Raw genomic sequence first — 57,671 nt, 5'->3', positions numbered from 1 at the left:
AGGACCGCTGGTCAACACACTACCGCCACGACCATCAATAACACCCTCGCCAACAATACCGCTACCCACCGTATTTTTTGCGGTAATCCATGTTTTACAGCGGTTTTTGATCTTCGGCTGTGCTGTACCACAGTAACTGTCGCCCAGATCGTAATCGGCAGGGCTACGCGAAGCAAACAGCGTTACACCCTTATCAACCCATAAGCTCACACCCGACTTAATTTCAATAGGGCCAGCTAAAAAGGCATTTTTTTCGCCATCAGTAATTATTTTTACCGCCTGACCACGGGGGCAGGCATTCATTGCCATTTTAAGCCTCTCGGTATCGGGGTTTGAATTCTTCGGGTCGGCATCAACGTCATCCGGCAACCTAAAATTCTTGGCTACCAACGATGCCTTCAGGGCAATACAGACTTTGGGGAAACTAGGCTCGGGTGGCAGTAGCTTATCCAATTCATTGATTTCTACTCGCGCTACACCCGCTGCACTGTAAACATGCAGTGACATTAGCAAGACGAAAGACAAAAGTTTATTCATAACGGGTTACTCACGGAAGGGAACATCAGGTGACTATAACGTTATAGCCTATAACGGGAGGCATTATACGCGAAGGTCTGTAAACACAATAAAAACAGCTCGAACGGGTTAAAACGGGGGCTCACCCTGAAGCTTGACAAATCCGATGGAGAATACCGCTGGGGCTACACTCAAGGATTAGTGCTACAAGGGTTTCTTAACCTCGCAGAACACACGCAGGCTCAAACTTACAAGCGCTAAAAAACGCGTATTTGGACCACTATATTATCGATAAAGGCAATATTCGCACACTGCATATCGTCGAATTCAATTTAAATGGCGTGAAACAAGAATTACTTACCTACCTACCTACAATGCCAAAACACGCGCTATACAACTTAAGCAAGTTTGTCGTAGCGCAGGTTTAGGTGGAATGACCTACCGAGATGGTAGCTATAGGTAGTACACCCAAGAAGTCGACATCGTTACGAATGATGCTCATGGGTATTGGTGCCTTGCTATTGGCCCTGGTCGAGTTTTCACAACCACAGTAGCGTTAATGACCCCGCGCACTCGGAGCAGGCCACGCGAATAGGTCGTAATTGAAAAAACACGCTTTTAGTAACCGCTTATGCGCTAAAGATTCTCATCTTCATTCGGTAGGTTTTCTTTAAGTAAACTGTCTTGAAGTAAGCTATCAGGAGAAAACCATAGCTCCTTGCGTTTTAATGGCGTTTTTGACGATAAGTGTGGGTTTGACAGCGAAAATATTTTTCGCTCCTGTAAATTTGCCCAACGTATATTGTCGCCGAAATAGCGCACAAATAACGCTTGAAACGAGCCATCTGCCAGGGCGTTTTCAAAGCCCAAGGCAATAAGGTCGGCTAGCGCCTGGTTTTTATCTGCTACAAAAAAATAGGCTGCTGTTGGATAGCGCAGCACTATAGATTTTTCTACTACAAATCTTTCAGACGGAAATTTTATAACTTCATCTTTAACTTCCGCGACACTTCGAGCGAAGTAATCTATACGGCCACTGTCCAACATCTTAAACAACGACTGGTAATCCAGTGCTGATCGCACATAAAAACCATTGGACTTAAGTACTTCGGTATCCGGCCAAGTATAGCCTTGGCCGGCCTTTAGCCGCTTCATATCGGCTAAAGATTGTATACTCGACATGCGATTTACATCAGCTGCGCGGATAAAAAAGATACGCCAACCAACCAAGCCACGATACACCGGATAGCGTACAGGCTTTAAAGCTTCTTCCAAGTCCAGATTAGTATGCTGAAGCATTACGTCGATTTCTTCATTCTGTACGTACAACACAATACGTTCCCAAGGAATAGTCCTGAGCGGAATTTCTTTAGAATATATGGCTGACCCGACTTTTCACACAGCAAGTGAAGCAACTCAAAAGCGTATACACCCTGAGTGCGGTAAATGTTATGAAGGTCCAAAAGGGGGTAGCGAATGCTAATCGGCCGAACACCTTCCTGCAGGTTGCCAGACAGTATCCGTGTAGACTCCTGACCCCAGGCATTAACCGCAATTAAGCTGCAAGCCAGCAACAGAATAAAGAGTTGTTTGAAGCACCGAAGGAAAACGCTTTTATGTGCGCAGCACAGCATCATGCTAAGTATTGCCTTGAAAAATCGTCGTTTATGCAAAACCGTCATTAAAAAGCCATGTTTTATTGAGCAAACCCATAGTACGTAAAATTGTAGCGACAGCGCTTTTCCAAGGTTAGTGTGCTCCTGCGAGGGATGCCAGAATTTCTGACCAACAGACATAAAAAAAAGGGGCCGAAAGGCCCCTTAAAGCGCGGGTACATACATGCGTAAATTAGTTAGACTTAATACCCCATACGGCGGTGCCGTCTGCCGATAGTGCGGAGAACACCACTTCAAAGCGGTTGCGCACCTGATTCCACTGACGGGAAACGATGCCCTGAAAGTTCACACCGTTAATGGCAACAGACATATCACGTGAACTCTCGTTAAACGACCAACTCCCACTGGCGCTGCCACTAACGGTGCCATTACTGTTCAACTGGATATCACTGGAGCCTTTGATATTGCTAGACATATCTTTCCCGTGATTAACCAATTGGTAACTACCCGCAACTTCGGAGGCTAATATAGCTTCCAGCTCGGCACGACTGCGGTTGGCATTGTTACTGTCAATTTTCTCTGCGTAACGCAGCGGTGAAACCACCGGCCAACCGTCGGCGTTGATGTGAAATTCATGTACGCGTATTTCGTGCTCTTCACCACGGTTGGGGAAGCGCGAATGAAATATAACGAAGTACTGACCCGTATCGGCTTTGCGGTAGGCCGAATTGTGGCCTGGAGACGCATAGCCCAACACGTTGTTAGTACCACTGAATAGGTGGTTACCCACCAGTTTTACCCCATGTAGGCTGATACTGGCATCATCAAACAAAGGCAGGCTAGGATTGGATTTCACGTTCGCCATATTGGTGCCATTAGTATCGTAATAGGGGCCTGCGGGGCTGGTAGCTCGGGCCACGCGAATGTTATAACCGCCGTCCGCACCCAAACCGCCAAAGCTGCTGAACATGTAGTAGTAGCGTGTTTCCGGGCTGTGAATAACGTAAGCGCCTTCAATACGCGCATGATTGCCACCCATTACGTGGGTGCCGTAGCCTTGACCGCTGTAGGGGAAGCCTGTGCTAGGGTCTAGCTCCATAACAAAGATGCCGCCGGAGTAAGAGCCGTAAACCATCCACAGGCCACCGTTAGGGTCGCTGAATACCTCAGGATCAACGGTGTTCGGATGAACCAGCGCATCGAAAATAGTGCCATCTTCACTGGTTTGGCCCCACATGCCAGAGCGCAGGAAAATACCCTGGTTGCTGTAGGCACCTTCAACATTCCGCGAAGTCGCAATACCCATAGCCGACAGCGGTGAATCACCACGACAGGCGTTGTAATACATCATTAACTGACCGTTCAGGTTGTAGACACCTGGCGCCCACAGCGTGGTGGTTTCGGCCCAGCTCAAGGCTTCGGCCAAATCACTTGGGGCATTATTAAACAGCGGGTTGTTGCCGTTCACACCGTCGGCAACGCGATACCAATTCATCAGGTCGGGGCTGCGTGCAGCGCTTAAATGTGAACCAAACACATAGTACTGTCCATTCTCATAAATAATGGATGGGTCATGCACGGCAATATTGGTGAAACCGGGCGCGACAAAATTAATGTCTACTGGCACAGGGGTGGGTATTGGGGTGGGCTCAGCTGTAGGTGTGGGCGTAGGCTCGGCCGCTGGTATAACCGTAGGTGTCACGCTGCCGTCACAGTTGCCCGCGCTTACGGCTGCTCCGGTTACAGTGAGAGTATCGATGTTGCCAAGACCGGAGCCAGAGGTGGCTTCCAATCGAAGTTGGTGAGTGCCCACTGCCAGCCAAACCTCAGCATTCCCGGTCTCTACCCACGCAGACCAACCGCCAGTGCTATCAAAGGCTACACCCGTAAACTGAACACCGCCGTCCACAAGCAGATCTCCGGGCCGTGCGCTGCTGCCACCATTAGCGTACCGCCATTGCACGGTATAGTTACCTGCTGTTGCAATACTCAGCGACCATTCAACACCGTTGCCACTGGCATTAGCTGTATTAGCAAAACCACTCCCGCTGTACCCTGAATTGTTGGTGTCTACGCTACCGTCCACAGCGCAAAAGCCGGTCTGGTTTTCTTCAATACTGATTGTCACGTTAGGATCTTGCAAGGGCGCTACCAGCCACAATTGCGCATCGCCACCCCACCAGCTCCACTGCGCAATATTCGCACCGTCGGCGGTATCAAAATTCAGCAGGTCCAAAGCCTTACCCGAAAATTTGTTAATAATGCTGACGTAGCCATCGGTCTGATCGGTGACGGTCCACAATTGGGATTCACCTCCCCAATAGTCGTACTGCACAACATTGGCGCCATCGTCGGCATCCCAGTTGTACACTTCCATAGCTTTGCCGCTATTGACGTTAATGAGGGAGTAATCGTCGCCACTGATATTGGTAATTTGCCACTGCTGGGTAGCATGCCCGCTGCCAGACCACTGCTGCACATTGGCCGAGTTTTCTGTACTGAGATCGGCAATTTCCACAAATTTGCCACTGTATTTCGATTCAATTGTGTAAACACCATTATCGAGCGCCCATAGCGCAGGGCTTAACCCTACAATGGACACGAGCGCACCGAGTCGCCAGATCAAAGATTTTTGCATGCGATAATTTCTCTATTTTTATATTAGGTGGCACATCACACCGCTAAAAGGTGCCCACCATTTTTAGGTTTAGGAATTCAGATTCAGCCCGGAGGGCCATTTTGCCGATCATTTTTTTTATTAGGCCGCGAACTACCAAGCAGCATGAGCTGGCGGAAACATTTTATATAACAATATGATTTAATTATCAGGAAAGGAGATTATAAAATACGCCACAAACTCGGTTTTATATTTTGACTAGAATACTCAGAGCAAACCGATGTGCGAGCAAGAAAGGGATTATTTGCGGGAGAAAAGAAAGGCCAGCGCTGTGGGACACAACGCTAGCCGAGTAATTACTGACTAAAACTAGGCGTCCAGCTGCCAAAGATGTTGTCTACCGTATACAGCGCTGCTTCAGAGGCGCCAAGCTGGCGAGACTGAGAAGCTCGCTGCGAGGTGCCAGCACCGGTACCCGTGTTTTGGTATTCAGCAAAGCGCGCAGTATCGAGCGTATTCTCACTCATGGGCACCCAGCCCACTGGAGAAATATGCCGACCTAGGTTCACGCGCAGATACGTCGCTGCACCATAGGGGCGCCAATTGCGACCAAGGGCAACATGATCGGTGCTAACAGCCGAAGCGGTTGTAAGTTCACCTCCCAAAAAGACGAGGCCAAACTCGCTAGTATCCGGAGTACTCGGTGCGGTCACCGAAGTACCATTCACTAGGCTATGAACCGTGCAATTTTCAAATACCGCCGTAGAGGCACCAAAAATATAGTCCACACTACCTTCCACGTAACAGTCACGGAAGTACTGAGTACCACCATGGGTGTAGAGCGTGTCCTGATAACCTAGGAAACGCATATTGCGGAATTGTCCACGCTCGGCCGAAACCCGAAACGCCACAGCCTGAGTACCTGGCCCACGGCTATTTTCGACGGTGAGGTTTTCCATGGAAATATCATCGGCGGTAATCGATACGCTGTAACTAGCCGAAGTTCCGCCTGCGGTATCGGCGCCATCATCATAGGTGAGTACAGTAGAAGCCTGCTGACCACTGTCACCACAGAAGGTAATATTTGGCCGATCGATCAACAGTTTTTCGTAGTAGCTTCCCGGACGAATTTGAATGTAGACCGTCGAGCTATTGGAGCTTGATACACTGTTCACCGCAGCCTGCACGGTGCTGTAATTACCCGAACCATCTTTAGCAACGGTTACCAAAGAGCCAGACGGCGCATTGCTACAGGCGGTTGTACCGCTGGAAGAGGAGCTAGAGCTGGAACTGCTCGAACAACTGACCGTAGAAATACCATTACCCACCAGCGACAATGAATCGAGATTCGACAGCCCTTCAGCGGTGGTTGCTATCAACGCAATTGCATTAACGCCATTAGTTAACGACACATTGACGGAGGCTGATGTCCAACTCGTCCAAGACCCGGTAGAAGCAAAATCCACAGTGGCAACAACACTACCGTTCACCGTAACGCTTGCAGAACGGCTATTACCGGAACCATTAGCGTAACGCCATTCCAGAATATAGCTGCCGCCATCGGCAGACACACTCCAGTTCACCGCTGTACCGCTCTGGTTGTCGGTATTGGCAAAGCCGCTGCCAACAAATCCAGAATTGTTGTTGTCGATACTGCCATCAACACTACAAAAGCCGCTTTGATTTTCTTCAATGGTTAATTCCGTTGTTCCCTGAGAACTGGAACTGGAGGAACTAGAGCTTGAACTGGAAGAGCTTGAACTGGAAGAGCTTGAGGAACTTGAAGAACTAGAACTAGAGGAGCTTGAAGAACTTGAAGAACTTGAAGAACTCACAGAGCCATCGCATTGCCCCAAATCACTCCAGGAGTAATCACTACCCGGTACAGAGTTGGTGTACCAGTTAGCCTGGAAAAGCGCTCCCTGATAGACCATCTGATCACCGCTATTCGCGTGATTAAAATCACCACCAGACCAATCTTTTGCTGTCCAGTTTGGGTACTCATTTACACCATTGCAATCTGCCGCCAGAGTACTGGCCGAAGCCAGCAGTAAAACAGACGCCACAGCGCCGTATTTTAATACGCTGGGCGCTCGTAATTTACGCTCTAAAAAACGAAGCATAATAAAATCCTTAGTTATTTTTTTCAAAAAACTGATAAATAAGAAAAGGCGCTTATTGCGCCTTTTCTTTCCACAGAAACGTGTATCAATACCCCACATTATTCGCGTAGGAAATTATTTTTTCACCGTAGCTACCACCCCAACTGTAACCATTACGGCGCTCTTCAGAAATTCCCATGATGTCGTACACCTTGCGACTGTCACGATCACTGAAGAAGCCTTCATTGGTATATAGGTCGTAGAAGCGATACCACACTCGACTGCCGGGCGAGTACACAAACTTTTCTTCCACGGAGCTGGTATAGGTATATTCTTCCAAAATAGTATTGGGGCTACGGAACCAGGCAATAGCGGCTTTAACAGCCGCTTCTATTTCCGCCGTTTGCGGCTGGGTCATCAGGAACGCAATAACCTCAACCGATTCACTGCCGCTTAACGATTCTAGCTCATATGCGCGAGCCATTTTAGGCAGATAATCGGTAGCTCCGTGTTGAGCACACCACACCGTTAGCGCACCATTCTGTCGCCACTGGGAATTCAAAATATACTCAACACCGTTGTTAATTGCGCGCTGCATGGCAGCACGATCAGTATCAGTGAACGTATCATTATCGAAAGGCGCATTACCTTGGCTAGCGTGGTGCAGCATCGTCAACACGTTTGCCATTGCATTATCGTTATAGGTAACATGATCGGAATAGCCACCTGTTAATGGCCAGATTTGCGGCCATCCACCGGTGGAATATTGTGAAGACAAAATAAAGTCCATACCGTTACGTACCGCATTACGGTATTGCGTATTACCGGTATTCTTATAACTTTGCGCCAGGTAAATCATTTCGGTTACGGTTGCACCGTTATCGATAGTACCGCTGGCATTTCCACCGCTACCCATAGTGTCGTAGGTTTGATTTTTTGGCCATCCGCCATTGTCATACTGATAAGACAATACAATATCGGCCTGACCTGTGCCCCACTTGGTTTTTGCACTGTTAAAGCGACTGTGTACTGGGTTGCCGTCCTGCGACAATATTGGCCCAGTACCCTGCTCGCAACCTCCTGTTTGTAATTCATTGCCAACCAGTGTTAACGAATCGATATTCGCCAAACCACCCGACATGGTTGCCACCAAACGAATTCGGTTTTCACCCGCCTCTAAATTTATAACTGTGCTGGCGGTTGTCCAGCTTGTCCAAGCACCTGTAGACACTAAATCCACAGTCGCCTGCGTTTGGCCGTTTACAGTCAATGAACCCGAACGGTTATCGCTGGAACCATTAGCGTAACGCCACTGCAAAGAGTAACTACTGGCATATGGCACATTGACACTCCACTCAATGCCGTTACCACTCGCATTATCGGTGTTCGCAAACCCAGTGCCGGTGTATCCACTATTATTAGAATCAACTGAGCCGTCAACATCACAAAAACCAGCGGTATCTTCCTGAATAACTAGCTCGGTGCTTCCCTGTGAGCTGGAAGAAGAGCTGGAACTTGAAGAAGAACTTGAAGAACTGCTTGAACTTGAGGACGAACTAGAAGAACTCGAAGAACTGCTGGAACTTGACGAGCTACTCGAACTGGAAGAGCTGCTTGAACTTGATGAGCTAGACGAGCTACTGGTACCGTCACACTTCCCCAAACTGCTCCAGGAATAATCACTGCCGGGTACGGAATTGGTGTACCAATTAGCTTGATAGAGTACACCCTGATAGACCATTTGATCTCCAGCATTCGCATGATTGTAATCACCACCAGACCAATCCTTCGCCGTCCAGTTTGGATATTCATTCGCGCCCGCACAGTCTGCCGCCAAGGTACTGGCCGAAGCACACGACAAAACAACAAACGCTGTCGAGCATATTAACGTCTTAACCATAGTGTCTTTCCTTATTATTTAGAGGCTTTCATTCTCCATTAACTTTCAAAACCCATCAGTATTCTTGGGCTACTACTATTGCACTACTACAGTAGTGCAGTAACCACCATTTCGTTTACACAAAAACTGAACCCAACAGGCCTAAATTCTGTTGCTGATTAAAAAGCCCACTTTTTCGTGGGCTTTTTAATTTCGTTTTAATTACAAACGTTGTAAGAACCACCACTTACGGAAACATTATTCCAATTCACGTTATCGCCACAGGGACTTTCACGCACACTGGCATTGTTAACCGTTAAGTTTGAAATAGTCACATCGCTGGTATTGGTCATGTCGGTACGTGCTGCAATACGCACTTCTCCACCACCGTTAATCACGCCGCCGTTAATGGTAACGTTGTGGCAGTTTTCAAGCAGAATGGCATTATTACCGTTATTGGCAAAATCGATGTAATCAATTTCTACACCACCGGATTCCGATACACAGAACAGACCGCGACCGCCGCCACGTGAGACCACGCGGTTCACACGAATATTGGTGGGGTAGCTGCCGTTAACAAGCCCGTTGGTATTGGCAAAGCGCAAAGTAGCATACCCGGTGCCGGTAGCGACATTATCACCGTCAACCAAATCAATCGTGGCGTTACGAGAGTTGTTTAGCAGCAAACCAGCGTAAGCCACATCTCGGGCTACAACTGTGCCTATGGTCAGGCCATCAACATTCCAGGTTTCTACGCCGTGATTGCCCGTACCGGAAACGTAAATATAATCCATGGTGACATTAGTACTGCCCGGCAGATCCCGATCAAAACGAATACCCAAACCACCACTCATGCGCAAATCAATTTGCCCGAGGTGCAGGTTGTGAACGTCAGCAAAACGTAAACCAAAATAAGGGCTACCGGTCATTTTTAAGTGCGGAATAGACACGTTGCTCTTGCCAATGACATCCAACGCTCCACGACCAGCTACGTTCCCAACATTCATTGTGCCACACACTTCAAAGGTAATATCGCTAGGCAGGATAATGTAACTTGCACCAATATCACCGCTGGCTATAACACTCACACGCTGACCTGCACCCACACTATTAATGGCAGAAACAATCGCTGCACGGTAATCGCCACCCGCACTATTACCATTTACCTGATAGTTACCTGAACTGCCCGTTACCGTTGCATGGGGGCTACCGCCGCCACAAGCGCCGGTGCTAGATGACGACGAACTGGAAGACGAACTAGATGAAGAGCTAGAGCTGGAAATAGCACAGCTAGCAGGCTGCGGATTATTCCCCACCACACTCAGCGAATCCACATTCGCCAACCCTTCAGCGGTATTCGCTACTACGCGAACATCGTTATAGCCACCGTTTAAATAAATATTGAGCGAAATGGTGGTCCAACTTGTCCATGCACCCGTTGAAGTAAAATCAACAGCGCCTACACCAGCGCCATTAACCTGCAAACTACCGCTACGATTATTGCTGGAACCGTTGGCGTAACGCCACTCAAGAATATAGTTACCGCCGTAGGGCACATTCACTCGCCAGTTCACTGCGGTACCGTTAGCATTGTCTGTATTGGCGAAACCACTACCGGTATAACCGCTGTTGTTACTATCTACACTACCGTCAACGCCGCAAAAACCATTTTGACTTTCTTGAATAACAATTTCTGAACCACTCACAGAGCTAGAACTTGATGACGAACTAGAGGAAGAACTCGCGCTGCTGATTGAACTACTTGATGAACTGGAAGAACTTGATGAACTGCTGGATGAACTACTAACACCGTCACAAGCCCCCACAGTTGTCCACGAAAAATCACTTCCGGGAACAGTATTGGTGTACCAGTTGGCCTGATAGAGAACCCCCTGATATGTAATGGTGTCTCCGGCGTTTGCGTGATTGTAGTCGCCACCAGACCAATCTTTTGCCGTCCAGTTTGGATATTCATTTACGCCGGTACAGTCTGCCGCAAGCACAACGGCCGAACCACCCGAAACCACGGCAAACACAACCGCTCGTAATAGGCATTTAATCATTTTTTATCCCCTTGGAATTATTAGATAAAATCGAGAATTTCAACAAAACAAACTGACTTCAACTCGCAGAGGCCTAAGGTCTTTTCTGCATACAGACAGTTTTATTTTTTAAGCACAACGCTTTAACGTAACGCCCCAAACAAGCCAAAGCGAACGGCCGCTGAGAAACATTTAGCTAACTTATTTGTATTGAACAAACTAACCGACTGATCGGACTCAACGTTTGAGTCATGTTTTTGAATTGTTATTGGACGCTGCAAATCATTATTTTTATATCGCGCAACTGCCATTCGGTTTCACTATCTTCACCCAATATAGCGGTAACGAAGGCAAGAAATACTGCTGAGAAAGGATACGCATTGACCAGAACAGTGTAAAGCCAATTTTATACATCAAAATGGAATTAGACTTACCAATTCTAATTAGGATTATGATTAGGACGATCTGATGTGACCAAATCAGCACTTGTGGCCTGACGAACCCAATTGCGTCACACGAAGCGCAAATGGCAGTTAGAAACGTATGCATGCGCCAAACACAAAAAAAGCTCGAAGAACTGGAGCTTGGCAAACGGCTAGAGCTTGTTGAAAACAATCGAACGGCTAGAAATCGATATTCCACCACAGGTACCTAGGTTTTTCCAAGAGGCATCTCTACCGGCTGGCGTGTTGGTATACCAGCTAGCTTGATCCAAAGTATTATTGTAAACCAGCTGATTTACAGCGGTGGCATTTACCGTAGGTAGTACCACCGGCAACCACCACATCACCATTCGTCAAGACCGCCGAGTTAGTGTGCCGCTACGGAAAACTCATAGGCAGTTGTTCAGAAAAAATCGCTATCAGCTCACGAACGATTCTTTCTTTGTCCACTGGGTCGCCCTTATAGCGCTGCAACATGCGGCCTTTTTTATCAACCAACCAAAGGGAGGTTCGATGGATTTGGGGCTTACTATTCAAACCCTCACCCAGCTCATCAAAAAAATGTAAGCGCTCGGTAAGCCTAGCGATTTCAGCCGGATCGCCGGTTAAAAAATTCCATGCGCGGTCATCGGCTTTTTGCATGAGAACAAATTTATTTAATACTTCGGGGGAATCCCGCTGCGGGTCGATGGACATCGAAACAAAATGTACTTGCTCGCGAACATCTTGGGGAAGCTGATTTCGCACCTCCAGCAACGACCGTGTTTGCGTGGGACAAACCGATGAGCAATGGGTAAAAATAAAACTGAACAGAACAACCGTGCGCGTAAGCGCGTGCGGATCGAACAACACGTCGTTCTGATTCACCAAGGTTAACCCAGCAAAATTACTGAGAAAACTAACCGTTGGGATTAGGCTGGAAGCATCAGATGTTTCTACTGCGGGATAAACCGCGGTAGCCCCAGCTGTATGGCTAGAAATAGGTTCTGCCTGACTACAAACACAAGTAAAGCCAAGCATGCCAAGGACTGCAAGCCCCAAGCGCTTTCGAAGTACCATAACCCTTTTGTTCTAATTTTATTATTGTTGGATTAAAGACCCCCCCCAAAAAGCATCACAGCGAATATACAGCGTAATTGGCAACGCTTACATTCACTGCGCCATCAGCTTTAATTCTGTAGGCCAGTATGATACAGATCAAACAGGGTTGTAAAAATTTGCTTTTGGCGGACAAACCAACGCTAATCCACTAAACCCCCATCAATGCGTCCATATATGCGCATACCGTCCACGGGACCACGACGGTGGTGAACATAAACTAGAAATCCCGAGAGGAAAACGAATGTTTTGCGCCACGAAAGTTCTAACGTTACTGCTATATTCATTTTTTGCGCCATGTTGTGAAGAGCTGTACTAGACTAAGGCCCATGGGAATGACATAAGTACAAATACAGCATCTCGGTTAACGCCTGATTTAGCGTGGCTTAACACAAACGGTTGCTAGGCCAGAATAAAAAAATAACCCCTATGACGCGCATTCGGACCAAGCGAACCATTCGCATTCAAACGGCCACTCTATTTTCGGCAGTAGCCATACTGGCGTTCAGCTTCAGTGCGCACGCCGAAAACAAACTCCTATCGCTCAGCCTGCAAGAACTAACGTCCATAGAAGTATCCAGCTCTACACGCACGCGCAAAACGTTGAAAACCGCGCCCTCCTCAATGACGGTCTATACCCGCGCTCAAATTGCCACAATGCCGGTGCACTACCTGCATGAACTGATGAACTTTGTTCCGGGCTTCCAAAGCTTTAGGCAAGCTGAAGCCGCCGACGAGTATTACCACTCATCGCGCGGTAGAAGAGTCGGTACGTCTAGCAGGGAAGTGCTTATTCTGATAAACGGTGTACGCTACAACCGCCACTCCGATGGTGCCTTGGCTACACCCGGTATTCTCTTAAACAACATCGCTAAAGTTGAATTCATTCGAGGGCCCGGCTCTGCACTTTATGGTTCCAACGCGTTTATGGGTGTGATCAATATCGATACGGTTACCGGCGAAAATAACGTACAACTGGAATTGTCCGACAACAATCGAACACAAGTAAGCGTACTAGCAAATACTGCTTTTTATGAATGGGCTGCCGATATATCGATTATTACCGAGCAAGACCCAGGCGAAACCTTTAGCTTAGAAAATATGTATTCTCAAACCCTCGAAGCCATTCCAGACAAACAGGCCAAGAATGATATTCGCCTCATGGTGGGAAACCACAAAACCCAAATAGAAGCCGTTTACCAGCAGCGAAACACAGAGCAATACTACGTAGTAGAACACTTGGGGGGCAAAGAAAACACCACCGAAAACAGCCATTACCATTTCAGTGCAAAACATGCCGCCCAACTGGGGCAACTCGACTTTGAGCTGCATGCGAACCTTACAAACAATCAATACAGGCCTAACACTCAGCTCGCACCAGCCGGTTTCTCCTACGCCTACGGCGGCAGCGTACCCCCCAGCAATGAACCGCTGCGAGCTCACCTGCAGCAGTCTGAGAATTCCAGAACCGTTAATGTGTATAGTAACTGGGTAGCCAAAGAAACCCTTAGTTTTCAGGGCGGGATTGAATACCGACACGTATCGCAAGACGAATCGAATTTAAATACAAATTTCAATTTGGACCTATTTCCCATAGAGTACCTAGGCGAAACAAATACTCACGCCACAACTATTGCCGAAAAATCTCAATACGAAGTCTATGGTGGTTTTCTGCAAACCTTACTTCAAGCCTCAGCCAATGTTGAGATAGTACTGGGTGGCCGTTACGATCACTACACAGAAATTAAAAGCTCACTAAGCCCGCGGGCAGCGTTAACCTGGCAACTAGGCCAGCATCACTCCCTTAAATTTTTATACGGTGAGGCTTTTCGTGCCCCCACTACCAATGAGCTTCACTTTACCGATAACAACACGCTTCTGGGCAACCCAAACCTGGAGCCAGAAACCGTAAGCACGCGTGAGATTAATTGGTTATTCAGTAAGGGGAAGTTTCATTTCGCCACGTCACTTTTCCTTAACCGCATTAGTCATGCTATAGAACAAGACTTTATCGACACTACCCGCACCTTTGTAAACCGAAAGACCAAGCAAAGCACTAAAGGTATCGAGAGCGAGTTCAGCCTTTGGCTGAATACTTACTGGCAGCTTCACAGCAACATTACCCTACTCACAGAATTACCGGCCTCCCAGTTTCGGCAGGCCGATAATCTTGCATCTATACGTTTGAACTACCACCACAAACAATGGCAATGGCATTTATCGGCGCAATACAACTCAGCAAGAATTATGGACTCACCTAACGGGCGCTTAGACGTTGACGGCTGCAGCCTCTTCCACTCACGCCTCGACTACAGCTTTAACCGCAAACATAAATTAAGCCTTATTTTTAAAAACCTCATGGATAAAAACTATTTAACCCCACCGCAAGGCCAAGTATTAACGCAAGGGCTAAGCAATCGTGGGCGCGAACTATCACTCCGCTATTCTTTCAATTTTTAATGTACCCCTAGCGGATAAAACGTAGGCAATACGGCACAATTACGCCAAGTACTCAGCTACCGACTAGCTCACCTATAATCGCAGTAATAAAGATTTCTACCTAATTTCATGCCCCCCCAAGCACCGCAAACTTCTACCACACGGCCCAATGCCGAATCGCTTACACACCTGCCCAGGCCCTACCGAAAAGCCCGACTGGTATACAAGGCACAAAAAAAAACAGTATCATTTCAACCTACTCCCCTAGGCAGCCGAGAGTTATAGCCATGACCACCCGTATAAAAACGTTATTCCTACTTGTAGCCACCCTGCTCTCCACCCTGGTTATGGCTAAAGACACCTATACCAACCCCATACTGCCCGGCTACCACCCAGACCCCTCCATTGTGCGGGTAGGCGAAGACTACTACATGGTTAACTCCACCTTTGAGTGGTTTCCCGGCATGCCTATTCACCACAGTAAAGACCTCGTGAACTGGGAGTTAATTGGCCACGGCCTACACCGCCCACAGCAGCTAAACCTGCAGCAAGGCCTAGCCGATTACATGGGCATATTTGCGGTTACCATTCGCCATCACCAAGGATTGTTTTACCTTATTACCACCTGTGTGCAATGTGAGCGCGGCGGCAATTTTTATATCACCGCCGAAAACCCTGCTGGCCCCTGGTCTGACCCCGTATGGTTAGACGCCCCCGGCATAGACCCTTCACTCATGTGGGACACAGACGGTAAAGCCTACTATGTAGGCCACGGCAATCTTTCCGGAAAACAGGCCTGGAAAGACCAGCAAGGCGTATGGCTGCAGGAACTAAATACCCAACAAGGCAAGCTGGTAGGCCCAAGAAAGCAGCTCACCTTTGGCCACGCCAACAATGCCGTATGGACAGAAGGCCCACACCTATACAACATTAATGGCCACTACTTATTGATGGTGGCCGAAGGCGGCACCGGCTATAACCATTCGGTTACCGTTCATCACAGCGATACTATTTGGGGGCCCTACGTTGCCGACCAAGTAAACCCCGTATTAACCCATCGGCACCTAGGGCGAGACTACCCCATTCACTCCGTAGGCCACGCCGACATCGTGCAAACACAAAAAGGCGACTGGTGGGCGGTAATGCTGGGCAAGCGCTACGTAGACGGCGCCACCCTGCTCGCCCGCGAAACCTTTCTAACACCCGTAACATTCGAAGGCAAAACACCCATTTTCAACCCCGGTATTGGCAAAGTATTAATGCAACAGCAGCGGCCCAACCTGCCATGGTCGCCACTTAAGAAAAAACCCGCGCGGGATGAATTCACCGAAAATGCGCTTGGGCTAGAATGGAATTTTCTTCGCACTCCTCACACAAATTGGTACAAATTGGATGGCGACAACCTAGTGCTTGAGGTAAGAGAGGAGACCCTCCACACGCTCACCACTCCATCTCTAGTTGCTCGTCGAATAGAAGCCCATGCATTTACCGCTACAACCAGCCTAAATTTCAGCACCACCAACACCAATGAACAAGCTGGGCTTACACTTTATCGAAGCAGTAAGTGCCACTTCCTGTTTGCAAAAGAAAAAGACGCACTTGTCATTACTAAATACTTAAAGGGCGAAAAGACTGAAATTGCCAGAGTAGCTTACCAAAAAGACATCGTTGTGCTACAAGCCAAGGCCAACGGCCGCATTCTGCAATTCAGATACGGCGAATCTAAGTACAGGTTAAAAAACATTGGTGAACAACAAGACATGAGCGTTCTTTCTGACGAAGCCGCAGGCGGATTTAATGGCCCCTACGCAGGTATGGTGGCAACCAGTAATGGCAAGGCCAGCAATAACACTGCAAGCTTTAACTGGTTTAACTATTTAGAGAAATAGCGCCAACAGATTCCACCCAAGAGCGTCTCAATATGAGACCTCAGCGGTATCGAACAAGGGTGGCTTTTTAGTATTACGTTTTTGACGAAAAATTTAATGCGAATAAAGGTATTAAATGCTTAAAAAGTTTCCAAAAATGCCGCAACCACCCCGTCATACTCATCGTTGATGGACATCCTGTACATAAATCAGAGAAGGTCACGGACTATCTTGATTCACTAGAAGCGAACCCTCAGCTCTCGAGCCCTAAGCCAATCGGAACCCGAGAGTGTTACGTCCTTACTTTTGTTCAACACTTTTTTCGGCACTTCACTGCTTCGCACAGTAAGCAGCTCAGATCACCTCATTATTACCGCATTAAATTTAATACCACAGGCAGTAATCGTTCTGCAATTTTCTTGGCACCACTCTCATTGGGGTGAATACCATCGCGATGATCGCCAAGAGAGTAATTACTATTGAGGTCAACAATTTCTACTTTCGATTCAATCGTCGCAAGCCCGGCAAGGCTGGGAATTGCAGCGTTTAGTGCGTCGACCGCATTCTTGTTACCGCCATACGCTCCGTAATTCCAATAGGGAATTTGAGTTACCACAATGTCTACACCACTATTAGCAGCCCGCAATTCTGCAATAATCGATTTAAAGGTATCGATAATGGCTTGGGTCGATCGGCCCTGCCGTATGTCATTGGTACCAAGGTAAATAACGGCAATATCAGCTTGGTAAACGGGAGCCCACACTTTGAGGCTCCCTGAATGTCCGTGAGGAAGCCCACCGTTTAATACTTGTGAAGCCGTTGCGCTGGTATGTCCGTCATGGTCTATATCCCAATCGTTATCACTGAAGTTGGTACCCATATTGGTGCCTCGGCGACTACCAACGAAGTCCACTGATACGTTAGTGCCCTCTAAGCCTTCCCATAACCAATAACGCCATGCGCTCTCCAGTTCATAGGCTTCAGTTGTGGAATCACCAATGGGATGAAATGTGAAGGGCCTGTTCGACGGCTCGACATAGTTGCCGCCGTTAGATGATGCAATAGCAAAGCCACTCAAAGTGCCATTATCAACAAGGGATTCCAAGCGAATATCCAGAGTGCCATCATTAACATTGACGTTGTCCACACGGTAGGTATAGGCACCGTCGTGACCCGCCAATGTAACCAGATCCACACTGAACAATACCTGATCGCCTTCTACTTCAACGTTAAACGAACGTGTACCGGCTACGGTCTGAAAAATCTCTGCAAAATGTAATTCGATAGAGTATGTGGCGTTAGTCACCGGTACTTGGTAACTGAAACTGCCGTAACGCTCGCTTTGGAACAGGGTGCCTTCTGTAACACCACTGATTGGGTCTGAAGTGGTGCTAGTGCTACCGCCAAATGAATGGCGATCGGCAATGTATTCTGTGCCTTCGAAAGAAGTTTGTGGCCCACCGGCATTAATGGCTATAACCGGCTGTTCGTTTCCATTACTTGAACTTGAGGAGCTGGAGCTTGAACTGGAGAAACTCGAACTTGAGGAGCTGGAGCTTGAACTGGCATTGCCAGTGTCGCCACTGATACTACCCGAAGATACGCTTAAAGTAACACTATCCAAGCCGGCACCATCTTCGCGGCGCTGTATCCACAAGGTGTGATCACCGCCCGGTACATTACTAAAAACCGAAGGCGTTAATGTGGCCCAGCCAGATGTGCTCTGGTTGTTCTGAGTATTCCAAGTATTGTTATCCAGTTTAAAGTAGAAGGAGTCGTTGTTGCCATTTGGCATATTTACGCTTATGCCAAACTGCACATTGGTGGTTTGCGAAAGACTGAAGTCGATTGCCAGCCTACCGTCTTCGTTATCCGAACCAGCACTAAGAAGCTGATCGCCACCATCTGGCCAAACAATGTATTCACCACCAGAGGTCGCTGAATCACTTTGTACACTAAAGGGGTAGAAGGCGTCCTGATCAGCGAAGTCTTCCAACTCTATAAACAAAGTGGGGCCGGCAGGTGAGCTGGAATTACTCGAAGAGCTGGAGCTGGAGCTGGAGCTGGAGCTGGAGCTGGAGCTGGAGCTGGAACTGGAACTGGAACTGGAACTGGAACTGGAGCTGGAGCTGGAACTGGAACTGGAACTGGAACTGGAGCTGGAGCTGGAGCTGGAACTAAAGGAAGCGCTAGAAGAACTACTGGAATTTGACGAACGGCTAGAACTGGAAGACGGCCCCGTGCCACCACAAATACTACCGGTTACCTCTGGAAGGTCGGCACTGCCTACAATGTTGAGCTGCAAACCAAAAGACACCGTTTGCCCGGGCTGAATGCTACCATTCCAGCCTACGTTTGAAGCGCTGTAGGTCGGATAATTTTCTTCATCGATTAGTGCGTTCCAACCGCCACTAAGCGAGTCGTTTTCGTAGGCCCAGCTTACCGTCCAGCCATTTATTACACTGGAACTCACATTGGTAATATCAATATTGGCAACACCGCCGCTACCCCAATTGTCGGCGATAGTATATGAACAATCTGCTGTTTGCGCTGCAGCCCCTTGGCCAAGCAGGCCAAGCCCTAGCAATGTCGCCAGTCCCAATTTTTTTATACCGGTAATACTCATGATAGTTGCTCCTGAAATTAATTGTTTAGCTACTATTTAATTCATTCACGCGAGAGCTAAAATCGCAAAACTATATTTTTTATCGACCAAGACTGAATCGGTCGTACCGTCAGAAATTTTTTGCTAGTACGAAGCCTATGCGTTTTCATCGTATTGAAAACCAATATGGCATTCATCATGTATTGCCTTGTTTTTTCTACTTCGCTATTTCGCTCTTTTACTAATAGTTTTGTTAGGCTGTCTTTTTTCGATTAAAACCCAATAAAGCGGCTTTAATCGGCCAAACTAATCCATTGCGTATTTGTAGCCATAAAAACTGGCCTCCAAAAACAGAGGCTCAATAGCTTGTACTCCGCATTCCATGAACGAGCATAGCGTTCAAAGTAGGACAAAACATTAACGTTAGACGGCTAAAATAAAACGCATCTGTTCTTTTTTATGCATTTTTTTAGCAAAAAAAATAGCGATGGGGTAATCCCATCGCTATTCAGATTTAATCTTTGCCACTGTTATCCCGCGGCAAAAATCGTCAACAACGGTATTTACCCACTACTCTACTGAACGTTAATGACTACGCGTCGATACTCATAGAGGTTAGGTGAACCGTTGTCACGCAGCGTTAAAATAACGTGAATACTTCTGCCACTGGCATTTGACGGAACCTGTACCGTAGCGTTAGACGAAGAACTATTGTTGATCGTCACCGAACCGCCGTAAGAACTGGGCTCGCTGTAGTACGACCAGGCGTAGCTCAAATTGTCGCCGTCTGGATCGCTGGAGCCATTAGCATTTAAGCTAACGCTGGAACCGGAAGACGCATTCAGATACATCACAGCTTCATCCGCATTATTGTTAATCACAATTCTGGGATGATGGTTCGCCGAAGAGTAGTTGCTGTTAATTGCCCAATCCATACGCGCCTGGAAGTCGTTGTCATACCCTACCTTCCACTTCTTAATCGCGTTGGAACCTTCGGAGGTATTGCCATGCATGTAATGGGTGTTGTATGCCCCACTGTTCATGCATTCCATTCCCTTAATGTTCGCAGACTTGCTGGTCTTGAAACGACCACCCCAACTACCTTGATCAAGCTTTTCTGCGTCGTTCAACGCGGGATTACGCAAATACATAAACGATGGGCTATCCCCTTCGGTTGACCATACAGTGTCTGGATACACAGAACCCAATGGGCCGTGGCTCTGAATCTCTCTGATATAACTGCCGCCTTTGGGGGTGCCCAGCTGTTGTAAACTTGCGTGGCACGAATGTACTTCAAGTTAGGGAAGGTTTTAGCTATCCAGTTACCGTCGTCGCCCTGACCCAAAATATCAAATACCCGCAGCTTACTGACAAACTCATTAACTTCGGACTGGGAACGGTCATTTTTAACACGCCACAACGCCTGAGCAATGGTGTTACATCCGCCCCAACAGGTCGCCCACACCGGGCGTGGGTCATTTTTATCAACCGCGTTAATAATAAGGTTGGAACCCGCACTATCCTTACCGGAACCTACATCGCCCATACCATAACCGCGCTGCCCCATCACATTAATGGAGTCTAGGTACTGAGGAGTTGGGAAACCATCGGCATGCTTGCTAAGGTTTGGGTAAGCTTGGCTGTAGGCGTTAAGAATACGATCCACTGCGCCGGTATTACTGGTCGTTTTTTTCCAACAACCGGTCGTCGTGATAATGCCCTCAATGTCATACTCATTAGACATGACCAGTTGACGAACCAATGACTGTTCGTCGTCCGGGTCGGCGCCTATATCGGTGGTGTTAATAACGCGGTAACGAACGGTATTACCCGAAGGAGTAGAAGAGGACGAACTGCTCGAAGAGGAACTACTTGACGAGTTAGAACTGGATGACGAACTACTTGAGGAGCTCGAAGAACTTGATGAGCCGTTACAGTTCGCCGCCGTTAAGCCGCCACCCTGATTACCAAGTGAATCGATATTACCTAAGCCTTCGCTAATACCGGATTCCAATACGATATCATTGACGCCCGCATTCAAGTTGACCATTGTGGTGGCCATCGTCCAGCTGGACCAAGAGCCAGTGCCGGGGAAGTCCACATTACCCTGAGAGGAACCATTAACCGTAACGCTACCCACACGATTAGTGGTGGAGCCGTTAGCATAACGCCATTCCAGACCAAAACTACTGGCATAGGGTGCATTTACTCGCCAAATAACGCGCTTACCAGCGGCATTATCGGTATTAGCAAAACCGCTTCCTGTATAGCCAGAATTATTGCTATCGACAGAACCGTCAACCGAACAGAACCCGGTTTGATTTTCTTCAATAACAAGATCACCACCAGGAGTGCTTGATGAGGAGCTGGAAGACGAGCTTGATGAGGAGCTGGAAGAGCTTACAGATGAGGAGCTGGAGCTTACACTGCTGGAAGACGAACTAGAAGAACTCACAGACGAGGAGCTTGAGCTCACACTGGAGGACGAGCTGGAGCTAATGGCGCCACAGGCACCAATGGTTGTCCAAGTGCCATCGCTACCGGGCACTGAGTTAGTGTACCAGTTAGCCTCATAGAGAACGCCCTGATAAACCATGCGGTCGCCGCCTTCTGCGTGATTATAGGCACCGCCAGACCAGTCTTTCGATGTCCAGTTTGGATACTCATTCACACCATCACAACTACCGTTACCCGTTGAACTGCTAGATGAGCTAACGCTAGAACTGGAGGATGAAACACTACTGGAACTGGATGAGCTGGAACTAGAACTGGATGAGCTTGAACTAGAGCTAGAACTGGATGAGCTAGAACTAGAGCTACTACTACCCGTACCACCTGAAATACTGCCAGACGACGCAAGCAGGGTAACGGTATCTAGCTTGGCACCATCTTCACGACGCAAAATATGCAGCGTATGGGAGCCCGCCGACACGTTTGAGAAACTTGCTGGCGTTAAGGTGCCCCAGTCAGAAGTGGACTGGTTATTTTGAGTACCCCAAGAACCATTATCTAACTTATAGTAAAAAGAATCATCGTCGCCATTGGCCATATTCGCTCGAATCTGAAATTCAACATTCGACGATTGAGACAAAGTAAAACCAACCTGCACCTGACCGGATTCAGAATCAGAAGGCGAACTCACTATCTGAGTACCATTATTAGGCCAAACCACATACTGGCCGCCAGAGGCACTGCCATCGTTCTGTACCGAAAACGGAGAGAAATTATTACTGCCTGAAAGGTTTTCCAGCTCTACCATTAAACTACTTCCGTTACCGGTAGAAGAACTAGATGAAGAAGAGCTAGAAGAAGACACGCTTGATGAAGACGACGAACTTCCAGGGTTATTATCCAAGTAGTCCATCAACCAAGTCATGGCTGGGCGGAAAGAACCGTTACTTTGAATTAAGCCAGTACCTTCTCGCCAAGTGGCACCCACAACATACCCCCAAAAAGTAATACCCACCACGCTTGGGTGGTTATAGAACACAGGGAATTGGTCTTGCATCATACGCAATTGCGCTTGATCGTCTGTACTTTGTACATCGTATTCAGAAATATAAATAGGCAACCCAAGGTTAGCAATGCGATCTAGCGTTGACTTCAATTCAGAGCCAGATTTACTTTGCAAACCGTGTGCCTGCAAGCCAAGCGCATCAACAACACCTGCATTAATAGCCGGTTGCGCCATTTGAATAAATTCATCGGTATTCCATATCAATACGTTGTAATCATTCAAAACCAGTGTGGCATTGGGGCAATATTGCCTAGCCAACTGAAAAGACTTAATAATCCAGTTATCGCCAAATGCGTCTTTGGCAAAATTTGCCGGCGCGTGGCCGGGGGTTGCTTCATTTACTACGTCAATAATGTCGGTATCGGGGTAGCGATTACAGTAGTCGCGAATCCACTCTTCAATTTCTTCGGCTTTTTCTGAATTACTTAAGTTGTTAATCCAGTTTGGGTACTGACTGCCCCAGACCAACGTATGCGCCTTAAAGGGAATGCCATTCGCCTTTGCAAAGTTATAAGCGGCGTCTTGGCCACCCCAACTATAGTTGTCGCGAGACTTTTCAACTGAGCCCCATTTACCCTCGTTTTCTGGTGTAATTTGGTCCCAGTAGTCTAAAAAATCGGACCTTACACTACCGTTAGTAGTGATATTACCGACAAACTGCACGTTTTGTGCGCCAGCAAACTGTGGAAGTGACAGAGACACCAAGGTGCCTGCAATCCACGGTATCGCGGCTTTTGCGAATTTATTCATAATCTAGCTCCGAAGTAGAGAAGGTGTGTTTTATATTTATTTCTGTCTACAGGCTTTACTTTAAAAAAACAGTCAACAGACAGGCACAGCCCAGATCGACAGGCACGGAAGGGGTAAAACACGAAAATAAAGGCCTGGATGAATTCGCTATTGCCACTTATTACAATTATTTGGCGCTTAAACTGAGTGGCGAACTCATCCGCCACACGGGGGATCTGGACGGACTACCGCATTGTAGACAGCTCACCGATTCTGTTTGCCAGTAACCAAAGAAATGATTGAATTGTGCAAATATTTCAATAGATTATGCAATTTGTGCAACCGAAAATTTCGCCAAACCACGCTTTCTACTGCTGTATTGGCTCAGCCTCTGCTGTAGTTTTCATTTGTTTCGGTGTACAACCGTGCAACTGTTTAAACAACCTGTTGAAGTAGGTGACGTTGTTATAACCCAGACTGTAGGCCAGCTCAGAAACGGACGTTTCCTCATTTTTAGAGAGAATACGCGCCGCCTCCACCAGCCTAAGCTTATTAAGGTATGCATTGAAGGTTAATCCCAGCTCGCTCTTTAGCAGTTTATTTAAAGTGTTTCGGTTAATGCCCAACTGCGTAGTAACAAACTCCAAGCTCATGTCAGAATTACAATATTCAACAGCCATAAAGTCCAATATTTGGCCCACTTGAGTGTTTACGGCTCTAGGCTCATTAGACAAATGCTCATGAGCCACGATCGGCCGATTTATAACAGCCTTGTTTTCAACAATCTGAATTAAAGCCACCGTGTAACGCTTCACCAGCCAACCGATACCTAATAACCAAAACAGCACCGTAGTAACCAGATACAACCATAAGAATCTCTGATCAACACCCTCCAAGCCGATTTTGTTTATGCTCACCTGAGCAAGGGTATCGATAGGGCCCTGGCGAGATGCGGCAAAAGAGATGGCATGCACTTTTTCGAGCTGATACGCCTGGTCTGAATTTTTCTGGTTAAACAAATCCAACCACCACGCAGGCACATGTAAATGGTGTAAATCTATTGCGACATCTTGCCATTCGGGGCTACACGAAAACCAGAACTCCGATATTCGGTAACTGTCTAGGTTGGATTTCTCAGTAACCTTCGCGTCGTAACTGTGCAAATTAAAAGCCAAAATATTCTCAGTGCTACATTTAATCCGAATAGTAAGACTGGTATAACGGCTTAGATTAATATAATTCTCGCCCGAATCAGAAAATACGATCATCGCCGTCACAAAGGGGTACTTAACGTCATCGGTTAGCACATAGGAGTAGTCAATGTATTGGCTAGAGTCTTTCATGGAGATAGCCGAGCTTCCGCCATTTAGCGTATCCGTTAAACCAAGAAACACCCAAGGAAAAGAACTACTTTCTGAAGGAAGAAGACCACTCTTTATATTGTACCTATAAAAACAGTACCCCCCCCACAACCCGGAAAACAAAATGAGAGAAGCGAAGGTAACAACGAGTTGCTTAAAAAAAATAACCATTACAGCGACTGGTTTTCGCAGGTTGAGTAAAGCTCTTTAAATATGCGAGGTGTGCAACCAAATTCAACTCTAAACAGACGGTTAAAGTACGAAACATTGCTATACCCAACGGCGTAGGCAATTTCGGAGATTTCCCGAGAAGAGTCAATTGATAGCTGCATGGAAGCCTCCGTCAGTCTTAATCTATTCAAGTAGCCCGTATAGGTTAAACCCGACTCGGACCTCAACAACTCGTTTATTTTAGTACGGCTCAGGCCCAATTGGGCCATGGTGTACTCAAGGCTCAAATCAGCGTTCGAAAACTCCTTTTCCATAAACTGGATTAACTGCATTTTTTCCTTGTCTTTGCGAGAGCCCAGCGACAGTTTTTGGTAAGCAATTCTCGATTTAGATCTCGACAACCTACCGTTAACCTCGCTCTCAATATGCTTTGTATAGAGCTTTAATATTACAATAAAAAAACCCAACCATAAAAACAACAATATTGATGAACCCACCCAAAGGTAAACCACATCCCGTCCGTGTAAAACGACAGTCGTTATACGCGTTTCCAGCTCAACATTTAGCGGTCCGCGGTCATCATTATCAAAAGAAAAAGCTCTGGTTTTATCTAGCCAATAATGTGTGTCGGTTATAGGTCTATTCCACTTCTTTAACCACCAATGTGGAACAACCAAGTGGTTTAAATCAATTGTAATTTTTGATTCCTCCGGCTCACAACTAAAATCTCTAACCGCAATTCGATAACTCATAATATCATCCTTACGAGTAACCTCAGAATCAAAGCTATGCAAATGAAAAGTCATTTCATTTGACTCCTCACATCTTACAGAAAAGGAAATTGCAGAATATCGACTAAAATCAACAATACGCTCCTCATTATCTTTCATTCCAAAGGATATCATTCCACCCGCGTACGGAAATTTCACCTTATCAATAACTTTGTATTGATAACGGATTAAATTATTTGATTCGATAAACCGAGTAGTCGACACCCCACCCAACACATCGTCGCTGAAAGACTGAAGATTCCATGGGTAAATACTATTTATACGCGGCAACAAGTTCACTTCCAGCAACGCTTTGTTATAGCAATACCCAGCAATGAGCGCGCTGACAATCATCAGCATCACAAATAGCCCTATCGATTTTTTATAAAACGTCAACATTGTGTTTTCACCACTAGACGAGCACCTACAGCTGAGAAGATTACGTAGTTTTGTAAAAGCAAGACAAGCGATCAAATACTTACACTTCTATAAAAGTATTTCGATGCTTTCTGCATAATTGAAATCCAATAAAACACTCAACTATTATTATTCTTATGTGCTTTTAATTACTTAACGGAATATTGAAGGCCAGTAAGATACGACCACGCCCTGTATCGCAGCCAAACTACCGAAAAAAGCGGCTCCCCGCCACCGTTTTATTGGCGTTAATCGACTAATTTTAACAACTTTTTGAATTCAGCCTAATACTAACGACCTCTCAAAGGCGTTCTGACGAGGGCCAAGGGCATCCACACTCTTACTTATCACTGCAAATCGGTTTGCCTCCTGTTTTTACTCGATAGTCCAGAACGTTGCGCTAAAAGCTAAACTAGCGATACAAAGCCAGCCTACCATTTCAACAGCACCACCCTATAGCATGCCCAATAGAAAAAAGAAGCACATACCTGCGGCTAGCCTCATAATGTACCGTGCAACCTCAGCTAACATATTTTGAGGCGTGGAGGGAGGAGCTATTAAACACTTGTATTAGTGCTCATACCGCCTAATTTATTAACTCGAGGTAACAGTAAAAACACTCAATGTCCCCGCCCCAATCGCTTGTAGGCATCTGCGAAAAATCTGCCATACGCGTCACCGAAACTGCACTGAACCCGTAGCCACGAAGCCAGTAATAACACAGCCACTTCTACTGGTTTAAAAATAGAGAACACCAAAAGTATGCATGCTTGTACGCCAACGAAAATGCCCAAAGAAAAACTTTGGGCTTCTCGAACAAAATACAAATACGGTCTAAAGAATTACACTACCACCAATAGACCGATGCCCAAGGGTAATCCCCTGCGCTGACATCGAAGTGGTAATAATCACCGGCGGCCTTCGCCGGTAAAACCCCACCGAGCGACGTTATAGCCGTACCCGAACCATTAACGGTTACAGAAATACTGCGCCCAGAAAAGTTCGAGGCACCCCAACCGTACACAGTGTCTTGCGTGCGGAAACAAAAGGCACTGCTAGTACCCAAACTGCCAGACTGACCGCCAGACCTTACTTCAGCGCAATCGCCAGCGTCTGAACTACTGCTACTAGAAGAACTTGAGCTAATGCTAGAGGAAGAGCTAGAGCTACTGGAAGAACTTGAGCTAATACTGGAGGAAGAACTAGAGCTACTGGAAGAACTTGAGCTAATACTGGAGGAAGAGCTGGAGCTACTAGAAGAGCTCGAACTGCTGTTAGATGAACTAGAGCTACTTGAGGAACTAGAATTTACACCGCAAGCGCCAATCGTTGTCCAAGAAGCATCACTACCCGGCACAGTTTTAGTGTACCAATTGGCTTGATACAAAGTATCCGAATATACCAGCTGATCGCCAGCACTGGCATGGTTATAATCACCACCAGACCAATCTTTAGCGGTCCAATTGGGGTACACGTTCGCACCCTCACAGCTACCACCGCCCGCACTAGAACTACTGGACGAACTGCTGGAACTGTTAGAGCTAGAACTGGAAGAACTACTGCTGGAACTGCTCGAAGACGAGCTGGAGGAGCTAGGAGAACTAGAAGAACTGCTGATATTGCCATCCAGCACCTGAGTCAGCGGAGTAAACCAAGAAGCCGCAATTTTTAGGTTACCCGCATCATTAGGGTGAACACCGTCGTAGGTATCATTTACCGCATCAAAGCCGGCCCAAACATCTACCACAATAATGGGTGATGCTTGCGTACTAAGGCCCGCCGCCCAACCTGGAATAGCGGCATTCAGCTCAATCACCGGCAGGTCACAGCCCATACAAGAACCATTAGGGTCCATGGGAATAATCTGCGCAACCATAATGATCATACTGGCATTATTCGCGCGCATTTCGCCCACTAGGGTTGTAAACGCATCTAACGTCACCGCTGTAGAGCGACCACTCCAGACATCGTTAGTACCCAGGTGCATCATCACAATGGCGGGGTTAGACTGCTCCAACCAAGGTGTTAACTGCCCAGCGTTGGCCATATTGGTTGCCAAAATTCCGCCGTGCCCTTCGTTATCGCCGTCGTAATCAATGCCACACCCTTGGGCACCCAAAGAGCCCACCATATCAATATCGGTATAACCGGCATCGACCAAATCGTTCCACAAGTAGGCACGCCAACAACCGGGGCTACCGGTAATAGAGTCGCCCAACGGCATAATACGAATTTGTGCCTGCGAGGCCGCAGTGAATAATAGGGTAGAAAAAAGGAGTGAAAAGGCTAAGCAAACATGAATAAATTTTTTGTGCATTTTGATGGTTCTCCAAATCGTTGTTTTTATGGCTCCATGGGTATACTTTCATTTTTAAAAAATACACTAAATACAAGAAGCAACTTGGATGGAACACTGTTCTGAGAGGCTAAGAAACGAGATTTCAGACTACCAACAGGCGGGGGCTTTTTATCACCAACCGGGCCAAATAAAAACCGATACATGCAGGCTTTGACGAAAAACACCATAAAACTGATGTGCGTACACCCATCTAGCGAAGAAATGGAGGTCTATCACGCTATTACTTGGGCAAACCACCAAGCTAAGACATCACCCACACCAACACCTGATATCAATAAAATACCATTCTGTATTATTCCGGCGTAACGAAATTGGAGGAACGAAGAATAAGCCATGCCCCGCCCAAGGAAGTAACAAACACCCCTAGAAGCCACACCCTATTGCCATTCGGCTTTGGCTACCTACGCCGTGCGTTTCTCTGCGGCTTTGATGCGCTAACGGGCAACGAATACGAATACCGCCGTCAACGGCTTGAAGGCCCCATTCTATTTTTAGGTGAGGTCTTCTGCATTGACGTATGTGCCTAAGCCATAATGAGTAACACCATGTGGTGCTACTCATCAATATAGGTAAAGCCCAAAGCCTGACTGACCGAGAAGTATGTGAGCGCAGGCACAAGCTTTACAAGGGCCTCCTCCTAACTCAAGCATTTTCAGAAGACCAATCACCCGCCATTCCAGACTCCGCCTCGTCGCAGCTGTTTCTATTTTCATGAATACGTTTGGTATGGGACTACTATTTAAGCCTTAGCGTGTCCAAATATTTCGCGTCCACCCAGAACATGTCTACATTTCCATTTTTTTCTGTGTCCATCTTTCTGTTGAAAAAAAGATACTTCCCATCCGGAGTGACACTTGCAGCCGCCTCCCAAGATTCGGTGTTTATGTTGTCTCCCAAGTTAATCGCATCCCCCCATGAACCATCTTTCTGCCGAAAACTGATATAAATATCAGAACTTCCATAGCCACCCTCTCTTCTGCCATCCCAGATAATGTAGGATTCATCGGGTGCAATAAATGGATGAGCATTCCATCTTCCTGCGTTAATCTTTTCACCAAGCGCTTTTGGCGCTTCACGCTTGCCGCCCACTAATCGTGAATAACGCAGCACACCATCGCCATCCTTAGAAACCTCATCAAAAACATAGGTGCCTATAGACGAAGCGGTAAGGCGCATGATGCGGATTTCATCAAAAGGAGAGCCAAGTCTTTTTATCTCCGACCACCCGTCCTTAGTGCGATTTTTATACTTCTTACCCAAATGCATGGTCTTACCATCGGGTGAAATAACGGGTTGCCCCACTCTTGGTGATACAACGGAAATGTGCCATTTACTGTTAATATTTTTTATAACAACAAATTCCATTTTTCTTTTTTTGTCACCCGCTCCGACTTCTCGAATAAAGTAGAATTCATTCAAATCGGGCGTGAAGGTACCTCCGTATTCCCAGTTTTCTGTCGTGACAATACCTGGAGCAAAAGGTTCAGGCGTTAAACCTGGTGGTTTTTGGCCTAAGTACGGGCCTTTCAGGTTTGAAAGTCCATTTTGGCTATAACTACTGCTACTCACAACCAGAATAAAAAGCAATGGAAAAATGCAAATACGGTTCATGGTTTATTCCTTATCCATTGTTAATCCTGATAACCAAGATATACTGCGTACGCCAGTCATAGGAAACGCAGCCTGATGATCGCCCTCTACCACCACATGCATTAAGTACAAATTCTTATCGTTTTTAGCTCTGAGTATTCCTATGAATTTATCGACATACTCGCCCAACACCTTCTCTTCTGAGCCATAGGACACAAAAACATTGGCATTAAACGGTTTTCTTTTTGGCACCGTATTCGATGTAAGCTCGGAAATAATGGAAAATTCGCCTTTAAGCGAAGGACTACCAAAAATATAGTTTTTAAAGGTTTCAGGTTGCGTTAGCAATATATAGGCACCAAATTTTCCGCCCATTGAATACCCAAAATATGTGCGGTTATTGGGATCGATTCTGTAGCTGTTTTCGACATACTTAATCACATCGTTACGAATAAAATTTAGATGATGGTTGGCCTGCCCAAATTGATATTTGGCTTGTCGCTCTAGGTTAGAGGACTTCCGTATTGAATAATCTCGAAATCTACTTACATGCGCCCCGCGCTCTTTCATTAAGTCTCCGTTGATGTCCTTCTGCCAGGATATCCCAACCAAAACAACGTCTTTCATCAGGTATTCCGTGCAAGCGGATAACATATCGATATGCCAAACAGCATCCGTAAAATAGATTACCGGGTATTCTTTTTTGCTGTTCTCGTCATACCCCTCTGGCAGCTTGATATAGAGTTCATACTGCCGATCAAATTGGGAGTCTTGAATAGGTATAACCTGCGTTCTAGGCATTTCGTATAACTGCCGCTCACCTACCTCGGCACCTACAAAATCTGAAAAAACTGAAAAAACAGCAAGAGACAACACAATCAACACTAAGTATCTATTCATTTGGGCTAAGCCTGTGGGGTTATAACGGGTATATCTAGCGGGTCACGCGGTCAATCTAAACTAACGGGCTGTAAAACTCCTGACGTTCTTATGACTTTTGGATGACGTTGCTCTGACGACAAAAATCGTTTATTTATCAATCACTTAAGGCCTTAGCCTTATTTTTAATTCGAAGCTATGTTAGTCTCAGGCTATTACGCTTTAATACAATTCACTGGCAACTCACTTAAGGGTAAGTACATCGATGTTTTCACGTTATTGGGTGGGTGACTTTTTTGTCGATTTATCTAGGAATCAAATCTCCCTTAATGAACAAACGCACACCATCGCGCCAAAAGCACTGGCAGTTTTAACGTATCTTGCGAAACACCCCCGCAAAGTGGTGAGCCAAGATGAGCTACTGGACCAAATCTGGCCCGATACCCTCGTTACGCCCAACACATTGCAAAGAAGCATCGCTCAACTTAGAAAGATTTTAGGTGACGACCGAAAGACACAATTGCATATAAAAACGCATGCCAAGCAGGGTTATAGCCTAGAGAGTGAAGTTACTTGGTCAGACGACGAGTCAGTCGCCCTAGAGACACCCGCGCAACAAGAAAGGAACATATCTTCCCAAAACGCGACAACTCGCCTGAATCACACGACGAAAAATTCCACACAACGCCATAGAATTAGAAAGCGCTATTTAGTCCCACTGGCGGCAATTGTATTACTACTTGCCTTAGGAGGACTTGCAACTAGCTTCTATCTACCAGCACACAGCACTCAACTCACCTTTTACAAATTACAAGCCATCACCGCTACAGATAATAAGGAGTTTTCCCCCACTTATTCTGCAGATGGTCAGTTTATTATTTTTAGTCGTTATCTCGAAAAAATGTGTGCTAACAGCCTTTGGGCGCGAAATATTCATACCGAGAAAGAGGTGCTGTTAACCGAAAACTGGGGCTCATACGGCCGCCATAGTTTGTCTCCAGACGGCAAAAACCTAGTCTTTATCGCCACACAAGATTGCACAAAACCCGAAAAAAAAGACGCGTGCTATAACTTGATGCATGTGGATTTCCAGAAAGCTTTACAACGCCCACAATCACCGAATGTGCTATTACGTTGTCAAAGCTCTACAATTAAAAAGCCCGTTTGGCTAGACAATAGTAATATTGCATTGATGCAAAAGGTGTCCAACCGCTGGCGGCTAATCAAGTATTCAACAAATAGCAATACAAGTGAGGTGCTATACGCCCCCGACGATAGAGCTTTAGGTATTTTTGATTACTCGATTAGCGAAAGGCTCATCGCGACAACCAGCCGACATGAAGACAATCAACATTATTTGGACCTGCTGACACCCAACGGAAAAGTCATATCTAGCCACCCGATAGACTACCCAGACGAAGTGCCCAAAGATCGAAATATTGGCCCTAACTTTTCCTCCTTAGAAAAACAGCTTATTTTTAGCACGGGCCGACAACTGTTCACCTTGTCTTACACCGGTCAGGTTGCGAAAATTGATTTACCCTTAGACGAACCCATGAGTACGCCTAAATTCCATCCCAATGGAAAGCGAGCGCTTGCGATAAAAGGTCGCTTCGATACCGACATTGCATCATCTACACTAAACCCGCCTCCCGTAGCCAATACGCTGCCATTAGACACGGTTAACGAAGCCTATCCAAGTATCGCTCGGTCGATCTCGCGGGAAGCGGATGCGGCGTATCAACCCGGCGGTAATTTGATTGCGTTTAACTCTACCCGTTCTGGTGACGCGCAGATATGGCTTAGCGGCGAAAACGAATTAAGAAAAGTTAGCCAGTTTCCGATGGATACTTTTATACACGGGTTAAACTGGGCAGCGGATGGCCAAAGCCTTTTGGTTAACGCCAACAGTAGTATTACACAGGTTTTTCTCGACGGCAGTGAAAAGAACTATTTACTACCCTATGCGGTCCGCCAATTGTTTCAGTGGGATAGCGAAACCAACACCGCACTACTCTTGTTAAGAATAGATGGCGTAGACACGCTTGCCGAAGTAAATCTAATTGGAAGAGACATAGAAGTCATCAACAATAAGGATGTTAAATGGGCGCAAAAAACGGATGACGGCCAAATTATCTACATGGATAAGATGAAACAATTCTGGCGCCCTGGTATCGTGGAAGATCTGCTTATAAAAGAATTGTATGGACAAGGGATTAACCAAAAAAAGTTTGTCTTAAGTGATAATATGATTTACGCAATTAATCGCGAAAATCAATTATGGTCATATAACTTAAGCACCAACAACTTTTCAGTGCTGGGTAAAATGCACAAGGATGTTCTTTATCTATCAGACATTCACAGGGGAAATATTCTTTTTACTTTTGTGGTATCCGCGAAGAAAGAAGTAGTTGAGCTTTATTTAGAGTAATAGTGGGTTGGCTATTTTTTGGTTGCGGAAAAGTCACAGTCAAAATGGGTAAAGTTGCGACAGAAGGAGCTCTGCCCTCCCTAGTTTTTACATGCAAGTATGCGTTCATTTAGCAATTGCAGTGCAAATTCTTGAATCAGAGAGCTATTGAATACCACCTTCAAACACGGATTTACTGGCATCTGCAACGCTGCTAAAGAGCGGGCTTAGGATTACAACGGTTTATAAGATGCAAACACTTACCTAACCTTAAGTGGAAACTCATTTTTTTCTTGGGTGGTAAGCGTAAACCGTTAAGCTTCGAAGTTATGAATTTCTCAACGTTCTCGATAATCGAGTAGGTAAGCTGCTGGCCGCTACAATTAGTGACCAGCATTTTTAAAGGTTAAATCGCCCAGCTTTCTAATGTGAATACTACCCTTACATCACACTGGGGTAGGAATTATTTGGCGCTAGCACCGCAATTACCAAGCAGGGTCCAGGAGTAATCACTGCCTGGAACAGTGTTAGTGTACCAGTTTGCTTGATACCGCTTGCCCTCATACTGCATTTGGTCTCCGGCGTTGGCGTGGTTGTAATTTCCGCCTTCCCAGTCTTTTGCTGTCCAGTTTGGATATACGGCTACACCTATACAATTTTCGTTACCGCCGCTAGAACTACTCGAAGAGCTAGAACTACTCGAAGAGCTGGAGCTACTCGAAGAGCTGGAGCTACTCGAAGAGCTGGAGCTACTCGAACTGCTGCCAAAAGTTAACACGCCTGTGGAGGGAGTAAGGCTTATATAATCCAGCTTTGTGCCATCTTCTCTACGGAGAATACTAAGGCTATGTGTACCGGCAGAAACACTGTAGTAACTTGCGGGTGTTAAAACCCTCCAGCCAGACGTTGCTTCGTTGTTCTGCGTACTCCAGGCGCCGTTATCCAGTTTGTAATAAAAGGAGTCGTTATTGGCGTTGCTCATATTTACCTGAATATGAAAGGTAACGTCAGCCGTTTGCGAGAGAGAGAACGGAATTTGAATTTGCCCTATGGCGCTGTTTGATGCGGCGCTTAACATATCGTTACCATTATCTGGCCAAACGATGAATTGACCTCCAGAAGCACTACCGTCATTTTGTACGGAGAATGGAGAAAAGCTACTGGCACCTGAGAGCGCTTCCAGTTCAAACACTGTACTGTTGCCACTGCTCGATGACGAACTACTGCTGCTTGATGAGCTGCTAGGGCTGGAACTACCATTGAGCTCCAGCATTTTTGCCGCATAACGCTTGCCCATTTCGACTACAGAGAAAGTACTCCAGTGCAAACCATCGCCGCGGTCGCCCAGAACTGTGCCGTCCGGCATTGGGCCAGAAGATACCCAGTGTGCGTTCTCAATAACGTTAGGTAGCTGTCTAACCAAAACGTTATGGCCAGAACAACAACCAGTGCGAGGTAATTCACCGGCAATAAAAGGAACTTCGTCTGGATTAAGGTCTAAATCGCGACGCAAACTGCTTACGTAGCTTTCTACATGATTTACCCAGACCTGTTGGCCTGCGTTACTTTCTCCATGATGAAAGATAAAACCCTTGATAACGCCTACTTCTTGCGCTTGTTTTGCCAACTCTAATGTCCATTGGTAAAGCGGCGTGGTGCCGCTGACAACTGGCGCGCCATTAACGCTGCCATAAGGCGGAGCACAGGCGCCGTAATCAGCGCAATTAGGTAGATGGGCTTCAATCTTGGAACCACCGTAGGCAGTACCCACTAAGCCTATAGTTACATTTGGGTCTGCTGCGTTAGCCAAGATGGTAGCGAAAGTATCAACAGGGCTAAGGCCAATAGGGCCAGAGCTGCCATCTGGTTTTGGACGGTCGCCAGATTTACAGCGGGAAACAGGCTGGAAATGATCTCGCCAGTAGCCGTAGCCATGGTTGTGTTCGGAGCAGTTTTCGCTTTGCAGAACTTGAACGCGGGGATGCTGGATGAGCTCATCCGGCATATGTGCGGCACCTTGCATATTAGACTGACCCAAGGCGAGGTAGATGTGGAAATTTGGGTCTGGTTCAGCATGTGCAACCAAAGCGAGTGCGAAGGCCAATAGACCCGTAGTGAGCCGTGATACGTTTTTATTCATATTCCTTTACCGGTTTTTATAAATCTATTTAAAGAAGGTAAAACGTGAGATTTTATTGGTATCTATTATTATTGGATGTGCTCATCGGGCCAATGCATCGCACGTAGTACTCATGAAACCCACTTATTCTATCAAGGATTGGAGCTGCTCTGCCATTAAGGCCTCTCAAACGGAAGGTTTCCTACGTCGCAAAAAACGTGGTCTACACTAGCGAATTTTCAATTATACGAGAGATAGAATAAATGGCACCAGTTCAAGAATTCCATGGTGAAAGGAATAGCGCTAATTGTTACGGTATTTCAGGGGTTGTTTATAGTGGGTAACCATTCGCACCGCCTCCCCTAGAAAGTGAATTTTGGGTGCCATTACTCAACAATCATTGCCAACGGAACTACCTTATAAAAGGTTGAAGCGGTCCGCCCTCAATGTACCGCAGGTTATCGGATGGCGCCATTCATTATAAAAATAGCGTTACCAATCTACTTATTGCATTTTTGATAGTGTTGGTCCGGCATAGGATTACTTCATTCCGGCAAAACCGTTGCTATTTTTTTGCGCAACCATTCCTGGGTAGATAGCAAATCGCTTAAGCGTGTCTTCTCCTAGCTTATCACTAGTAATCAGTTTTTTGTTTACAACGTTGTTACGCAACACATAACTCTTCCATACTCTTGCGTTTTGTTTTACCTCGTTTGAATGAATATGGTGCGCCAAATCATTTTCCTGTAGGCCAGAGCGTGTACTATGGCCGCTATCTTTTTAAATTCAATACCGCCATGTTCAGCTTTCGGTGAAACCCAGAAGGCGGAATACTGATAACACATTGATTTTAAACTATAACGCATCTAAGCTTTCTTTGGATTCCACAAAAGTGGTCTTTAGTACTTACCTGAATACGATGTAATGCACGCGCACCGGAAACAACAATTTCTCTTTGTGCGGACGCATGGGGAGAAACCAACTCCCAGTTAATACTGGCTTGGACTCGGTCTTACTTTTTCCTACGCCTCCAAATTTGCCTAACCGTACCCAATCATCGGAAACCCTTGCTGTCTATTTAAAAGAATTGAAACCCGGTTACTAGGGCTTAGGATTTCACGCCAATAGATTACTTTCATCGCAACAAAAAACGCACCTTGTACCCTTTCACCCCCGCCCCGGATAGTAGAGCGTGGTTTGGGTTGCGAGGTAATTTATGTATCGGATCCGTTATATCGCAATCGAGATTGGCAAATCGTAAAACAATGCAGCTCCAGCTCATCGAGTAACCAAGTACCACTTGTGTTCAGTGTTCTACGCGAATTTGAGTGTGTTTATTCTGGTGGACTATTATCGTGGTTAGCACACCACTGCTTTAGCGAGCACGGGTCGCCGCAATGGAAGCTCAAGTGTGGGTTTCGCCAAAACCACCATTTTTCGGAAAAAAACCGCTAATGCGGGCTATCTATCCCATAGTAAGCGGGTGATGAAACCATGACGCGGCGGACTCTTGTATATAAGATGATAGGGGTTGGCGGCACTTGTATAAAAGAGGCCAAATAGTGACGGTACAACGTGTGTACCTAGGTGAGGCATTCTGTATGCACGTATGCGCCTAGCCTACCCTGTAATGGCTATCTATAGGGCCTACGATGGCGTAGCTGGTTGAGATATTCAGCTATTGTTAAGCCTAGCGCCGGTATTGTGATACACAAATGAAAGCGAAAATGAACAAATTGAGGTCATAGTTGTGCGAGACCAAACAAAGCCGATAAATAGAGCATTCGACTCTAAACTTGCAAAACGCGCTACACTTTCGGAGTTTCACAGGCAATCCAAAGCGCGTGTAGTAGCAACGGACTCGACTACACTTGTACTTGTTGATCCACCCCTTTAAATAACTGATTATCGAAATCGTATACAGTTGCTTTTAGGCACAAGCCTTTTCAGCGAAGAACCAGAAAGCGAGCACTTATAGTGAATAGTCTGCGACAACAAAGTGAGTATTCTCAACCAAGCACCCTACTACCGAGAGGTTATTTTTGAATGAATTTTATTTTTAGAATTTTGCTCCCTGCAACCATTACCCTTGCCATAAGCGGCAATGCGTTAGCTGTCGACATTAATGCTGGGCCCATTTGGAGCAACAGTGATGCGCAGTCCAAGTGCCCCGCAGTGTGCTCCGGCTTAACCTGGAACGGTCAATGGGTAACGACAAAAGCGGGGAAAATGTCCGCTTGTGGTACTACGGCTGGTGCGGACATTCCCGTTGGTCCTATTTGGAACAATAACGACGCAAAAAGAAAGTGCCCAACCCGGTTAGCCAAAGTGACTTGGAGTGGCAACTGGGCAACTACAGAGCCAGGAAAAATGTCTGTCTGTGGATGTACTCCACCCGCCTCCGTTAATAAATGACAACAATGTTTGAAAGATATTCAGAAATCTATCGACTTTATCACTAGAAAAATTGTGAACATTTGGTGACACTCACAGTAAATAATCAGGTAAAACGGTGAGCAAGGTTAGACAAAATAAATCAATTCACCTGAATACAGTATTCGGGTGAATTGACCTTTATACCACAGTCCTTGCGGGCCTATAATCATGAAAACCATTTCCATCAACAGAAAAAAATGGCGTTTTTTCCGCACTAAAAATAGACTGGAACGTCGATCATCAAGGTATAAAAGCTGACATTTCATGATTTGTCGCTTTAGAGCGCCTACCGAAAACTGCCATAGTAGAACTGGTTTTATCGCCCACCTTCTATGTTCCCCCAAAAAATCAGTAGAGAACCCCTATGAAATCAACAAAAACAGGACTTGCTGTTCTGGCAGCCGTAATTACATGTGCCTGCCAAAAAGAACAACCGATCTCTGATGTGAATGCAACCAAGCCTGTTGCCGAAAAACTGAAAGCTGTCACCATACCATATAATTCCAACACCGAACCCAGCGCACAATTACCAGAATCACCAGTAGCACACCTTTGTCGTACAGGCGAAAACGTGTATCTCACTGCAAGAATGAAAAATGCTAATGTTAGCCCTAAAGACGGAACCGCATATAAACTGGAGGCCACCCCAAAATTGGTATCACTTTGCTTACGAATGGATAACAGTGCACTAATTTATCGATATGGCACTACGAATACTATTGAGCTGGAGAATATGGCGACCCAAGAAAAACCATTCAAAAATTTTCAGAAGCAGACAGGTCGAGTCCATGAAAATTACTTTTCGTTTAGTCGAGACAACTATCACTATTTTGTTATTGAATCAGGTGGTATGGGGCGTGGAGTGTCACTTCACATTTACGAGGGTAATACAAAAATCGTAACCCAATTTTCGGGACTCATTATGGACGAAGATTTTCATCAAACTTACATCAGTATTCCAGATAATCTATTGATCAATTCTGGATCGCCCATGACTCATAATGAATAGGTCCTAGGGCCGCTAAATTTTCAGATATATTTTGACGCCATTGTAAGCATTTTTAATTCGACAAGATACCACCGAGCATTACAATCTATAAAGTCTTTTAATGAATGGGCCATGTATCGCCCCCGCGAAAGCAATAGATGGGCTCAGAAGCCACACTCCATCTTTCATTGGCTTCTGAGCCCTACAGTCATGTACCTCTAGTTGAGCACACCCCGCGTTTCTCCGTGGCTTTGATACGCCGACCGGACAAAATAGTTGTCGTAGAACACTCGAATAGGCTTGCTGATTATTCGCTTCCTGCCCGATAAGATTTTCAGCTTAAAGGTGCGCAACCAAATCGCCTTGGTTTTGCATTTTTAGAAAAGTATTTCATGCACCGTTTACTGTGGTATACAGCCACGGCGTGGATGTCATTTTAAATGTCCTCGTTAGAGGCTTTGGAGAGCAAGGGTGAGCAAAGCAAGTGAGTAGAAACTGGCGTCACAATGAATAGCAAATCCTATAGCGGCAGCAGGTTACTATTGTTGGCTTCACTTTTTTCTGGCGCACCTGTTTATACACAACAAAGGAATACCAAAAGACACGATGCCGAGATCAAACAGCTACATTCGCCCTAAACCAAACATTGAAATAGAAAAACCCCAGCCATTGCTGCCCGGGGCTTCTTGCATTTATCAATAAGCTAAAACTGACCACAACAAAGCGTTAGTGCGTGTACGGGCGGTGCTTTAGTTCAGACTTTAAGGGAGTAGGATGAGCCCCTTGCGGCGAAAATTCCCATTCTGCCTGCTCGCAGGCCTTATCAAATACTTTTAAAGACTCTTTTACATAGCCGAAGTAGCCCCTTTGCTCCTGCATCTCGAGTTCAATTAATTTAATAGTGTGATATTGGCTTTCGGGTAAATCTCCCTTTTTAACCAACTTATTTATCAGCATAATCTTATCTTTTTCGCCAACATAAGCGCCATTAAAATTCACTTCCGTTTTTAGATCCATCAACCCATATTTGTCCGTTGGGTACTCGCCAATCCATTGATAATTTATCGGACGAGCGACATATATTTTGTCGACAGATTTTAGTTCACTGAGCATCACCCCACGGTAATAAGCGCCATCTATCGCTCGTAGCTTGCCCGGCCTGCCGTACTCATACAACCACAACCCCTCACGCACGGCATTGGCCGTAATAGGCAAATAAACAGTGTTCACTCTCTGCTCTTTACCCGCACCATAATCAACACCAATTAGGGTTCTAGCCAGCTCATTGCAATACACAATTTCGATACCCCGCTTTGGATCATAACAGTTGAAACAAAGGCCTATTTCGTCATTGGTTAGAAATGTATTTGCAATATCATCAAAAAAAATGTCTGGAAACGTCGAAACTAGTGTTCGCGAAGGGAGTACTTTAAACAAATCGGTATGAAGAGGCACAATATTAGCATTGCCTTCGGATAGATCTCGAAGGTATTTAACGATCGCACTGGACCAGTTGTCGAAAAAGTCCAAGGCCATTTCATGAGGATAAACAGGACGAAATTTGTTTTCTTTCCCACTTAACCCCATTTTGAATAGCTCGATCCATGCCAATACCGATTGATTTAGAGGCTTGTCATCGCGGGTATATTCTTTTCTCAATGCATCTTCTGGTATATCGCCACATAAAGCCTTGAGATATTTGTAAACCCAGTAAATTTGGCCAGAAGTACAGGTGATTAGCTTAGGCGTGACATGATGTTTTAAGGCAGCACTCAAGAAGCCAGCCCCATGAGCGTTATTCCCTGCCAAACCACCCAAAGCAAAACCGACCACGCTTCCAAGATGCTCTTTCATTGCAGTATCCTCCACAAAAATGTCGGCAATCCTTCAATTGCCAGGGTAACGAGAATAAAAACAAGCTCTAACTTATTGACACGTTACACACGACTCTTAGTAAATGTACGGTGTGTAAAATTACACAAGCGCAGGCATATTTACTTGTCTGAATACACGTTTATCTTGCGCTTTTGTTTTTCAACGTCTACCTTATTGGGCGACTAAAAAAACTTGCAAGTCATTTGAACGACATTTTTTGATGATTTCTTGATAAAGATAAAGCGTGGGGAAAATCTGTCAATGGGTTTCATTTCGGTAGGTACTATCAACCTTAACAGTGAAGCCCTCTCCACCAGAGGTCTGCATTCCGTCTACAACTCTTCCGATGCCAAACCTAGTTGCGTCTAGAATTAACGGATCAGCCCCGATACCCTACTGGTATTTTCACTCGGATATCCTTACTCGGGCACCTACACTACCACTTGCCGTCAATGGGTTGAAGACCGTATTCTGTTCCTAGGAGAAGTCTTCTGTATTGATGTCTGTGCCTATTCCGTAATAAGCAACCACCACCATGTGGTGCTACACATCAATATGGCTGAAGCCCAAAGCCTAACGGACCTAGAAGTATGCGAACGCTGGCACAAGCTTTACAAGGGCACCCTCTTAACTCAGAAGTTTGCAAAAAGTGAACCGCTCGACGAGGCCCAATGGCTTGCTGTTAAAGAAAAGCTGGATCAATGGCGGCTTGAACTGGCCAATATCAGCCGCTGGATGTGGGCCTTAAACGAGCCCATTGCCCGTATGGCAAACGCCGAAGATCAATGTACAGGACGCTTCTGGACAGGTTTTTGCTCCTGCAAAACCTGCATTTCCAACATCCATGTTGGTCAGCGCCGGTTTAAATCACAAGCGTTGCTCGATGAAAAAGGCTAAGCAAACATGAATAAATTTTTTGTGCATTTTGATGGTTCTCCAAATCGTTATTTTTATGGCTCCATAGGTACACTTTCATTTTTAAAAAATACACTAAATACAAGAAGCAACTTGGATGGAACACTATTCTGAGAGGCTAAGAAGCGAGATTTCAAACTACAAACAGGTGGGGGCTTTTTATCACCAACCGGGCCAAATAAAAACCGATACATGCAGGCTTTGGCGGAAAAGGCCATAAAACTGATGTGCGTACACCCATCTAGCGGAGAAATCGCCGTTTTTCACGTTAATGCTTTGGTAAACCACCAGTACGCCTTACCGTGGAGACCACTCCCGGTAGGTAAACCCTGTGAATGCATAAACAGGGTTTATTTGCAGGAATAGAGGGTTGGCTGCTATCGATAACGCTACTATCAAAACTCTTATCGGCCACTCAAAAAACAGATGACGACGACCAAAAAAACCTAGCCTACAAATCTACTAACTATTCCGCTGTACTTTTTCTCAAACTGCCTGCTCTATTTATACCCTGTCCTATTTTTCGCGAAATTTCACGAAGCATCGCGTTTGATAATTTTGGTCAATGTACAGCTAGGGGTGCTGGTAACCAGAGGCGTGGGGGAAATATTCAGACGCATGGACCGTTCACGCATAATTTTATGGCGTTAGCGCTCCTTGCACCCGCAAGCCTCTCGTTTGTAAAAATCACTCACCAGGCCATTTTCTATTGAAATATGACAGCAGTCCATCAGCTGCTGTTTTAGTAATTTCCTTCCCCTCGAAGCGCGGCTTTTGATTGCTGAAACGGAAACTCCCTCGGTGTTCGCCAATTCCTGTTGTTTTTTACCTTGAAGGTCCAATGCACGAAGGGTGTTGCGATAATGATCGGGTAATTGCTCGATCATGGGACTAAGGCAAGAGGAAAGTTCCTGATGGCGGTCCAGATCGTCGCCAAGTTGTTCGGGTATAGTGTCATCCAATGTTTCGTGAGATTTACGTGCTCGATAATAGTCCGCAAGGGTGGTACGTGTTGCCACCTGCAGCCAGCCGTAGTGGTTGTCAATGGTTTGGCCCTTATAAAGTGATTCCAGGGCCTTAAGTAATACATCTTGTAGCACATCGTCTACCTGACTGTCTTGCGGCAAGCGTTTACGTAGGTAGCCACGCAGTCGGTCTTCTGTGCGTTTAAAGGCTTCGGCTAGATCGTCACAAGCATTGGTCATAGGTGTAAATTTTCTCTGGTTCTCAATTGCCGGGCTTTTTTCTCGACCCACAAAGGTATAGACGTAAAAGCCGCCGCTTGGTCGCATATTATTTTTCAGTTGTGTCATTTCCCGTAAACACTGCGTCTTTTTCGCTATAACTGCGTCTTTAAGAGTGTAACCAATGTAAACACACTTTTTAGGAAACGATTATGACTCAAGTAGCCAACGATACAATTCGCCAATCGGTTCGCGAACTTTACGGAAAAATTGCCGAAGGTGAGCTGGCCGGTTGTTGTACTTCAAAGAACGCCTGCTGCGGTAATACCGCCACTACTGCGAAAGCACGTTCCGTAGAAATCGGTTATTCCGATGACGAAGTAAACCGGGTACCCGAAGATTCCAATCTAGGCCTGGGTTGCGGCAACCCCAGAGCCATCGCTTCTTTAAGGGCCGGCGAAACAGTGCTGGACCTGGGCGCCGGCGCTGGATTCGATAGTTTTCTTGCAGTTGAAGAAGTGGGTGAAACCGGCAAGGTAATTGGGGTGGATATGACTCCATCGATGATCAGCAAGGCCCGTGCCATCGCCGAAGAGGCCGGTCAAGCGAATGTGGAATTTCGTTTGGGCGAAATCGAAAACCTACCCGTGGCAGATGCTTCTGTAGACGTTATTATCTCCAACTGTGTAATCAACCTTTCCCCAGAAAAAACCAAGGTGTTTGACGAAGCCTACCGCGTACTCAAGCCTGGTGGCCGCCTGGCGATATCGGACATCGTTACTAGCGCAGAAATACCTCAGTATCTGAAAGATGATATGGCTCTTTATGCCGACTGTACAACCGGCGCATCCACCGTTAAAGCGATTGAGCTAATGCTTAAAGAGGCCGGGTTTTTGGATGTTGTCATAAAACCCAAGGATGAAAGTAAGGAGTACATTAGTGACTGGATGGAGGGTAGCCGTTTGGCGGATTGTGTGCTTTCGGCCACTATAGAGGCGATTAAGCCTGTTTAGGCATTATGTGATTCTCTCCCAAGCCACAGGTAACACTGTGGCCCTAACAACACCAAAAACACTTAAACCCAGCAAATACTACTGTGTATTATCACAGCATGAAAAACCTCAAGGAACGAGCTATGCCCCGCTCAGGGAAGCAATCGATATCCCTAGAAGCCACAAATCAAGTAGTTTGAGCATAGGTGGTGCACTTTTTTGAAGATGGGTGCCTGTGCAGCAGTGAACTGTTAGTGGGTCAGGGCGTTGATTTTGGTGATTTTCTAAGCTGCCTGTGCGGCAGTGAACTTGCCAAACGGCGATTATTGCGCGATTTTAGGTTTCTAAGCTGCCTGTGCGGCAGTGAACACTCCGAAAGATTGATTTTCGCGTGTGGATATTTTCTAAGCTGCCTGTGCGGCAGTGAACATACAAAAACGGTCGAGTGTAGCCGCGTCAATTTTCTAAGCTGCCTGTGCGGCAGTGAACATAAACGTGTCCCCGACCACGCTTCTACCTGCTTTCTAAGCTGCCTGTGCGGCAGTGAACACCCGCTCCGGGTCAGTGGCGTCCCGTCCTGGTTTCTAAGCTGCCTGTGCGGCAGTGAACTCTTCATTTATACGCACTAAAATGCAGTTTTCTTTCTAAGCTGCCTGTGCGGCAGTGAACGACATCCAGCTAGGCGAGTATGCACTGGTTGATTTCTAAGCTGCCTGTGCGGCAGTGAACACTCCGAAAGATTGATTTTCGCGTGCGGGTACTTTCTAAGCTGCCTGTGCGGCAGTGAACTTTTTTGGAGAAGGACAATGATGACATTAACATTTCTAAGCTGCCTGTGCGGCAGTGAACCATCAATCGATACGAATTCAATACTCGCGTTATTTCTAAGCTGCCTGTGCGGCAGTGAACCCGTCTACAATCGTGGATGCTGCGCCCGTTGCTTTCTAAGCTGCCTGTGCGGCAGTGAACTTTGGTATCACACTCGGCACGATGGGGTTCAATTTCTAAGCTGCCTGTGCGGCAGTGAACTGCTGTTGCATTACCGCCATCACCGTCACCTATTTCTAAGCTGCCTGTGCGGCAGTGAACATTTTTTCCATAGTTTCGTCCCATTTTCCTGCTTTCTAAGCTGCCTGTGCGGCAGTGAACTTTTTTTAAAAGTGGTCGATCATTCCGGGTACTTTCTAAGCTGCCTGTGCGGCAGTGAACAACGTTAAGACCGTACAGGCCACAGGCATAACTTTCTAAGCTGCCTGTGCGGCAGTGAACCAATATCGATCTGACTAGACGATCTGTAACTATTTCTAAGCTGCCTGTGCGGCAGTGAACGAAATGGTTATTCAGGACGATCTAACCGGGCTTTTCTAAGCTGCCTGTGCGGCAGTGAACCGGACTGGCGCGCGAATTAGCGCCAAGTGCGTTTTCTAAGCTGCCTGTGCGGCAGTGAACAAAATGTATCGAGATACATGTTATCCATGATGTTTCTAAGCTGCCTGTGCGGCAGTGAACATCAAGCTTTTGATATGCTTCAGTATGAGGAATTTATAAGCTGCCTGTGCGGCAGTGAACGCGCTATTTCCTAACGAGGTATTCGAACCACTTTTCTAAGCTGCCTGTGCGGCAGTGAACTCAAATCGGGATGGGCAGTAACAACGCTCGCATTTCTAAGCTGCCTGTGCGGCAGTGAACGGGCAAAAATACTTTCACCACTTACGGCTTTTTTTCTAAGCTGCCTGTGCGGCAGTGAACGCAAAAACTTCGTTTGGCGGCCAGATTGAAAATTTCTAAGCTGCCTGTGCGGCAGTGAACGTAATGCAACCGGGGCAACAGTAACTTTTATCTTTCTAAGCTGCCTGTGCGGCAGTGAACTGAGCCTCGCATACGATCTAAAAGACGGGAAATTTCTAAGCTGCCTGTGCGGCAGTGAACAACTTCCAAGGCAAGCGGCAATGGCGGCATATTTTCTAAGCTGCCTGTGCGGCAGTGAACGCATATAAACGCCCCCCGCGCTGCCACGTAGTTTTCTAAGCTGCCTGTGCGGCAGTGAACCGCCACGTATCGGGCCCTGTCGTACAACTCAATTTCTAAGCTGCCTGTGCGGCAGTGAACCTGATGAATGCTATCAAGGCGAAGGCCAACGATTTCTAAGCTGCCTGTGCGGCAGTGAACTATTTCAGCCGGCTGTACGGCTGGTTAAATAATTTCTAAGCTGCCTGTGCGGCAGTGAACCCATCACCTTTCTTTAGTTAATTTAATCCATATTTCTAAGCTGCCTGTGCGGCAGTGAACATGTTTTCATGTTACCAACTCCGTGAAAGTGTTTTCTAAGCTGCCTGTGCGGCAGTGAACGATTCGCTGAACCGCGCATACTTACTGTATCTTTTCTAAGCTGCCTGTGCGGCAGTGAACCAAGTGAAAATCCACAAGTCCAGCCAACAAAATTTCTAAGCTGCCTGTGCGGCAGTGAACTGGGGCCGTAGCCCCCTCCGTTATCGCTGGTTTTTCTAAGCTGCCTGTGCGGCAGTGAACCTAAGCACATATTCAACAGGAGCTAGTTATATTTTCTAAGCTGCCTGTGCGGCAGTGAACGCGTGGGAGATTATAAGAACGTCCCGAAAAGATTTCTAAGCTGCCTGTGCGGCAGTGAACTCACTCACAACTACGGCCGCGCGTCTTTCTGCTTTCTAAGCTGCCTGTGCGGCAGTGAACAGCCACAGCCAATAAAAATGGGCTTGTATAGCTTTCTAAGCTGCCTGTGCGGCAGTGAACGCTGCATCTATGCTTAAATCATGCCAAGACAATTTCTAAGCTGCCTGTGCGGCAGTGAACGCTTCGTACCCTTTGACAAACTCAGGGCAATTTTTCTAAGCTGCCTGTGCGGCAGTGAACAGGAGGGCTGGATTGTTGAATGCTGGCATTGCTTTCTAAGCTGCCTGTGCGGCAGTGAACGAGGTTTATCTTGAGGGTTTTTACCCTACTGATTTCTAAGCTGCCTGTGCGGCAGTGAACCAGAAGTAGCTAAGGGAGAGGAGATGTGGATATTTCTAAGCTGCCTGTGCGGCAGTGAACCAGTGGGCGCGACAGTATCTATTGGAGCTGATTTTCTAAGCTGCCTGTGCGGCAGTGAACAAACGCTGACTCCTCCTGGTCTGCTGAGTTCTTTTCTAAGCTGCCTGTGCGGCAGTGAACGTTGCGTTGATATTCTGTGTTGCGTTGATTCTTTTCTAAGCTGCCTGTGCGGCAGTGAACATATCGTCTTTTGTCCGTTAGCGTTATATGTATTTCTAAGCTGCCTGTGCGGCAGTGAACTTTACGGAGAACGTCCCCTCCGCAACGTGGAATTTCTAAGCTGCCTGTGCGGCAGTGAACTACATTATTAATTTGATAGAAAACGATTATTTTTTCTAAGCTGCCTGTGCGGCAGTGAACTGTTAATACTCGCTACCACGCGGCGGGGGACTTTTCTAAGCTGCCTGTGCGGCAGTGAACATGCAAGACCTAAAGTCGTATATTTTAGACCCTTTCTAAGCTGCCTGTGCGGCAGTGAACTGCTGCGCACTCACTCATACCCGAATAGCTAATTTCTAAGCTGCCTGTGCGGCAGTGAACGTGATGGCAGCTATTACCAGTCAATTTCGAGCTTTCTAAGCTGCCTGTGCGGCAGTGAACGTTATGCTTAAAGGCCGAGCCGTACATGTGGTTTTCTAAGCTGCCTGTGCGGCAGTGAACATCGGTCTGTATAGTAGCGCTTAATTTCTTTTTTTCTAAGCTGCCTGTGCGGCAGTGAACGCAGCCTTGGCGATTACTTTGGCTTACCTACTTTTCTAAGCTGCCTGTGCGGCAGTGAACTTGCTATACCACGCGGTTATGGGCTTGTAGCATTTCTAAGCTGCCTGTGCGGCAGTGAACTTTTGCCTGAGCGCCTACCAGCCGGAACAAGATTTCTAAGCTGCCTGTGCGGCAGTGAACTATCCAAGCAAAGAGTCTCGGTAATTATAAGATTTCTAAGCTGCCTGTGCGGCAGTGAACGCGTTGATTTATCGGGCAATGGATTACTTCGATTTCTAAGCTGCCTGTGCGGCAGTGAACGAGCTTGATTTTTTGGCTTTGCTTGCCATATTTTTCTAAGCTGCCTGTGCGGCAGTGAACATGGTATGACGGTTACCCCGGGGTCAACCGATTTTCTAAGCTGCCTGTGCGGCAGTGAACGTTATCATTAATAGCTCGGTTGGAACGGTAACTTTCTAAGCTGCCTGTGCGGCAGTGAACGTCAGATACGGCTGTTGATGGGACTGTATATATTTCTAAGCTGCCTGTGCGGCAGTGAACTCCTATTCAATGTGCCATTCTCAAACAGCAATTTTCTAAGCTGCCTGTGCGGCAGTGAACTATTGAAGAGCTTATTTCGCGCGGCTGACAAATTTCTAAGCTGCCTGTGCGGCAGTGAACTGGATGGTTTCGATAAAACAAACAGCCCCTTCTTTCTAAGCTGCCTGTGCGGCAGTGAACCTTGCGACTGTTCGTCATATCTTGATTAAAGATTTCTAAGCTGCCTGTGCGGCAGTGAACTACAAGTTTAATCCAAAAAAGTAAGTTACAACAAACACTTACGGTAAAAAACGCCGTTTTACCTATACTTTTCCGTGTTCGTGTAACTTATTGATTTATAAACGCTTTTTTAAAGAGCACTTTTTATTGGTGTTATACCTAAAAATTTGACTCGCACGCGACTTACCGCTATTTGAGCCCCAACGGGCTCTATAGTCTTATCGCATCGGTCAAATAAACGGAAGCTACCTCTGCTCCCATGGCAAATGAACAGAGATCTCCCGTTTCAGTATCGTTATAGTGCAACCAGGCTCTACTTTTGCCCTGTAGCTCGGCTTATCAAGCCTTTCTTCCTGCGAAATACATACAAGATAGTTATCGGTCGCGGCAAGCTTGATATAGCTATGGAGGTATTTAAACGTAGCATTGAGCAGAAATCCCCTGAGGAGGGTAACGCCCATTTCTGAATTTGCACCAGAGCAAGCTAGATGAACAACTATAAAAAATTGAATAGGAAAAAAACCCGCAGCTAGTAGCGTACGGGTATTTAGGCAAATACTAAAACCAAGGGACAGTAGCTGTTTTTGAAAGGCCGAAGAAGTCAAACACCCCTTCCACTGGCGTATCCTGCAATTCGCCGAATTCGATATAACGGCGATGCCTATTGCCATTGGATGCACTCACCAATTCCACGTAAGGGTTATCCAAGCCACTTGCAAACATTTTTGCGCGATAGGCTTTCGCTTCCATCTCAGTAATCGAGCCACGCTTGAGTATGCGTTTGAGCTTGGATTCACTCATATTGGATTGTTTACGGGACACTGTTCGGTGCTTGGTGTTTATGGGCACCTGCTGAAGTTTAGAAATAGTGACGTTATCGCTCGAGCGTCCCAACCATTTTCCATCAGCAATTTTATTGAGAGAAGAATGATTAGAATGTAGACGTAAAATACTTCCCAATGTAACTCTGTAGCCCGGAAAACTCACGCCTATATCGTTGACCTTAAGTTCCCAGAGAAATTGGTGAAATTTTGTGTAGGCTTCGTTTAGCACCCAGTTTGACGGTTTCTCCGAGTCTGGTTTTAAGGTAATGTCTATGTAGGTATCCATTTTAACTCCTAGATCCGCATATCTGAAATATAGGCAAGGCCTTTTTTACCAAGATAGAAGCTTGATACGCCGGCGTATTCGATATCACTCTGTAATTTTTTCGCCTGCTCTCGATCAATATCTATATTTATTACAAGCTTTCCACTGGCCTTTGTTAACAATTGCCTAGATCGCCCTTCGCCTTTTACGAAATTTTCGCGCATATACGGGTTCCCCCATATTTTTTTCTTGTCGCCAGTGGTATATCTGTTCATAAAATCCTTTTTTGTAAATCCATTATTTGAAACTCCACTTAACCCACCAGACTTTGTTTTGGCAGTATCCATATTGTAGGCACCACCCAAACGGTCAAGCTGCAAATACAGCGAGGAACAATATAAGCTTATCGGTAGCACTTCTCCTTTATTATTTAGGCCTTTGAACTTCTCGAACGACTCAGACAAAACCTTATGGGCCGTAAAAACGTGACTCTCGTTTAGTACAGATTTCATTTTATGAATCTCTTCTAGACGGTCAATAATAACTAGTGGATTCAACTCAATAGTTTTATTAAATTTCGACCCATTGGTAATAAATAGGCATAGCTCTTGAAAATCCATTGCGAGAATCGACCAGAATTCACGAGAATAGTCAGAAGTGAATATAGGGTCATGATTATTAACCATACCAGTATACGAATTCTGATCGGTGCTACCGGAAATATTGCGAATGAAGACAATTTCACTATTGATGTATTCTGGTTTGTCTTCAAATTTAATCTTCGATTCAACATACCGAAAATAATAGTTATTACTTGATCGGGCCTGGTATAGTTTCCTTTGGTCTCCCACCAATCTATTCAAAATACCCATAACCGTATCAACCGTAACATGCCTGCTAATATAGTTTTCAGCATTCTTCAATTTGGTCATTGAGCCGATAAATTTTCTCCCCTCTTTCGGCAAAGCCTCATTATTACTGGTCGCGGGGTCGAGAAAGGAATTTCGCCATGAGGCTTCATATTCTATTGTAATTCTCATCGAACACCCCCCTACTTCGCATAGAAATAGACAGCATAATCATTAGCTTTTTCTTCCGAAATTGAACCTTTATCGCTTTTTATACGCATCATTCGGCTACTATCATTGTAATCGACAACAACCTCATCGACATACATATAGGATTTTGCTTGACGGATCGATAAATTGCCAATTCGGTCAAGCATATGCTGAATCAAAACTTGGATCGCGTCGTCATTGAGAAGGATGCCAACTTCACCTTCTTCAAATATAGTACCCTTGCGTATATAGTTCGGGTGAAATAGAGCCTCAGCTTGAAACTGAGGATTCAACGACTGAATAAACTGTGTCACTGCTCGAGCGACTTCTTCACCTTGACCTTCCTTAATTTCTATTGCTTCGCGGTCAAATTTCTTATCTAAAGAAATGAATTGTAACTGCTCAATACTAATAGACCCGAACGATTTGTATTCCGTATCCCCGAAGGTGGTTTTTGAGTAAAATGATGAACTATCCCTTTCTCCAGCTTGACCGAACTGCTCAAAATTTCCATTTCCAAGCTGATCTACAAAATCCTCCATTAACAACGGACTTGTTCGCTTGTTTTGAGTGGCAGGAACTACGTAACCACGTACCAAACCGGTAATAGAAGCTAATACCTTTTGCAAATTAGATTTCTTAGCGTAATGTATGTCGAATGCTTGTTCCCTAAAAAGGTGATGGCGAATACAGTTTTGACTTATATAAAGAGGGGTTTCTTTAAAATTAATGTCCGTTGGTTCCTTTCGGTATTTATATCCAGTTTCCTTTACTCTTCCAGATAAATTGGAGTACCCACGCAATTTCGGTAAAGTATGATTATCTACCGTGTTGCCATTTTCCTGTGCGAGATTGGTTGGTCCATTCCAGTTAACAACACCATGCCCTTTCGCAGTAATTTTGAAATCTACGCTTTTAATACCTGTTACTTTTTCCACAATTTAGTCCTTTTGGTTATTGAATTGCTTAATTGAAATTGCGCCGATAGGCTGTTTATCACATATCCCATAGTAAATAGCTTCGCTATGGCGAGCAGCCTCTCCACCCACAGCCAACAAATCATTAGGGGTATAACTTAAAAACACGGGAAACTCTGCGTCTACTGCTTCGTTCAATAGAACAAAATCTTTATATGATTTTTTACCACCCATTATGTTGTGATGTTTTTTGTGCATGTGGGCCAGTAGATTTTTCGAACTATCACCATAACCCTGAATCAGTTCGGACGAGGAAGTAAGGTTGTCTACGGTATCTGACTCGGAAATGGGTATTCTGTAAGCATATTCTTCCAAAAACGACACATCAGGAAACCCGCCTAAATCGCACACTGCCATCTGCACAAATCGGCTATCACCCCGCATTGAGATTTTGCTAATTTTTGCGCGTTGATTATGGGCCTTTTTACTCCTAGCAATCACCTTTGGTTCTGATGCTTTATTTGCAATTACTTCTACACTTTTTTTCATGGCGGCGACTAGATCTTCAGCAATACATTTTTGTGATGTTAGATTTTCGTAAAAATCCCTGTAAATTGAATAGATCTCGGGAAGCGTCAATACTTTTTCGCCTTCATCCGTTGCCTCTAGTAAAAACTCATGCCAGGCTAATGCGGATGAGAGAATATTGGTCGAACTCATGAACCGAGCGACACGCCCGGTTCTCTTCTTGTTTTTTAGCGTATCCGGAATGGCGATAATATATTTATTTACACCATCAAGATTGGAGCCAAAACGATCCAAACGACCCAGTCGCTGCAGGTTGTTCTCCGCATTACAAACCTCAGACACCATCTGTTTACTGGTAATATTGAGAGATGCCTGAACAATGGGGCCACTTCTCAGCACGTCATATTGCTTCGCTCCGCTACGACAAAATGATTCGTATACGCTTTCAAACAACTCCCTCTTGTCGCTCTTTTTATATTTCGAATGCAGTAAAACTGCATTTTCTGAATGTTGATTCTGGACAAAACTCTTTTGTGCTGTGATCGCTGTATTGCTAATTACAAATGTCCCGCTTTCCACTGGCTGATAAAGGGGATTTCTCTCATCATGCTTATTTTCGTCGTAAGTGAAAAATTGAAATTGATATTTACATGGATTAAAGGATGGCATTTCCACTACGTCATAGTGTTTATCTAACTCTAACAGTTCATCTAGGTAGAGATAGTGTGGTGTTGCCGAAACCAAAAGTGCATTGCACCCACCCGCCAACTCGTTCCGAGAAGCCACCAACTCCGCAAACAACAGACTAAATGCAGGCATGTTGATATATTCATGAAATTCGTCGAATACGATATGAGCACCGAGGTAATTCAGTAAACTATCAGCCTTGGTATGGCTAATTACTGTATTCAATAGTTGATCTATAGTTGTGATAACTATATCGCCACTAAAATAATCACTTTCGTCTGTTTCTTTGTCATACGTATTTACACACTTAAATTCACCCGTGTGCAGCTCAATTGTTGCATTGGGTAAGTAGGGCGTATCCGAATTGCTCAATTCTGCAAACAGACCTTGGCAAATTTGTACACGTGGACACACCCATAATATTTGTTTGGCTCCGCGAAGTTTTGCCCACTCCAATGCTATTTTTGTTTTACCACAACCGGCAGCCCCAGCTAGAACACCAACCCTGTCGGAGTTACCTGACAATTTTTGCGCCGTTTCGGATTGCATATCACCGCGTTTATCGCGAGGAAAGGTGCGCAAACAGTCGGCGATGTGTGACTCCAAATTTGAATCCGGAATTAATCCATTCTGTTCTGCTTTTTCTGTTAGAAGATCGTCAAGTGCTTTATGTTTAATCGCGCTTGCCAAGTCATTGGCCGATAAGCTTGAAACCCACCTATCCGCGGTAATCAGACATGCTCTTAATTGATTGTTAACGGCATTGCTACGTGTTTGATATCTATAGTCGTCCAACTGTTCACATGGCCGATACTCTTTGTAATCTGGTACTTGAAGGCTTTCAACATCCCAAATTTTTTCTGGGTCTACTGAGAAGAGCACACTACGACTCAGCATGCTTTCCGTCGTGTCGCGGTATTCCGAATCAAGCTCACAAACTTTTTCGATTAGCTCCGTCGATTTTTCAACCACACACGTCCATGCCTTACCCTTTACATTTTTGTCGAGTGTTCTGTAGATATCTCCAACAGTTTCGAACCCACCTTTAGGGCGAAATGGTTTGGCATGGTGCCAAAAAATTGCGTGCTTTATACGCTTTTTATTTTCCCCGTTGACTGATTTAATAGCACTATCATCAAGTAATGCATAGAGTGCCAGCGATATCTCATTGTGCCGAGGGTGCTTTTCAAAGTTAAATTTAGCTTCTTCAATATGCTGCCCGTCTTCAGCGATAAACGATTTATTTTTGTCCTTTACTGCCCACGCCTGGAATTCAGGATCTATTTTTCCAATATCATGAAGGCAACCCGCAATAAGCATTGTCGTCGCCCTTACTTTATCGTTTGGGTAGTACCGTAAATAGAGCTGCTCTGCGATATACCCCACCGCGAATAAGTGGTGATCCAAACGCTGTAAGTGAGTATTGGCGTACAGCATCCCTTTTATTGGTTTTTCTCTAACAATATCCATTGGAACCTCTTTTTCAGTTGTATTCACCGGCACTCGCCCCTCAATATCAAACTTCCTTTTATTCCCCACCACCCACAAAAACTGACTTCTAGACCGCGAACGCACCCAATGGCAGCTCACGGCTGTATTTTTAGAGGCTGTTCTGCGCAACATCTTTTTTACTGTGAGCAGGCCATCATCGGTTATTACCGTTTGCCAGGTGTTATCGCCAATGCGGTTGGCGAATGCGTCTAGTACTCGGCGGGTTTTACTCAGGGCTTTCTTTTCGCATTGAGAGATGAAGGTGACCATCATGACGCCAGCTCCCCCTCGCCGAACAGGCAGCAAGCCAGCCCACAAAACGTAGGCTGGCTTTTTACGTTATTAGGCATACAATGATGCCTAATATGATGCCTTAGGGGCTTAACCATGCGAACCACGCTGAATATCGACGACGAGCTGTACGCCAAAGCCGTACAGTTAACCGGTGTTAAGGAAAAAACCGCCCTTATGCGGGAAGGGTTAAAAGCGCTGATTGCCCGTGAAAGCGCGCTGCGCTTGGCGCAACTGGGGGGCTGTGAGCCTACGTTATCGCTAACACCTCGCCGCCGCTCTGAGCCCGCTGAGTAATGGTACTGGTGGACACTTCCGTATGGGTGGACCATTTTCGCCAAGGTGATCACCGCCTTGGCCAGTTGTTGCAGCAGGGGTTGGTGAGTATTCACCCTATGGTTATAGGTGAGCTGGCCTGTGGTCATATGCACAACCGTGCGCAGGTGCTTGAGTTACTTCGCAACCTGCCCTCTACTGCAACGGCCAGTGAAGAAGAAACCCTGTATTTTCTGGAAAAACATAACCTTATGGGTAAGGGGGTTGGCTGGGTCGATATGCATTTACTGGCGGGCTGTACGCTTACCCCAAACTGCCAACTGTGGGCCCGTGACAAACGCTTACACAGTATTGCCTTGGCACTACAGCTGGCGTTTTTGGAAAACTGATCCTTTTTACCATTCATATTCCCTGCTCCTCACTACCACCCAACGCAATGGCCTTCACTTGGTCAAACATGCAATCCAGCGCTTTATGGTTGGTAAAGCTTTGCAGTATTTGCTGGCGGAACTCCTGCTCTGTGGCGTTTTCCTTTGCGCACACAAACGCCCAGGGCAGTACGATTGCGTCTTTTATTAGGTCGGCCACGTCAAACACTAAAGCACCCCTGCGTGTTTTACCGTGCATAACGGCAAAGCCGTGGGGTATGCCCAGTACCCAGAGTGCGGTTGCGGCAAGGCCGTAGGCTAGGTAGTTACCGTGGTTTAAAAAGGCATTGGCTTTGTCGGTACCGTCTCGTTCGCGGCTAAAATCGGCGAAGTCGGTTCTTTGGGCTACGTATTTGTAAAGGGTTTTAGTGAGCTGAGCTTCGGTAAGTAATAATTCGCTAGAGGTTTGGGCGCGCTCAGTTCGCACCTTAAATACATCCAATGCGTTTTGCACATCGATGTCTTGCACATTCAGGCCTTCACTTTTCAGGTCTTTGTCTTTGGCCCAGGTGGTAAGTAGGTAATTTATTCTTGCTTGCTGCAGGTGTTTTGCTGCGGCCAACCGCTTGCTGTCGTCAAACCAAAAGCTCACCCAGCCTTGTAAGTATTGCGTGGGACGGTATTCACTTTGAGCGGTCATCCATTCAATTTCGCAGCCCATATAAAGCGGTGAGCCACCCCCGCCACAAAAACCAAGTAGCACGCCCGCCTGCGAAAGCATTCTCACCGCCGCTTGGGTAATGGATGTGCCCGTGCCCAGCATTACGACAGTGGTATTGGCTATGGGGATATTCCAGTACTGGTTTTCTTGCTTGGCTTCTTTTAAATAGAGTACCCGGCCATCTTTTTGCATTACGCGGCAATGCTCTAGGTAATAGAGGTTTGCCCTTTTCGAATGAAGGATGGCTTTTAAATCTGATGGCGAGAAATCTTCCATTTATCTGGCCCCAATAGGTTAATTACACCTAGCTTACATGCCCACTACAGCAAAACATAAACTGGCGATATATCCAGTGATTTACGTCAAACCCACTTTACTCATCAATAGTATTGCAGCGCGCCCTTTAATTTATCTTTTACACGCCCTTTTAAGGCCGCAGGCGCCAAAACTTCTACGTTATTGCCGTATTTGAGTATTTCCATTACCAATTCAGCATCGTGGCTGTAGGGTATAGTTAATAGGTAATTTTTATTTTTCCATTCACCCTCTTGTTCTGGGTGCCACTGCTGGCTGGCAATTTCTCGGGCAACTTCCGGATAAAAGCGAAGTTTGGCTGTGTGTTTGGCTTTGCCCGCAAACAGGCCAAAGCTGCTGGCAAAGTGCTCTGCCAGTTGCTGTTCGGGAATAGCTTTGGCTTTTTGCTTTTCTTTTTCTAGCCTTTCTATTCGCGAAATGGAGAAGGTGCGCAGTTCGTTGCGTAAATGGCACCAGGCATCTAGATGCCAGTTTTCGCGGTAGTACACTAGCGTTTGAGGACTAAGGGTACGAGTGGTTTTTTTGTTGTGGTAATCGCGATACACAATAGTGAGTTGTTTTCGCTGAATAAGGGCATCGGCTACTGCCGTGTAAATATGATGATTTGTATGGCGCTTGGCCATGGGTAAATATTTTATGCGCTGTGTTATTTCTGCAGAATTAATGCCGCGCGCACCTATTAGCTTGTGGATGCTTTTTTCTACTACGCTCAACTCGCTATTTAGCACCCCTTCGCTCATATTTTCTATTAGGTGTAGCAGCGCGGTTAGTGATTGTAATTCTTCCGCCGTAAGCCACAAGCCGGGTAGCTCGAAGCTTTTTAATAATGTTGATTCGTAATACCAACCATTGTGCTCTTTGCTGTATTCAAGCGGCGCCTGCCAATAGTCTCGCAATTGGTTTATGAGTCTTTTTGCAGTGCCTTCGGAGCATTCGAGCTTGGTGGCTATCTCATTTATAGGAATAGGTCTTTTTCGTGAGCGGAATAAACGATGCAGTTGTTGGAAGCGGTCGAATTTATCCATTAGATGATTGCCGTTGATTAAGTGAACCTATTCAGTATATACACTTATATCGGTTTCACCCGCGGTATAACGGTGGCAAAAGGCACATTGAATTATTTTGGTATTTTGAGCACAGAGGCTTTGCTCTAGCCTACCTACGGGGCTATAGGTTTGCGCACACTGTTTCGATACTAGACTACCGCGTTCATGGGAGTGACTGAATCGGAGGTGCGTAAGGGTTTTAACATTATCCCGAACCCCTGCACATAGTAGCGAGCATGATTCGAATTTAACTTTGAAGAATGCATCGCCGCTCTCGACCATGACGTGCAGGAAAGCACTAATGCAGCGATTGCAGGGATGCAATTGAGCTGCCCCTGGCCTTCACGGCATTAGCACTTCCTTGTGCATCGCCGCTCTCGACCATCCCTGGCCTTCACG

33 protein-coding genes, 4 pseudogenes and 1 CRISPR repeat array (1 of these 38 cut by a window edge) are annotated in these 57,671 nt (G+C 46.0%); of the genes and pseudogenes, 10 read left to right on the top strand and 27 right to left on the bottom strand.

The features are described 5' to 3' along the window. The 8 genes and pseudogenes from H5336_RS16225 to H5336_RS16190 all read right to left on the bottom strand — a co-directional run. Positions 1 to 537, bottom strand: the beginning of a protein-coding gene (locus H5336_RS16225; RefSeq protein ID WP_185235284.1) for a glycoside hydrolase family 28 protein. 1,047 nt of this gene lie to the left of the window's left edge; the window shows 537 of its 1,584 coding nt (coding positions 1-537); it begins with the start codon at positions 535 to 537; its stop codon lies beyond the left edge, outside the window. 615 nt (positions 538 to 1,152) lie between these two features. Next, positions 1,153 to 1,848, bottom strand: a complete 696-nt coding sequence (locus tag H5336_RS16220; protein ID WP_185235283.1) for a transporter substrate-binding domain-containing protein — start codon at positions 1,846 to 1,848, stop codon at positions 1,153 to 1,155. 516 nt (positions 1,849 to 2,364) lie between these two features. Then, complete coding sequence (locus tag H5336_RS16215; RefSeq protein WP_185235282.1) at positions 2,365 to 4,770, bottom strand: RICIN domain-containing protein; 2,406 nt, start codon at positions 4,768 to 4,770, stop codon at positions 2,365 to 2,367. Between the two features lie 335 nt (positions 4,771 to 5,105). Then, positions 5,106 to 6,767, bottom strand: a pseudogene (locus H5336_RS16210) (pectinesterase family protein); the annotation flags it as partial. Between the two features lie 190 nt (positions 6,768 to 6,957). Next, positions 6,958 to 8,712, bottom strand: a complete 1,755-nt coding sequence (pelA, locus tag H5336_RS16205; RefSeq protein WP_446697319.1) for a pectate lyase — start codon at positions 8,710 to 8,712, stop codon at positions 6,958 to 6,960. A gap of 236 nt (positions 8,713 to 8,948) precedes the next feature. After that, a complete protein-coding gene (locus H5336_RS23460) occupies positions 8,949 to 10,757 on the bottom strand; it encodes a cellulose-binding domain-containing protein (RefSeq protein ID WP_446697318.1) in 1,809 nt (602 codons plus the stop codon). A 610-nt stretch (positions 10,758 to 11,367) separates the two neighbouring features. Next, positions 11,368 to 11,565: a cellulose-binding domain-containing protein gene (locus H5336_RS16195; RefSeq protein WP_185235279.1), complete on the bottom strand. Its 198-nt coding sequence runs from the start codon at positions 11,563 to 11,565 to the stop codon at positions 11,368 to 11,370. A 28-nt stretch (positions 11,566 to 11,593) separates the two neighbouring features. Further along, positions 11,594 to 12,274: an SCO family protein gene (locus H5336_RS16190; protein ID WP_185235278.1), complete on the bottom strand. Its 681-nt coding sequence runs from the start codon at positions 12,272 to 12,274 to the stop codon at positions 11,594 to 11,596. 468 nt (positions 12,275 to 12,742) lie between these two features. Here H5336_RS16190 and H5336_RS16185 point away from each other — a divergent pair, with 468 nt between their 5' ends. Together H5336_RS16185 and H5336_RS16180 are read left to right on the top strand one after the other, a co-directional pair. Then, complete coding sequence (locus H5336_RS16185; protein WP_185235277.1) at positions 12,743 to 14,773, top strand: TonB-dependent receptor plug domain-containing protein; 2,031 nt, start codon at positions 12,743 to 12,745, stop codon at positions 14,771 to 14,773. A 266-nt stretch (positions 14,774 to 15,039) separates the two neighbouring features. After that, on the top strand, positions 15,040 to 16,641 hold the full coding sequence (locus tag H5336_RS16180) for a glycoside hydrolase family 43 protein (protein ID WP_185235276.1): 1,602 nt from the start codon (positions 15,040 to 15,042) through the stop codon (positions 16,639 to 16,641). Positions 16,642 to 16,990: 349 nt separating this feature from the next. Here the strand turns inward: H5336_RS16180 and H5336_RS16170 are convergent, their stop codons facing one another. The 8 genes from H5336_RS16170 to H5336_RS16125 form a co-directional block, all read right to left on the bottom strand. Further along, positions 16,991 to 19,246, bottom strand: coding sequence for a malectin domain-containing carbohydrate-binding protein (locus H5336_RS16170; RefSeq protein WP_185235275.1), 2,256 nt, complete (start codon positions 19,244 to 19,246; stop codon positions 16,991 to 16,993). A 554-nt stretch (positions 19,247 to 19,800) separates the two neighbouring features. After that, positions 19,801 to 20,424 (bottom strand): nucleoside hydrolase-like domain-containing protein, encoded by a 624-nt coding sequence (locus H5336_RS23455; protein ID WP_185235274.1) that lies wholly within the window; start codon positions 20,422 to 20,424, stop codon positions 19,801 to 19,803. Further along, the gene (locus H5336_RS23450; protein ID WP_281385646.1) at positions 20,352 to 23,492 is read right to left on the bottom strand and encodes a nucleoside hydrolase-like domain-containing protein; all 3,141 of its coding nucleotides are present in this window, start codon (positions 23,490 to 23,492) and stop codon (positions 20,352 to 20,354) included. Before H5336_RS23450 ends, H5336_RS23455 begins: the two co-directional genes overlap by 73 nt. Positions 23,493 to 23,839: 347 nt before the next feature. Beyond that, the gene (locus H5336_RS16145) at positions 23,840 to 25,003 is read right to left on the bottom strand and encodes a helix-turn-helix domain-containing protein (RefSeq protein WP_221628072.1); all 1,164 of its coding nucleotides are present in this window, start codon (positions 25,001 to 25,003) and stop codon (positions 23,840 to 23,842) included. Then, positions 25,003 to 26,172 carry a helix-turn-helix domain-containing protein gene (locus H5336_RS16140; protein ID WP_185235272.1) on the bottom strand — a complete coding sequence of 390 codons (1,170 nt, stop codon included), beginning with the start codon at positions 26,170 to 26,172 and terminating at the stop codon, positions 25,003 to 25,005. The genes H5336_RS16145 and H5336_RS16140 overlap by 1 nt, the downstream gene beginning before the upstream one ends. A gap of 865 nt (positions 26,173 to 27,037) precedes the next feature. Beyond that, the gene (locus tag H5336_RS16135) at positions 27,038 to 28,507 is read right to left on the bottom strand and encodes a cellulose-binding domain-containing protein (RefSeq protein ID WP_185235271.1); all 1,470 of its coding nucleotides are present in this window, start codon (positions 28,505 to 28,507) and stop codon (positions 27,038 to 27,040) included. A gap of 777 nt (positions 28,508 to 29,284) precedes the next feature. Next, positions 29,285 to 30,160: a TolB family protein gene (locus H5336_RS16130; protein ID WP_185235270.1), complete on the bottom strand. Its 876-nt coding sequence runs from the start codon at positions 30,158 to 30,160 to the stop codon at positions 29,285 to 29,287. Between the two features lie 3 nt (positions 30,161 to 30,163). Next, entirely contained in the window at positions 30,164 to 31,039 is an 876-nt protein-coding gene (locus tag H5336_RS16125; protein ID WP_185235269.1) for an alpha/beta hydrolase, read from the bottom strand. A gap of 244 nt (positions 31,040 to 31,283) precedes the next feature. Between H5336_RS16125 and H5336_RS16120 the strand changes: the two genes are divergently transcribed. Continuing rightward, positions 31,284 to 33,449: a winged helix-turn-helix domain-containing protein gene (locus tag H5336_RS16120; protein ID WP_185235268.1), complete on the top strand. Its 2,166-nt coding sequence runs from the start codon at positions 31,284 to 31,286 to the stop codon at positions 33,447 to 33,449. A 451-nt stretch (positions 33,450 to 33,900) separates the two neighbouring features. Here H5336_RS16120 and H5336_RS23880 read toward each other — a convergent pair. The 3 genes and pseudogenes from H5336_RS23880 to H5336_RS16110 all read right to left on the bottom strand — a co-directional run. After that, a pseudogene (locus H5336_RS23880) lies at positions 33,901 to 34,194 on the bottom strand (cellulose-binding domain-containing protein); the annotation flags it as partial. A gap of 513 nt (positions 34,195 to 34,707) precedes the next feature. Further along, positions 34,708 to 35,568 (bottom strand): annotated as a pseudogene (locus H5336_RS23875) (sialate O-acetylesterase); the annotation flags it as partial. A gap of 519 nt (positions 35,569 to 36,087) precedes the next feature. After that, positions 36,088 to 36,282 (bottom strand): hypothetical protein, encoded by a 195-nt coding sequence (locus tag H5336_RS16110; RefSeq protein ID WP_185235266.1) that lies wholly within the window; start codon positions 36,280 to 36,282, stop codon positions 36,088 to 36,090. A 1,311-nt stretch (positions 36,283 to 37,593) separates the two neighbouring features. Here H5336_RS16110 and H5336_RS16105 point away from each other — a divergent pair. After that, positions 37,594 to 37,962 carry a mannan-binding protein gene (locus H5336_RS16105; protein WP_185235265.1) on the top strand — a complete coding sequence of 123 codons (369 nt, stop codon included), beginning with the start codon at positions 37,594 to 37,596 and terminating at the stop codon, positions 37,960 to 37,962. A 385-nt stretch (positions 37,963 to 38,347) separates the two neighbouring features. Beyond that, positions 38,348 to 38,992, top strand: a complete 645-nt coding sequence (locus H5336_RS16100; RefSeq protein ID WP_185235264.1) for a hypothetical protein — start codon at positions 38,348 to 38,350, stop codon at positions 38,990 to 38,992. 705 nt (positions 38,993 to 39,697) lie between these two features. On the opposite strand, the gene H5336_RS16095 is transcribed toward H5336_RS16100, so the two are convergent. Next, positions 39,698 to 40,825 carry a hypothetical protein gene (locus tag H5336_RS16095; RefSeq protein WP_185235263.1) on the bottom strand — a complete coding sequence of 376 codons (1,128 nt, stop codon included), beginning with the start codon at positions 40,823 to 40,825 and terminating at the stop codon, positions 39,698 to 39,700. A gap of 417 nt (positions 40,826 to 41,242) precedes the next feature. Between H5336_RS16095 and H5336_RS16090 the strand changes: the two are divergent. Together H5336_RS16090 and H5336_RS23870 are read left to right on the top strand one after the other, a co-directional pair. Then, a pseudogene (locus tag H5336_RS16090) lies at positions 41,243 to 41,737 on the top strand (hypothetical protein); the annotation flags it as partial. 121 nt (positions 41,738 to 41,858) lie between these two features. Then, positions 41,859 to 41,981: a hypothetical protein gene (locus tag H5336_RS23870; RefSeq protein ID WP_185235262.1), complete on the top strand. Its 123-nt coding sequence runs from the start codon at positions 41,859 to 41,861 to the stop codon at positions 41,979 to 41,981. Between the two features lie 427 nt (positions 41,982 to 42,408). Here H5336_RS23870 and H5336_RS16080 read toward each other — a convergent pair whose 3' ends face one another. Further along, positions 42,409 to 43,074 carry a sigma-70 family RNA polymerase sigma factor gene (locus H5336_RS16080; protein ID WP_185235261.1) on the bottom strand — a complete coding sequence of 222 codons (666 nt, stop codon included), beginning with the start codon at positions 43,072 to 43,074 and terminating at the stop codon, positions 42,409 to 42,411. An 83-nt stretch (positions 43,075 to 43,157) separates the two neighbouring features. Between H5336_RS16080 and H5336_RS16075 the strand changes: the two genes are divergently transcribed. Further along, the gene (locus H5336_RS16075; protein ID WP_185235260.1) at positions 43,158 to 43,958 is read left to right on the top strand and encodes an arsenite methyltransferase; all 801 of its coding nucleotides are present in this window, start codon (positions 43,158 to 43,160) and stop codon (positions 43,956 to 43,958) included. Between the two features lie 260 nt (positions 43,959 to 44,218). Continuing rightward, a CRISPR array of direct repeats spans positions 44,219 to 48,506; the repeat unit is 28 nt; unit sequence TTTCTAAGCTGCCTGTGCGGCAGTGAAC. 537 nt (positions 48,507 to 49,043) lie between these two features. Here H5336_RS16075 and cas6f read toward each other — a convergent pair. The 4 genes from cas6f to H5336_RS16055 are packed head-to-tail and all read right to left on the bottom strand — an operon-like array spanning position 49,044 to position 54,528. Beyond that, positions 49,044 to 49,595, bottom strand: a complete 552-nt coding sequence (gene cas6f, locus H5336_RS16070) for a type I-F CRISPR-associated endoribonuclease Cas6/Csy4 (RefSeq protein WP_185235259.1) — start codon at positions 49,593 to 49,595, stop codon at positions 49,044 to 49,046. 8 nt (positions 49,596 to 49,603) lie between these two features. Next, positions 49,604 to 50,614 (bottom strand): type I-Fv CRISPR-associated protein Cas5fv, encoded by a 1,011-nt coding sequence (gene cas5fv / locus H5336_RS16065; RefSeq protein ID WP_185235258.1) that lies wholly within the window; start codon positions 50,612 to 50,614, stop codon positions 49,604 to 49,606. 11 nt (positions 50,615 to 50,625) lie between these two features. After that, on the bottom strand, positions 50,626 to 51,570 hold the full coding sequence (gene cas7fv, locus H5336_RS16060) for a type I-Fv CRISPR-associated protein Cas7fv (RefSeq protein ID WP_185235257.1): 945 nt from the start codon (positions 51,568 to 51,570) through the stop codon (positions 50,626 to 50,628). Positions 51,571 to 51,573: 3 nt separating this feature from the next. Then, positions 51,574 to 54,528, bottom strand: coding sequence for a CRISPR-associated endonuclease Cas3'' (locus tag H5336_RS16055; protein ID WP_185235256.1), 2,955 nt, complete (start codon positions 54,526 to 54,528; stop codon positions 51,574 to 51,576). 114 nt (positions 54,529 to 54,642) lie between these two features. Between H5336_RS16055 and H5336_RS16050 the strand changes: the two genes are divergently transcribed. Together H5336_RS16050 and H5336_RS16045 are read left to right on the top strand one after the other, a co-directional pair. Then, on the top strand, positions 54,643 to 54,843 hold the full coding sequence (locus H5336_RS16050) for a type II toxin-antitoxin system VapB family antitoxin (protein ID WP_185235255.1): 201 nt from the start codon (positions 54,643 to 54,645) through the stop codon (positions 54,841 to 54,843). Then, a complete protein-coding gene (locus H5336_RS16045) occupies positions 54,843 to 55,211 on the top strand; it encodes a type II toxin-antitoxin system VapC family toxin (RefSeq protein ID WP_185235254.1) in 369 nt (122 codons plus the stop codon). The genes H5336_RS16050 and H5336_RS16045 overlap by 1 nt, the downstream gene beginning before the upstream one ends. A 13-nt stretch (positions 55,212 to 55,224) precedes the next feature. On the opposite strand, the gene cas1f is transcribed toward H5336_RS16045, so the two are convergent. Together cas1f and H5336_RS16035 are read right to left on the bottom strand one after the other, a co-directional pair. Next, a complete protein-coding gene (cas1f, locus tag H5336_RS16040; RefSeq protein ID WP_185235253.1) occupies positions 55,225 to 56,187 on the bottom strand; it encodes a type I-F CRISPR-associated endonuclease Cas1f in 963 nt (320 codons plus the stop codon). A 104-nt stretch (positions 56,188 to 56,291) separates the two neighbouring features. Next, complete coding sequence (locus tag H5336_RS16035; protein WP_185235252.1) at positions 56,292 to 57,251, bottom strand: helix-turn-helix transcriptional regulator; 960 nt, start codon at positions 57,249 to 57,251, stop codon at positions 56,292 to 56,294. Between the last annotated feature and the right edge of the window lie 420 nt (positions 57,252 to 57,671).

Origin of the sequence: Teredinibacter franksiae (genome assembly GCF_014218805.1) — a bacterium.
Lineage (GTDB): Bacteria > Pseudomonadota > Gammaproteobacteria > Pseudomonadales > Cellvibrionaceae > Teredinibacter > Teredinibacter franksiae.
The sequence above is the reverse complement of the archived record's forward strand: the minus strand, read 5'-3'. Positions and strand labels throughout refer to the sequence as shown.

Excerpts from the sequence above, each read along its gene's own strand:
- H5336_RS16215 (WP_185235282.1), bottom strand. The coding sequence starts at position 4,770 with ATGCAAAAATCTTTGATCTGGCGACTCGGTGCGCTCGTGTCCATTGTA.
- H5336_RS16195 (WP_185235279.1), bottom strand. The coding sequence starts at position 11,565 with ATGGTGATGTGGTGGTTGCCGGTGGTACTACCTACGGTAAATGCCACC.
- H5336_RS16190 (WP_185235278.1), bottom strand. The coding sequence starts at position 12,274 with ATGGTACTTCGAAAGCGCTTGGGGCTTGCAGTCCTTGGCATGCTTGGC.
- H5336_RS16185 (WP_185235277.1), top strand. The coding sequence starts at position 12,743 with ATGACGCGCATTCGGACCAAGCGAACCATTCGCATTCAAACGGCCACT.
- H5336_RS16180 (WP_185235276.1), top strand. The coding sequence starts at position 15,040 with ATGACCACCCGTATAAAAACGTTATTCCTACTTGTAGCCACCCTGCTC.
- H5336_RS16170 (WP_185235275.1), bottom strand. The coding sequence starts at position 19,246 with ATGAGTATTACCGGTATAAAAAAATTGGGACTGGCGACATTGCTAGGG.
- H5336_RS23450 (WP_281385646.1), bottom strand. The coding sequence starts at position 23,492 with ATGAATAAATTCGCAAAAGCCGCGATACCGTGGATTGCAGGCACCTTG.
- H5336_RS16145 (WP_221628072.1), bottom strand. The coding sequence starts at position 25,003 with ATGGTTATTTTTTTTAAGCAACTCGTTGTTACCTTCGCTTCTCTCATT.
- H5336_RS16140 (WP_185235272.1), bottom strand. The coding sequence starts at position 26,172 with ATGTTGACGTTTTATAAAAAATCGATAGGGCTATTTGTGATGCTGATG.
- H5336_RS16135 (WP_185235271.1), bottom strand. The coding sequence starts at position 28,507 with ATGCACAAAAAATTTATTCATGTTTGCTTAGCCTTTTCACTCCTTTTT.
- H5336_RS16130 (WP_185235270.1), bottom strand. The coding sequence starts at position 30,160 with ATGAACCGTATTTGCATTTTTCCATTGCTTTTTATTCTGGTTGTGAGT.
- H5336_RS16125 (WP_185235269.1), bottom strand. The coding sequence starts at position 31,039 with ATGAATAGATACTTAGTGTTGATTGTGTTGTCTCTTGCTGTTTTTTCA.
- H5336_RS16120 (WP_185235268.1), top strand. The coding sequence starts at position 31,284 with ATGTTTTCACGTTATTGGGTGGGTGACTTTTTTGTCGATTTATCTAGG.
- H5336_RS16105 (WP_185235265.1), top strand. The coding sequence starts at position 37,594 with ATGAATTTTATTTTTAGAATTTTGCTCCCTGCAACCATTACCCTTGCC.
- H5336_RS16100 (WP_185235264.1), top strand. The coding sequence starts at position 38,348 with ATGAAATCAACAAAAACAGGACTTGCTGTTCTGGCAGCCGTAATTACA.
- H5336_RS16095 (WP_185235263.1), bottom strand. The coding sequence starts at position 40,825 with ATGAAAGAGCATCTTGGAAGCGTGGTCGGTTTTGCTTTGGGTGGTTTG.
- H5336_RS23870 (WP_185235262.1), top strand. The coding sequence starts at position 41,859 with ATGGAACACTATTCTGAGAGGCTAAGAAGCGAGATTTCAAACTACAAA.
- H5336_RS16080 (WP_185235261.1), bottom strand. The coding sequence starts at position 43,074 with ATGACACAACTGAAAAATAATATGCGACCAAGCGGCGGCTTTTACGTC.
- H5336_RS16075 (WP_185235260.1), top strand. The coding sequence starts at position 43,158 with ATGACTCAAGTAGCCAACGATACAATTCGCCAATCGGTTCGCGAACTT.
- cas6f (WP_185235259.1), bottom strand. The coding sequence starts at position 49,595 with ATGGATACCTACATAGACATTACCTTAAAACCAGACTCGGAGAAACCG.
- cas5fv (WP_185235258.1), bottom strand. The coding sequence starts at position 50,614 with ATGAGAATTACAATAGAATATGAAGCCTCATGGCGAAATTCCTTTCTC.
- H5336_RS16055 (WP_185235256.1), bottom strand. The coding sequence starts at position 54,528 with ATGATGGTCACCTTCATCTCTCAATGCGAAAAGAAAGCCCTGAGTAAA.
- H5336_RS16050 (WP_185235255.1), top strand. The coding sequence starts at position 54,643 with ATGCGAACCACGCTGAATATCGACGACGAGCTGTACGCCAAAGCCGTA.
- H5336_RS16045 (WP_185235254.1), top strand. The coding sequence starts at position 54,843 with ATGGTACTGGTGGACACTTCCGTATGGGTGGACCATTTTCGCCAAGGT.
- cas1f (WP_185235253.1), bottom strand. The coding sequence starts at position 56,187 with ATGGAAGATTTCTCGCCATCAGATTTAAAAGCCATCCTTCATTCGAAA.
- H5336_RS16035 (WP_185235252.1), bottom strand. The coding sequence starts at position 57,251 with ATGGATAAATTCGACCGCTTCCAACAACTGCATCGTTTATTCCGCTCA.